General features: G+C 69.1%; 57 protein-coding genes, 2 tRNA genes and 1 other RNA gene (2 of these 60 running past the window's edge). 38 read left to right on the top strand and 22 right to left on the bottom strand.

All coding sequences use genetic code 11. The features are described 5' to 3' along the window. The 3 genes from P5G46_RS02820 to P5G46_RS02810 all read left to right on the top strand — a co-directional run. Positions 1–616, top strand: partial view of an ATP-binding cassette domain-containing protein gene (locus P5G46_RS02820; protein ID WP_408905272.1) — the final stretch only. It extends 1,373 nt beyond the left edge of the window; the window shows 616 of its 1,989 coding nt (coding positions 1,374–1,989); its start codon lies off the left edge, out of view; it ends in the stop codon at positions 614–616. Positions 617–627: 11 nt separating this feature from the next. Further along, the gene (locus P5G46_RS02815; RefSeq protein ID WP_408904934.1) at positions 628–2,154 is read left to right on the top strand and encodes a hypothetical protein; all 1,527 of its coding nucleotides are present in this window, start codon (positions 628–630) and stop codon (positions 2,152–2,154) included. 80 nt (positions 2,155–2,234) lie between these two features. Next, the gene (locus P5G46_RS02810) at positions 2,235–2,501 is read left to right on the top strand and encodes a DUF3039 domain-containing protein (protein ID WP_408904933.1); all 267 of its coding nucleotides are present in this window, start codon (positions 2,235–2,237) and stop codon (positions 2,499–2,501) included. Between the two features lie 54 nt (positions 2,502–2,555). On the opposite strand, the gene P5G46_RS02805 is transcribed toward P5G46_RS02810, so the two are convergent. Beyond that, positions 2,556–3,878, bottom strand: a complete 1,323-nt coding sequence (locus tag P5G46_RS02805) for a nicotinate phosphoribosyltransferase (protein ID WP_408904932.1) — start codon at positions 3,876–3,878, stop codon at positions 2,556–2,558. A gap of 128 nt (positions 3,879–4,006) precedes the next feature. Here P5G46_RS02805 and murI point away from each other — a divergent pair, with 128 nt between their 5' ends. The 4 genes from murI to P5G46_RS02785 all read left to right on the top strand — a co-directional run bounded on the left by murI (position 4,007) and on the right by P5G46_RS02785 (position 7,214). Next, the gene (murI, locus tag P5G46_RS02800; protein ID WP_239274050.1) at positions 4,007–4,825 is read left to right on the top strand and encodes a glutamate racemase; all 819 of its coding nucleotides are present in this window, start codon (positions 4,007–4,009) and stop codon (positions 4,823–4,825) included. Between the two features lie 32 nt (positions 4,826–4,857). Then, positions 4,858–5,589, top strand: coding sequence for a ribonuclease PH (gene rph / locus P5G46_RS02795; RefSeq protein WP_239274052.1), 732 nt, complete (start codon positions 4,858–4,860; stop codon positions 5,587–5,589). A 1-nt stretch (position 5,590) separates the two neighbouring features. Next, on the top strand, positions 5,591–6,187 hold the full coding sequence (gene rdgB, locus P5G46_RS02790; RefSeq protein WP_239274183.1) for an RdgB/HAM1 family non-canonical purine NTP pyrophosphatase: 597 nt from the start codon (positions 5,591–5,593) through the stop codon (positions 6,185–6,187). Between the two features lie 109 nt (positions 6,188–6,296). Next, positions 6,297–7,214 (top strand): cation diffusion facilitator family transporter, encoded by a 918-nt coding sequence (locus P5G46_RS02785; protein ID WP_408904931.1) that lies wholly within the window; start codon positions 6,297–6,299, stop codon positions 7,212–7,214. A gap of 8 nt (positions 7,215–7,222) precedes the next feature. Here P5G46_RS02785 and P5G46_RS02780 read toward each other — a convergent pair whose 3' ends face one another. Beyond that, the gene (locus P5G46_RS02780) at positions 7,223–9,649 is read right to left on the bottom strand and encodes an ATP-dependent DNA ligase (protein ID WP_408904930.1); all 2,427 of its coding nucleotides are present in this window, start codon (positions 9,647–9,649) and stop codon (positions 7,223–7,225) included. 756 nt (positions 9,650–10,405) lie between these two features. Between P5G46_RS02780 and ku the strand changes: the two genes are divergently transcribed. Beyond that, positions 10,406–11,269, top strand: a complete 864-nt coding sequence (gene ku / locus P5G46_RS02775; RefSeq protein WP_408905271.1) for a non-homologous end joining protein Ku — start codon at positions 10,406–10,408, stop codon at positions 11,267–11,269. A gap of 9 nt (positions 11,270–11,278) precedes the next feature. Here the strand turns inward: ku and P5G46_RS02770 are convergent, their stop codons facing one another. Together P5G46_RS02770 and P5G46_RS02765 are read right to left on the bottom strand one after the other, a co-directional pair. Beyond that, entirely contained in the window at positions 11,279–12,037 is a 759-nt protein-coding gene (locus P5G46_RS02770; protein ID WP_408905270.1) for a DedA family protein, read from the bottom strand. Between the two features lie 49 nt (positions 12,038–12,086). Further along, positions 12,087–12,168: transfer RNA gene (locus tag P5G46_RS02765), tRNA-Leu, on the bottom strand. Between the two features lie 118 nt (positions 12,169–12,286). Here P5G46_RS02765 and P5G46_RS02760 point away from each other — a divergent pair. Next, on the top strand, positions 12,287–13,309 hold the full coding sequence (locus P5G46_RS02760) for an NADPH:quinone reductase (RefSeq protein WP_408904929.1): 1,023 nt from the start codon (positions 12,287–12,289) through the stop codon (positions 13,307–13,309). A gap of 145 nt (positions 13,310–13,454) precedes the next feature. Further along, on the top strand, positions 13,455–14,612 hold the full coding sequence (locus tag P5G46_RS02755) for a SpoIIE family protein phosphatase (RefSeq protein WP_408904928.1): 1,158 nt from the start codon (positions 13,455–13,457) through the stop codon (positions 14,610–14,612). A 46-nt stretch (positions 14,613–14,658) separates the two neighbouring features. On the opposite strand, the gene opgC is transcribed toward P5G46_RS02755, so the two are convergent. The 6 genes from opgC to P5G46_RS02725 all read right to left on the bottom strand — a co-directional run bounded on the left by opgC (position 14,659) and on the right by P5G46_RS02725 (position 22,028). Continuing rightward, positions 14,659–17,133 (bottom strand): OpgC domain-containing protein, encoded by a 2,475-nt coding sequence (gene opgC, locus P5G46_RS02750; RefSeq protein WP_408904927.1) that lies wholly within the window; start codon positions 17,131–17,133, stop codon positions 14,659–14,661. Further along, positions 17,130–17,546, bottom strand: a complete 417-nt coding sequence (locus P5G46_RS02745; RefSeq protein WP_408904926.1) for an ATP-binding protein — start codon at positions 17,544–17,546, stop codon at positions 17,130–17,132. The genes opgC and P5G46_RS02745 overlap by 4 nt, the downstream gene beginning before the upstream one ends. Then, the gene (locus tag P5G46_RS02740) at positions 17,539–17,874 is read right to left on the bottom strand and encodes an STAS domain-containing protein (protein WP_375095499.1); all 336 of its coding nucleotides are present in this window, start codon (positions 17,872–17,874) and stop codon (positions 17,539–17,541) included. The genes P5G46_RS02745 and P5G46_RS02740 overlap by 8 nt, the downstream gene beginning before the upstream one ends. A 1-nt stretch (position 17,875) precedes the next feature. Then, the gene (locus P5G46_RS02735; RefSeq protein ID WP_408904925.1) at positions 17,876–19,882 is read right to left on the bottom strand and encodes a glycosyltransferase family 2 protein; all 2,007 of its coding nucleotides are present in this window, start codon (positions 19,880–19,882) and stop codon (positions 17,876–17,878) included. Positions 19,883–20,008: 126 nt separating this feature from the next. Beyond that, a complete protein-coding gene (locus P5G46_RS02730) occupies positions 20,009–20,644 on the bottom strand; it encodes a YoaK family protein (RefSeq protein ID WP_239274281.1) in 636 nt (211 codons plus the stop codon). Between the two features lie 82 nt (positions 20,645–20,726). After that, a complete protein-coding gene (locus tag P5G46_RS02725) occupies positions 20,727–22,028 on the bottom strand; it encodes an MFS transporter (RefSeq protein WP_408904924.1) in 1,302 nt (433 codons plus the stop codon). Here P5G46_RS02725 and prfB point away from each other — a divergent pair. The 4 genes from prfB (at position 22,027) to smpB (ending at position 25,746) form a co-directional block, all read left to right on the top strand. Next, complete coding sequence (gene prfB / locus P5G46_RS02720) at positions 22,027–23,139, top strand: peptide chain release factor 2 (RefSeq protein ID WP_239274325.1); 1,113 nt, start codon at positions 22,027–22,029, stop codon at positions 23,137–23,139. The genes P5G46_RS02725 and prfB overlap by 2 nt on opposite strands. 103 nt (positions 23,140–23,242) lie before the next feature. Next, a complete protein-coding gene (ftsE, locus tag P5G46_RS02715; RefSeq protein WP_408904923.1) occupies positions 23,243–24,304 on the top strand; it encodes a cell division ATP-binding protein FtsE in 1,062 nt (353 codons plus the stop codon). Then, the gene (ftsX, locus tag P5G46_RS02710) at positions 24,301–25,218 is read left to right on the top strand and encodes a permease-like cell division protein FtsX (protein WP_408904922.1); all 918 of its coding nucleotides are present in this window, start codon (positions 24,301–24,303) and stop codon (positions 25,216–25,218) included. Before ftsE ends, ftsX begins: the two co-directional genes overlap by 4 nt. A gap of 51 nt (positions 25,219–25,269) precedes the next feature. Continuing rightward, on the top strand, positions 25,270–25,746 hold the full coding sequence (smpB, locus tag P5G46_RS02705) for an SsrA-binding protein SmpB (RefSeq protein WP_408904921.1): 477 nt from the start codon (positions 25,270–25,272) through the stop codon (positions 25,744–25,746). Positions 25,747–25,749: 3 nt separating this feature from the next. Here smpB and P5G46_RS02700 read toward each other — a convergent pair whose 3' ends face one another. Then, positions 25,750–26,397, bottom strand: coding sequence for an SIMPL domain-containing protein (locus P5G46_RS02700; RefSeq protein ID WP_408904920.1), 648 nt, complete (start codon positions 26,395–26,397; stop codon positions 25,750–25,752). Between the two features lie 132 nt (positions 26,398–26,529). Here P5G46_RS02700 and ssrA point away from each other — a divergent pair. From ssrA to P5G46_RS02685, 3 genes are all read left to right on the top strand, one after another. Further along, positions 26,530–26,899, top strand: a transfer-messenger RNA (tmRNA) gene (ssrA, locus tag P5G46_RS02695). A gap of 146 nt (positions 26,900–27,045) precedes the next feature. Beyond that, a complete protein-coding gene (locus tag P5G46_RS02690; RefSeq protein WP_239274400.1) occupies positions 27,046–27,504 on the top strand; it encodes a prevent-host-death protein in 459 nt (152 codons plus the stop codon). Positions 27,505–27,506: 2 nt separating this feature from the next. After that, a complete protein-coding gene (locus P5G46_RS02685) occupies positions 27,507–27,848 on the top strand; it encodes a hypothetical protein (RefSeq protein ID WP_239274402.1) in 342 nt (113 codons plus the stop codon). A 42-nt stretch (positions 27,849–27,890) separates the two neighbouring features. Here P5G46_RS02685 and P5G46_RS02680 read toward each other — a convergent pair whose 3' ends face one another. Beyond that, the gene (locus tag P5G46_RS02680; protein WP_239274411.1) at positions 27,891–28,430 is read right to left on the bottom strand and encodes a YaeQ family protein; all 540 of its coding nucleotides are present in this window, start codon (positions 28,428–28,430) and stop codon (positions 27,891–27,893) included. Between the two features lie 60 nt (positions 28,431–28,490). Here P5G46_RS02680 and P5G46_RS02675 point away from each other — a divergent pair, with 60 nt between their 5' ends. Next, complete coding sequence (locus P5G46_RS02675) at positions 28,491–28,748, top strand: hypothetical protein (protein WP_239274413.1); 258 nt, start codon at positions 28,491–28,493, stop codon at positions 28,746–28,748. Here P5G46_RS02675 and P5G46_RS02670 read toward each other — a convergent pair. Together P5G46_RS02670 and P5G46_RS02665 are read right to left on the bottom strand one after the other, a co-directional pair. Beyond that, positions 28,739–29,317: a hypothetical protein gene (locus tag P5G46_RS02670; protein ID WP_408904919.1), complete on the bottom strand. Its 579-nt coding sequence runs from the start codon at positions 29,315–29,317 to the stop codon at positions 28,739–28,741. The two genes, P5G46_RS02675 and P5G46_RS02670, sit on opposite strands and share 10 nt — an antisense overlap. Further along, positions 29,314–30,138, bottom strand: a complete 825-nt coding sequence (locus tag P5G46_RS02665) for an inositol monophosphatase family protein (RefSeq protein ID WP_239274417.1) — start codon at positions 30,136–30,138, stop codon at positions 29,314–29,316. Before P5G46_RS02665 ends, P5G46_RS02670 begins: the two co-directional genes overlap by 4 nt. Before the next feature lie 101 nt (positions 30,139–30,239). Here P5G46_RS02665 and P5G46_RS02660 point away from each other — a divergent pair. Beyond that, a tRNA-Lys gene (locus P5G46_RS02660) sits at positions 30,240–30,315 on the top strand. Positions 30,316–30,455: 140 nt separating this feature from the next. Here the strand turns inward: P5G46_RS02660 and P5G46_RS02655 are convergent. Next, the gene (locus P5G46_RS02655) at positions 30,456–30,761 is read right to left on the bottom strand and encodes a hypothetical protein (protein WP_239274419.1); all 306 of its coding nucleotides are present in this window, start codon (positions 30,759–30,761) and stop codon (positions 30,456–30,458) included. Between the two features lie 148 nt (positions 30,762–30,909). On the opposite strand from P5G46_RS02655, the gene P5G46_RS02650 reads away from it, so the two are divergent. Then, positions 30,910–31,209 (top strand): hypothetical protein, encoded by a 300-nt coding sequence (locus tag P5G46_RS02650; RefSeq protein ID WP_239274421.1) that lies wholly within the window; start codon positions 30,910–30,912, stop codon positions 31,207–31,209. 432 nt (positions 31,210–31,641) lie between these two features. Here the strand turns inward: P5G46_RS02650 and P5G46_RS02645 are convergent, their stop codons facing one another. Beyond that, positions 31,642–31,998, bottom strand: a complete 357-nt coding sequence (locus P5G46_RS02645; RefSeq protein WP_239274423.1) for a S1 family peptidase — start codon at positions 31,996–31,998, stop codon at positions 31,642–31,644. A gap of 72 nt (positions 31,999–32,070) precedes the next feature. Continuing rightward, positions 32,071–32,940 (bottom strand): chymotrypsin family serine protease, encoded by an 870-nt coding sequence (locus P5G46_RS02640; protein WP_239274432.1) that lies wholly within the window; start codon positions 32,938–32,940, stop codon positions 32,071–32,073. 487 nt (positions 32,941–33,427) lie between these two features. On the opposite strand from P5G46_RS02640, the gene P5G46_RS02635 reads away from it, so the two are divergent. The 3 genes from P5G46_RS02635 (at position 33,428) to P5G46_RS02625 (ending at position 35,980) form a co-directional block, all read left to right on the top strand. Then, the gene (locus P5G46_RS02635; RefSeq protein ID WP_239274442.1) at positions 33,428–34,489 is read left to right on the top strand and encodes a YihY/virulence factor BrkB family protein; all 1,062 of its coding nucleotides are present in this window, start codon (positions 33,428–33,430) and stop codon (positions 34,487–34,489) included. Between the two features lie 100 nt (positions 34,490–34,589). Beyond that, complete coding sequence (locus P5G46_RS02630) at positions 34,590–35,111, top strand: NUDIX hydrolase (RefSeq protein ID WP_239274444.1); 522 nt, start codon at positions 34,590–34,592, stop codon at positions 35,109–35,111. Further along, entirely contained in the window at positions 35,108–35,980 is an 873-nt protein-coding gene (locus tag P5G46_RS02625) for an alpha/beta hydrolase (RefSeq protein WP_408904918.1), read from the top strand. The genes P5G46_RS02630 and P5G46_RS02625 overlap by 4 nt, the downstream gene beginning before the upstream one ends. Positions 35,981–36,014: 34 nt before the next feature. Here P5G46_RS02625 and P5G46_RS02620 read toward each other — a convergent pair whose 3' ends face one another. Genes P5G46_RS02620 through P5G46_RS02610 form a run of 3 tightly spaced genes read right to left on the bottom strand, consistent with a single transcriptional unit; the run spans position 36,015 to position 38,470 of the window. Next, the gene (locus P5G46_RS02620) at positions 36,015–37,235 is read right to left on the bottom strand and encodes an MFS transporter (protein ID WP_408904917.1); all 1,221 of its coding nucleotides are present in this window, start codon (positions 37,233–37,235) and stop codon (positions 36,015–36,017) included. Beyond that, positions 37,232–37,666 carry a MarR family winged helix-turn-helix transcriptional regulator gene (locus P5G46_RS02615; RefSeq protein ID WP_408904916.1) on the bottom strand — a complete coding sequence of 145 codons (435 nt, stop codon included), beginning with the start codon at positions 37,664–37,666 and terminating at the stop codon, positions 37,232–37,234. The genes P5G46_RS02620 and P5G46_RS02615 overlap by 4 nt, the downstream gene beginning before the upstream one ends. Positions 37,667–37,705: 39 nt before the next feature. Next, a complete protein-coding gene (locus P5G46_RS02610) occupies positions 37,706–38,470 on the bottom strand; it encodes an IclR family transcriptional regulator (RefSeq protein ID WP_408905269.1) in 765 nt (254 codons plus the stop codon). Between the two features lie 137 nt (positions 38,471–38,607). Here P5G46_RS02610 and P5G46_RS02605 point away from each other — a divergent pair, with 137 nt between their 5' ends. From P5G46_RS02605 to P5G46_RS02595, 3 genes are read left to right on the top strand one after another with little or no spacing between them, the layout of a single operon-like run. Continuing rightward, on the top strand, positions 38,608–39,381 hold the full coding sequence (locus tag P5G46_RS02605) for a CoA transferase subunit A (protein ID WP_239274489.1): 774 nt from the start codon (positions 38,608–38,610) through the stop codon (positions 39,379–39,381). Between the two features lies 1 nt (position 39,382). Beyond that, positions 39,383–40,036 carry a CoA transferase subunit B gene (locus P5G46_RS02600; RefSeq protein ID WP_375095515.1) on the top strand — a complete coding sequence of 218 codons (654 nt, stop codon included), beginning with the start codon at positions 39,383–39,385 and terminating at the stop codon, positions 40,034–40,036. Then, positions 40,033–41,220: an acetyl-CoA C-acetyltransferase gene (locus P5G46_RS02595; RefSeq protein WP_408904915.1), complete on the top strand. Its 1,188-nt coding sequence runs from the start codon at positions 40,033–40,035 to the stop codon at positions 41,218–41,220. The genes P5G46_RS02600 and P5G46_RS02595 overlap by 4 nt, the downstream gene beginning before the upstream one ends. A 42-nt stretch (positions 41,221–41,262) precedes the next feature. On the opposite strand, the gene P5G46_RS02590 is transcribed toward P5G46_RS02595, so the two are convergent. Further along, positions 41,263–41,517, bottom strand: a complete 255-nt coding sequence (locus P5G46_RS02590; RefSeq protein ID WP_239274529.1) for a cytochrome c-type biogenesis protein CcmH — start codon at positions 41,515–41,517, stop codon at positions 41,263–41,265. A 198-nt stretch (positions 41,518–41,715) separates the two neighbouring features. On the opposite strand from P5G46_RS02590, the gene otsA reads away from it, so the two are divergent. The 10 genes from otsA (at position 41,716) to P5G46_RS02540 (ending at position 52,464) form a co-directional block, all read left to right on the top strand. Continuing rightward, positions 41,716–43,176, top strand: a complete 1,461-nt coding sequence (gene otsA / locus P5G46_RS02585) for an alpha,alpha-trehalose-phosphate synthase (UDP-forming) (RefSeq protein ID WP_239274538.1) — start codon at positions 41,716–41,718, stop codon at positions 43,174–43,176. Continuing rightward, on the top strand, positions 43,173–43,952 hold the full coding sequence (gene otsB, locus P5G46_RS02580; RefSeq protein ID WP_375095517.1) for a trehalose-phosphatase: 780 nt from the start codon (positions 43,173–43,175) through the stop codon (positions 43,950–43,952). The genes otsA and otsB overlap by 4 nt, the downstream gene beginning before the upstream one ends. Positions 43,953–43,961: 9 nt before the next feature. Then, the gene (ilvD, locus tag P5G46_RS02575) at positions 43,962–45,680 is read left to right on the top strand and encodes a dihydroxy-acid dehydratase (RefSeq protein ID WP_408904914.1); all 1,719 of its coding nucleotides are present in this window, start codon (positions 43,962–43,964) and stop codon (positions 45,678–45,680) included. A gap of 44 nt (positions 45,681–45,724) precedes the next feature. Further along, positions 45,725–47,530 carry an acetolactate synthase large subunit gene (locus P5G46_RS02570; RefSeq protein WP_408904913.1) on the top strand — a complete coding sequence of 602 codons (1,806 nt, stop codon included), beginning with the start codon at positions 45,725–45,727 and terminating at the stop codon, positions 47,528–47,530. Position 47,531: 1 nt separating this feature from the next. Further along, positions 47,532–48,041, top strand: a complete 510-nt coding sequence (gene ilvN / locus P5G46_RS02565) for an acetolactate synthase small subunit (protein WP_108319077.1) — start codon at positions 47,532–47,534, stop codon at positions 48,039–48,041. Between the two features lie 110 nt (positions 48,042–48,151). Then, positions 48,152–49,177, top strand: coding sequence for a ketol-acid reductoisomerase (gene ilvC / locus P5G46_RS02560; RefSeq protein ID WP_239274577.1), 1,026 nt, complete (start codon positions 48,152–48,154; stop codon positions 49,175–49,177). Positions 49,178–49,297: 120 nt separating this feature from the next. Further along, positions 49,298–49,879, top strand: coding sequence for a DNA polymerase III subunit gamma/tau (locus P5G46_RS02555; protein ID WP_408904912.1), 582 nt, complete (start codon positions 49,298–49,300; stop codon positions 49,877–49,879). Beyond that, the gene (locus P5G46_RS02550) at positions 49,876–50,214 is read left to right on the top strand and encodes a bacitracin resistance protein (RefSeq protein WP_375095521.1); all 339 of its coding nucleotides are present in this window, start codon (positions 49,876–49,878) and stop codon (positions 50,212–50,214) included. Before P5G46_RS02555 ends, P5G46_RS02550 begins: the two co-directional genes overlap by 4 nt. Before the next feature lie 232 nt (positions 50,215–50,446). Further along, the gene (serA, locus tag P5G46_RS02545; RefSeq protein WP_408904911.1) at positions 50,447–52,051 is read left to right on the top strand and encodes a phosphoglycerate dehydrogenase; all 1,605 of its coding nucleotides are present in this window, start codon (positions 50,447–50,449) and stop codon (positions 52,049–52,051) included. 140 nt (positions 52,052–52,191) lie between these two features. After that, a complete protein-coding gene (locus P5G46_RS02540; RefSeq protein WP_408904910.1) occupies positions 52,192–52,464 on the top strand; it encodes a hypothetical protein in 273 nt (90 codons plus the stop codon). On the opposite strand, the gene P5G46_RS02535 is transcribed toward P5G46_RS02540, so the two are convergent. After that, entirely contained in the window at positions 52,433–52,975 is a 543-nt protein-coding gene (locus P5G46_RS02535; protein WP_408904909.1) for a TetR/AcrR family transcriptional regulator, read from the bottom strand. The two genes, P5G46_RS02540 and P5G46_RS02535, sit on opposite strands and share 32 nt — an antisense overlap. 79 nt (positions 52,976–53,054) lie before the next feature. On the opposite strand from P5G46_RS02535, the gene P5G46_RS02530 reads away from it, so the two are divergent. Further along, complete coding sequence (locus P5G46_RS02530) at positions 53,055–54,593, top strand: MFS transporter (protein WP_239274611.1); 1,539 nt, start codon at positions 53,055–53,057, stop codon at positions 54,591–54,593. Positions 54,594–54,618: 25 nt separating this feature from the next. Beyond that, positions 54,619–55,175, top strand: the 5' portion of a protein-coding gene (locus P5G46_RS02525; RefSeq protein WP_408904908.1) for a 3-isopropylmalate dehydrogenase. Its footprint extends 496 nt past the window's final position; 557 of the gene's 1,053 nt are visible here — the first part of the coding sequence; it begins with the start codon at positions 54,619–54,621; its stop codon lies beyond the right edge, outside the window.

Here is a 55,175-nt window from a genome sequence, read left to right as displayed (position 1 = left end):
CATCGCGGGTCTTCTGCGCTCGGATGCGGGGACGGTCGAGATCAACGGGGTCGACGCTGCGCGTCAGTCGCGCGTGGCGAAGAAGATGATCGGTGTGCTGCCCGACCGGCTCCGGACCTTCGACCGCCTGACCGGTCGTCAGCTTCTGTCGTACTACGGGGCGCTGCGCGGCCTTCCCGCCCCCGTCGTCGAGAGCCGCGCCGCCGATCTGGCTCGGGCGTTCGACCTCGTGGATGCGCTCGGTCGTCCGGTGTCGGACTACTCCGCGGGAATGACGAAGAAGGTCATGCTCGCCGGTGCGATGATCCACTCGCCGCGTCTCCTCGTGCTCGACGAGCCGTTCGAAGCGGTCGACCCCGTGTCTAGCGCGGTGATCCTCGACATCCTGCGCGCTTACGTCGACCACGGCGGCACCGTGATCCTCTCCAGTCACGGCATGGAGCTCGTCGAGCGCGTGTGTTCGCGCGTCGCCGTCATCGTCTCGGGACAGGTGCTCGCGGAGGGCACCATCGACGAGGTGCGCGGAGAGTCGACGCTCGAGCAGCGTTTCCTCGAGCTCTCGGGCGGTCTGGGCGATGTGGAGGGACTCGAGTGGTTGCACACGTTCTCCGCCTGAGACTGGCGATGATGCTCGGTGCCCTCCGAGGGGACCGGGAGCACGTGGTGCGGCGCGCCGTCGGGCTGTTCGTGCTGATCGCGGCGACCGTGTTCGCATCCATCAACTTGGCCGCCCTGGCGGACTCCGATCGCCTGACGACGGCTGTGGTCACGGTGCTGGCGGGTTCGGCGGTCACGCTCGGCTTTGCGCTCGCCCCTCCGATCACGGCATCCATCGACCCCCTCGACCCGCGTCGGTTCGCCGTGGTCGGGCCCGAGCCGCGCCCGCTCGCTGGGGCGCTGCTGCTGGCCGGGCTCCTCAGCGTGCCCGTCCTCGTCGTGCTGGTTCTGGCGATCACGCTGGCGGTCGCGTGGGTCGCGCAGGGTGCGGCGGTGTTCGCGAGCGTGGTGTCGATCGTTCTCGGCGTGGTCACGTGCGTTCTGCTGGCGCGGGTCAGCATGGCGTTGGGCGCCCTGGTGCGCCGCCCCCGGCAATCCCGGGAGCTGATCGGGGTCTACTTGATCGCTGTGCTCGTCGTCGTCGTTCCCGTCGGCATCTTCCTGGGGTCGCTGGAGTGGCGCGGCGTCGTCCCCACTCAGCTCGTGGGGGCTGCGGAAGTCCTCGCGTGGACGCCCGTCGGGGCCGCATGGAGCATTGCGTTGGCGCCGAGCGCAGGAGCCGCCGCCGGCAGCGTCGTCGTCGCCCTCGTGACCGTGGGCCTGCTCGCCCTGGCGTGGTTCGGGCTCGTGAACCGGTTGCTCACGACCACGCCGCGCCCGGTGACGGTGCGCGAGCGAGCCGGCCTCGGCTGGTTCGCGATCCTGCCCGGGAGCCCCGGCGGCGCTGTCGCCGCACGCAGCCTGTCCTATTGGCTGCGTGATCGCCGGTACATCGTGAACGTCCTCGTGGTGCCGATCGCCGCGGTGTTCTCCATGCTGCCGCTGATCGTCGCCGGCGTCCCAATAGAGCTCGCGGTGCTGCTGCCGGCCCCGATCATCGCCCTCTTCCTCGGGTGGTTGCCCCACAACGATCTCGCGTACGACTCGACGGCCCTGTGGATGCACATCGCCAGCGGCGTACGCGGTGTGTCCGATCGGCTCGGACGGCTCGTTCCCGTCGTCCTCATCGCCCTTCCCCTTCTCGCTATCGCGGTTCCGCTCGCCGTCGCAGTGCACGGACGCTGGTCGTTCGCGCCCGCGCTCGTCGGCGTCTGCGCGGCGCTTTTCCTGTCGGGACTGGGACTGTCCAGCATCGCCTCGGTCGTTGCTCCGTACGCCGTATCGCGGCCGGGCGACAGCCCGTTCCAGCAGCCTCAGCGCACCGGCAGCGGCGGCGTCATGGCGCAGGGCCTCGTCATGGCGGGATCCGTGGTGGCGGCGGCGCCGGCGCTATGGTTCGCCTGGCAGGCGATCACCTCGGATGCGGCCGACGCTTTCCTCGCCCTGTGGATGGGGCTCGGTGCGGGAGCGCTCGTCTTCCTCGTCGGAGTCGCCGTCGGGGCCGTCGAGTTCGAACGCCGCGGCACACGTCTGATGGAGTTCGCCGAAGCGACGTGACAGGGCGCGCATCGCGGTAAGCCGGCCACGGACGGTGCGAACCGTCCCGAGGCTGCGGTCCGCGGCTACACTGGCAGACCATGAGCACGCCTCTCGACCGACCCGACAGCGGGGGTCTCGCGACCCTGGATCGTGAGCTCGAAGAGCTCATCCGCGAGGAGAACATCGAGCCGGGTGATCACGAGCGTTTCTCGCACTACGTGAAGAAGGACAAGATCGTCGAGTCGGCCATCACGGGCAAGCCGGTGCGTGCCCTGTGCGGCAAGAAGTGGACGCCGGGCCGCGACCCCGAGAAGTTCCCGGTGTGCCCGCAGTGCAAAGAGATCTACGAATCGCTCAACGGCTGATCAACCGGATGGGCGCGTCCCGCTGATCCTCGGCCCGCCTCCCGCTGGTGTCCGTCAGAGCTCGCGGTACTCGGTGGGCAACGCGGGTTCGGACTTGCTGAGGGCGAGCGCCCGCACGGGCAGTTCCTCGCGAACGCGCGCGTGATGCGCCCGGGCCGTCGCGACGCCTGCGGGCCCGAGCGCCGCGGCATCCGGTTCCCCATCGACGACCAACGGCACCTGCAGTGGCCGGGCGCCGGGGAACTGCGCGGCGGTGGCGAGTTCTTCGAATCCGTCGCTGACGGCGATGAGCTCGCTGGTCGCCGTCCCGCTGTCGAGCGTGCGGAACGCCGCCTTTCGACCGCCGTGCGACGCTTTCTGCGCCGAGGCCTTCGCCACCGGCACCCATGACCCGTCCTCCGCGGCGCGGGCGACCAGCTTGAACACGAGGCCGGCGGTGGGTGCGCCCGAACCGGTGACCACCGAAGTTCCCACGCCGTAGCTGTCGACGGGGGAGGCCGCGAGGGCGGCGATGGCGTACTCGTCGAGATCGCTGGTCACGGTGATGCGCGTGTCCGTGGCGCCGAGCTCGTCGAGGAGCGCGCGCACCTCACCGGCGACGATGGGGAGGTCGCCCGAGTCGATGCGAACACCGCCCAGCCCCGTTCCCGCCACCCGGATGGCCGTGCGGACGCCCTCGCGGATGTCGTACGTGTCGATCAGGAGGGTCGTGTCGGTTCCCAGGGCGTCGATCTGCGAGCGGAACGCCGCCTCTTCGCTGTCGTGCAGCAGCGTCCAGGCGTGTGCCGCGGTGCCCATGGTCGGCACGCCCCAGCGACGCCCCGCCTCGAGGTTGCTCGTCGCGGCGAAGCCCGCGATGTAGGCGGCGCGCGCGGCAGCGACGGCGGCCTCCTCGCTCGCACGACGCGACCCCATCTCCGCCAAGGGACGGTCGCCCGCGGCCACACTCATCCGCGCCGCGGCGGTGGCGACGGCGGAATCGAAGTTGAGAACGCTGAGCGCGAGGGTCTCCAGCACGACGGCTTCCGCGAAGGTTCCCTCGATCGTCAGCAACGGCGAGCCCGGGAAGTAGATCTCGCCCTCGCGATAGCCGCTGATCGAGCCCGTGAAGCGGTATCCGGCGAGGAAGTCGAGGGTGGTGGCATCCACGATCCGGTTGTCGCGCAGGAACTGCAGCTCCTCGTCGCCGAATCGGAAGTCGCGGATGGCGTCCAGGAGCCGCCCGGTGCCCGCGACGACGCCGAAGCGGCGGCCGCCGGAGAGGCGCCGTCCGAACACTTCGAACACGCATCGGCGATGCGCCGTGCCGTCGCGGAGCCCGGCATCGAGCATCGTGAGTTCGTAGCGATCGGTGTGCAGGGCCGTGCTGCGCGTCATTTCGCCAGCCTATTGCGACGGGGTGGTGTTGCCCGGACGCGTTGACAGCGAGGGAGCGCACCGCCCCACGGCGTGCATCGAGAACGGGTCGCGGGGCCGCGCCGGGCCCACCGGTAGGCTGGATGCCTATGAACGACGCGCCGATCGGGATCTTCGACTCGGGAGTCGGCGGGCTCACCGTCGCCCGTGCGGTGTCGGCGCAGCTTCCGCGGGAGTCGATCCTGTACATCGGCGACACGGCCCGCTCGCCGTACGGCCCGAAACCCATCGCCGACGTGCGGCGCTACGCGCTCGAGGTCCTCGACACGCTCGTCGACCAGGGCGTGAAGATGCTCGTCATCGCCTGCAACACCGCGTCGGCGGCCATGCTGCGCGACGCCCGCGAGCGGTACGACGTCCCGGTCGTCGAGGTCATCGGGCCGGCGGTCCGCACGGCGATGTCGACGACGCGCAACGGGCGGATCGGTGTCATCGGCACCGCCGGCACGATCGGGTCACGCGCGTACCAGGACATGCTCGAGGTCAACGAGCGCCTCACGGTATTCGCGCAGGCGTGCCCGCGGTTCGTCGAGTTCGTCGAAGCGGGGGTCACCGACTCGCCCGAGGTCCTCGCGGTCGCGGAGGAGTACCTCGCCCCGCTGCGTGAGGCCGGTGTCGACACGCTCGTGCTCGGCTGCACGCACTATCCGTTCCTCGAGGGCGCCATCAGCTACGTCATGGGTCCCGAAGTGAGTCTGGTCTCCAGCGACAGCGAGACCGCGAAAGACGTGTACCGCCAGCTCGTCTCCGGCGATCTGCTCGCCGGCCCGGATGCCGTCACCGCCCACCGTTACGAGGCCACGGGCGACTCCGCCGACGATTTCCTGCGGCTGGCCCACCGTCTGATGGGCCGCGAGGTCCGCGAAGTCCAGCTGGTGCAGACCGGCGCCATCGATCTGCCGCGGTGAGCCGCGGCATCCCATCCGTCCCGAGGAGGACCATGACCGACACCCGCACCGACGGCCGCGCCGTCGACGAGCTGCGTCCCGTCACGATCGAGCGGGGGTGGTCGGCGCACGCGGAAGGCTCGGCGCTCATCACCTTCGGCGGCACCAAGGTGCTGTGCACCGCGTCGTTCACCAACGGCGTTCCTCGCTGGCTCACCGGCAAGGGCAAGGGATGGGTCACGGCCGAGTACGCGATGCTGCCGCGAGCGACCAACAGCCGCAACGACCGCGAGAGCATCAAGGGCAAAGTCGGCGGGCGGACGCACGAGATCTCGCGTCTCATCGGCCGGGCTCTGCGCGCGGTCGTCGACACCAAGGCGCTCGGAGAGAACACCATCGTCATCGACTGCGACGTTCTGCAGGCCGACGGCGGCACCCGAACCGCGGCGATCACGGGTGCGTACGTCGCCCTCGCGGATGCCATCGCCTGGGGGCGGCAGAAGAAGTTCATCGCGCAGCGCTCCGAGGTGCTCATCGACTCGGTGTCGGCCGTCTCGGTCGGCATCATCGACGGCACCCCGATGCTCGACCTCGCCTACGTCGAGGACGTGCGTGCCGAGACCGACATGAACGTCGTGGTCACCGGCCGCGGGCTGTTCGTGGAGGTGCAGGGCACCGCCGAGGGCGCGCCGTTCGACAAGCGCGAGCTCGACCAGCTGCTCGAGCTCGGCGTGAACGGCTGCGCGCAGCTGAGAGACCTGCAGACCGCGGCGCTGAGCGACTGACATGCCACGCGTCGTTTTGGCCACGCACAACCCGCACAAGGTCGAGGAGTTCCAGGCGATCGTCGCCGCCACCCGCCCCGACCTCGAGGTCGTCGGCTACGACGGCCCGGAGCCGGTCGAAGACGGCGTGACCTTCGCCGCGAATGCGCTGATCAAGGCCCGCGCGGCCGCTGCTCACACGGGGCTTCCGGCGCTCGCCGACGACTCCGGTATCGCGGTGGACGTGCTCGGGGGATCCCCCGGGGTGTTCTCGGCGTACTGGGCAGGGCACCGGAAGGATGCGACGGCAAACCTCGAGCTCCTGCTCGACCAGCTCTCGGATGTCGCCGACCCGCACCGTACGGCCCAGTTCGTCTCCGTCATCGCGCTCGTGCGTCCCGACGGCACCGAGGACACCGTCGAGGGCCGGTGGCCCGGCCGCCTCGCGGCCGCCCCGGCCGGGCCCGGGGGATTCGGATACGACCCGATCTTCATTCCCGACGGGCAAGACGCGGCCGCCGAGCGGACGGTGGGCGAGTGGTCCGCGGAGGAGAAGAACACGCATTCCCATCGCGCGCGGGCTTTCCGCAACCTGGTCCCGCTCCTGCGAACCCTCTGACGTCGGCGCCGTGCGAGGGATCCCGGTGACCGCGGAAGCGATATCCGGTCTCATTCCCGAGTTGCTCCGACCGGGGTTTTGCGCCGCTTCGCGGTCGTAGCCTGGGCTCATGCACGATCACGCGCCCGTCCGCGGCATCCGGGACGCCGGTCATCGGCGCCTGCTCGCTACGGCGTTGAGCCTGACGACGGTGGTCATGGTCGTGCAGATTGTGGGTGCGATCCTCACCGGGTCTCTCGCTCTGCTGGCCGATGCCGCGCACATGTTCACCGACGCCGCGGCCCTCGTCGTCGCGCTCATCGCCACGGCGATCGCCGCGCGTCCCGCGGACGACCGGCGCACCTTCGGGTACCAGCGCGCCGAGGTCCTCGGGGCCCTGGTGAACGGCGTCGTCCTGATCGCGCTGAGCGTCTGGGTCGCGGTCGAAGCGGTGCAACGGCTGCTGCGGCCGGAAGCTCCCGAGGTGCAGGGCGGTCTCATGCTCGTCGTCGCCGTCGGAGGGCTCGTCGCCAACGCCGTGTCGATGTGGCTGCTGAGCCGGGCGCAGAAGCGCAACATCAACGTCCGGGGCGCGTATCTCGAGGTGCTCGGTGATCTCGTCGGGTCGGCCGCGGTGATCGTGGCTGCCGTCGTCATCGTCACGACCGGCTGGGCGCAAGCGGATGCCGTCGCGTCCTTGTTCATCGCGATCCTCATCGTGCCGCGCGCGATCGGACTGCTGCGCGAGGTCATGGCCGTCCTGACCGAAGGCGCCCCGGTGGGGGTGCAGGTGGCGGAGATTCGGCGCCACCTCCGCGAGGCCGACGGGGTCGTGGACGTGCACGACGTGCACGTGTGGCAGCTCACGCGCGGTGCGCCGGTGTTCAGCGCGCACGTCGTCGTCGAGGACGCAGCGATGGCCGACGGACGCGCCGCACGGATCCTCGCGTCGCTTCAGGGATGCCTCGCCGACCACTTCGACGTCGACCATTCGACGTTCCAGCTCGAACCCGCCGGGCACGTGGAGCACGACGCGCAGCACGCGTGACGCGCGTCTCAGTCCTCCCGCACCACGTCGGCGGGATCCTTGTCCGGCCGCAACCCTCGCCAGCGCGCCTGACGGAGGATGCCACCGGGTGTGAACTCGGCGAATTCCACCTCCGCGACGAGCCGAGGCTCGACCCACAGCGCGTCGCGCGCGTCCGCGGCGGGCACGCCGATGAACGGGTTCCGGGAGGTGCCGAGCGGCTCGAGGAGATTCGACAGCTGGGCGAGAGCTCGCTCGCCGAATCCCGAGCCGACCCGTCCGGCGTATCGGAGTCCGTCGAAGGAGGGCACGCCGACCAGCAGGGAGCCGATCGTGCCCGCGCGGTTCCCTTTGCCCGGACGGATGCCGCCGATAACGACCTCCTGGGTGCGCGAGTGCTTCACCTTCAGCCAGCGGTCGGTGCGTTGTCCGCGTCGATAGGGCGAGTCGGGGTCCTTCACGACGATGCCCTCGAGGCCGAAGCGCTCGCTCGAGGACAGCGCGGCGTCCACGTCGTCGAACACGGGCGGGACGACGACGACGCGTGCCGTCGCGTGCGCGAGATGCTCCAGCGTGGCGCGTCGAGCGGCCAGGGGAAGTCCGGTGAGATCGCGCCCGTCCGCCTCGAGGACGTCGAAGAGATAGAGGTGCACGGGCGTCCGCGCGGCCTCCTGCGTGATGTCACGGGCCTGGGCGAGGTTCATGCGCTTCTGCAGGAGCGGGAAGCTGGGTCGACCCTGCGCGTCAAGCGCGACGATCTCGCCGTCGATCACGGCGGGGGCCGCACCGAGGCCGAGGTCGACCGCCGTCAGCTCCGGATACGTCGCCGTGAGGTCGTTGCCGTTGCGGGAACGCAGGCGGAGGCGCTCGCCGTCCCAGAGACCGATGCCGCGGATTCCGTCCCACTTCATCTCGACCCACACCTCGCGCCACCGCGCGGCAGCCGCGGTCGCGATGCCGGGCGTCGCCCCGGTCGCGAGCATGGGGCGGAGCTCCGAGTCCGCGACGGCGGACGCCCGCGGGGCTGACGATGCGGTGGTCGGCGCACTGTCCTCGCGAGGCACGACCGCGGCACCGTCACGCTGGGGTCGGCCGTCGGCATCCGTCTTCATCCGGTGCAGCAACCACTGCGACTTCTCTCCGTCGCCCTCCGTGCGGATGAGGGCGAGACGGACACGACCGAGGGGACCCTCGGGCCGTCCTTCCAGGGTCGCGATAATCTCGTCGTCGCGCCACTTCTCCAGCTCGTATCGGCCGGTGTCCCACACCGTCATGGTGCCGGCGCCGTACTGACCCCGGGGGATCTCGCCCGCGAAGTCGAGGTACTGCATCGGGTGGTCCTCGGTCATCACCGCCAGGCTGTTCTTCCCCGTCGTCGCGGGAACGCCTTTGGGGACCGCCCAGCTGACGAGGACTCCGTCGCGTTCGAGTCGCAGATCCCAGTGCAGCCGCGACGCGTGGTGCTCCTGGATGACGAACCGGGGGAGACCCTCCGCGGGGGCTTCCCCGTGCGGCGCGCTCGGCACGGGTTCCGGCGTCCGGCCCGCAGTGCGCTTGGCGATGTACGACCGCAGGGGGCCGTCGGACGGGTCGATCGAGGACAACGGGTCGTCGGTCCGCTCGAGCACCTCGTGGAAGAGCAGATGGCGCAGGCCGGGGTCGTCGAGTTCCTCCCACGTCCGCGGTGCGGCCACGGTGGGCTGGGCGCGTCCGCGCAGAGAGTACGGCGCGATCGTCGTCTTCGATCCGTTGTTCTGACTCCAGTCGATGAAGACCTTGCCCGCCCGTGCCGTCTTGGCCATCTGGCTCACCACGAGATCCGGGTGATCCGCCTCGATCGCGCGGGCGAGTTCCTTGGCTAAGGCACTCACGGCGTCGCTGGACTGGCGACCGTCCAGGTGCGCGTACAGGTGAATGCCCTTGCTGCCGCTGGTGACCGGCATCGGGTCGAGACCGATGTCGAGGAGGATCGTGCGCGCCCACCGGGCGACTTCCGCGCACTCCACGAGCCCGACGCCCGGACCGGGGTCGAGGTCGAGCACGATCCGATCGGGGTTCGACCTCGTCCCGGCGGCATCGAACCGCCATTGCGGCACGTGCAACTCCAGGCTCGCGACCTGTGCCAGGTAGACGAGCGTGGCGAGTTCCTCCACGAGCGGATAGTCCTTCGCCCCCGAGGAATGGTCGATCGCGCGCCGCGGCACCCAGGCGGGCGCTCCGGGCTCGAGCGCTTTCGCGAAGAACGGCTCGGCGGGAGCGGCCTCGGTGCCCACCCCGTCGGGCCACCGCTTCCGGGTCACCGGGCGTGCCCGCACGTGCGGCAAGAGCCTCGGGGCGATCCGGGTGTAGTAATCGATGACCTCGCCCTTGGTCGTGCCCGTCTCGGGATACAGCACCTTGTCGAGGTTCGACAGGCGCAGCCGCCGACCGTCGATCCGCACCGTCTGCTCCGCCATCGCCCCAGCGTAGAGCGGCGGGGTTGCCGGATGCCGCGGGGTTGCGCCCGCATGACTCCGGCGCGGCCTGGCGGGTTGGTGTGTTTCGGGCCGGTGAGCGTAGGTGTGCAGGAGTTGTGCACCGCCGCGGACACGAGCCCCTCGGCATCCGCCCTCGCACGGCTTCTTCTGCCATCGCCCGGCGTGGAGCGGCGGGGTTGCCGGATGCCGCGGGGTTGGGCCGCATAACTCCGGCGCGGCCTGGCGGGGCGGTGCGTTTCGAGGGGTAGGGGCCTGGATGTGCAGGAGTTGCGCGCCGCAGCCGCGGGCACGAGCCCGTCGGCATCCGCCGTGGCACCGTCTGCTCTGCTATCGCGCCGGCGTGGAGCGGCGGGGCTGCTGGATGCCGCGGGGTTGCGCCGCATAACTCCGGCGCGGCCTGGCGGGTCGGTGTGGCCGCGGGGTTGCGGGCACAACTCCGGCGCGGCCTGGCGGGTCGGTGTGTTTCGGGCTGAGGGGCTAGGTGTGCAGGAGTTGTGCGCCGTGGCGGCGGGCACGAGCCCGTCGGCATCCGCCGTGGCACCGTCTGATCGGCCATCTTCCCGGCGTGGAGCGGCGGGGCTACCGGATGCCGCGGGTGGCGCCCGCATGACTCCGGCGCAGCCTGGCTGGTCGGCGTGTTTCGGGCTGATGGGCCTGCGTGTGCAGGAGTTGTGCGGCGCCGCCGTGGGCACAAGCCCCTCGGCATCCACCGTGTTGACGGTGTTCACTGGGAGTATGCGATCGATCTGGAAAGGCGCGCTGACCTTCGGCCTGGTCAATGTGCCCGTCAAGGTGTACTCGGCCACCGAGGATCACGACGTGCCGCTCCACCAGGTGCACAACAAGGACGGCGGACGGATCCGGTATCAGCGCATCTGTGAAGTGGACGGGGAAGTGGTGCCCTACCAGGACATCGACCGTGCCTACGACGACGGTGAGCGGACGGTCGTGCTGACCAAGGACGACCTGGCCTCGCTTCCGAGCGAGCGAAGTCGAGAGATCGAGGTCGTCGAGTTCGTGCCGAGCGATCAGGTCGACCTCCTCACGCTCGACAAGGCGTACTACCTGGAGCCGGATTCGTCGTCACCCAAGGCCTACGTGCTGCTCCGAAAGACGCTGGAGCAGAGCGACCGCACCGCGATCGTCCGATTCTCGCTCCGTCAGAAGACACGACTGGCGGCGCTACGCACCCGGGGCGACGTCCTCGTGCTCCAGACCCTTCTGTGGGCCGACGAAGTGCGCGAGGCGGCTTTCCCCGCCCTGGATGAGGATGTGCGGATCTCGGCGAAGGAGCTCGAGATGTCGGCATCGCTCGTCGAGAGCTTCTCGAAGGACTTCGACCCGGAGGAGTTCGGCGACGAGTATCAGCGGGAGTTGCGCACCCTCATCGACGCCAAGCTCGAACAGGGCGACGCTCTCGACACCGCCGCGACCTTCGGCGCCGAGGACGGCGACGACGACGGCGGTGAGGTCATCGACCTCATGGAGGCGTTGCGCGCCAGCGTCGAGCGCAGCCGCGCCGCCCGCGAGGATGCCAAGGGCGAGGCCGCACCGAAGAAGAAGCCCGAAACGAAGAAGAAGACGTCGAAGGCTTCCTGACCGCGGCTCTCAGCGGCCGCGCTGGTCGCCGTCTTCGAGCGTCTGCGGGTCGAGGACGAGAGCTTCCGAATCCGCCTTCGTCACGACGTCGTGGCCTCGGGCGGCGTCGCGCTTGGCGGCGGCGCGCTCGCGGAAGTAGTGGACGGCGATGAAGATCGCCGTGCCCGCGACGGCGGCGAGGAGGATGACGTCAATGTACTCGGTGACGATGTCGCGCACGAACGGGATGTACCCCACCGCGTAGCCGATCATCGTCAATCCGATGCCCCAGATGATCGCGCCGATGAGGTTGTACAGCGTGTAGCGCCGCCAGGGCATGTGCCCGACACCGGCCGCGATCGGAGCGAAGGTGCGCACGACGGGGACGAAGCGGGCGAGGATGACGGTGATGCCGCCGAAACGGACGAAGAAGGCGTTCGTGCGTTCCACGTTCTTCCGACTGAAGATGCCGGATTCTTTTCGCTCGAAGATCGAAGGTCCGGCCTTGTGGCCGATGAAGTAGCCGACTTCGCCGCCGATGAAGGCGGCGACGCCGATCGAGAGAGCGACGAACCAGGCGTTGATGCCGAACACCCCGTTCGGGGCAGCCGGTGTGGAGTGCGAAAGCAGGCCCGCCATGATCAGCAGCGTGTCGCCGGGCAGCAGGAATCCGACCAGCAGACCCGTTTCTGCGAACACGATGAAGCAGACGACGAGCAGTGCCCAGGGCTGCGAGTTGGTGATGATGGTCGCCGGGTCGAGCCACGGGAGCAGGGCGGTGGGGTGGATCACATCGGTCCCGTCGGGTCGAAGAAACGGTGTCGTGGAGAGATATCCGTGCGGAAGGGGGGACTTGAACCCCCACGCCCGAAGGCACAGGAACCTAAATCCTGCGTGTCTGCCGGTTTCACCACTCCCGCGAGTGCCCTCATTCTAGGGCCGCGTCGCGGCGGCTCCATGTGAACCGGCTCCCAACTCACGCCGGACCGGTGGGCGTGTCGCGGGAATGCGTATGCGGCGTGCTGGCTTGGAACCGACATGAAGGCGATCGTCTACTCCACCCCCGGTGACTCTTCCGTCCTGTCCCTCGTCAACCGCGACGTCCCCGAACCCGTCGCCGGTGAGGTGCGCGTTCGTCTGGCGGTCTCGGGCGTGAACCCCACAGACTGGAAGGCGCGGGCCTCGGTGGGCCGACCGCTCGTCGCCGATGAGGTGACCCCCAACCAGGACGGAGCGGGAACGGTGGATGCCGTGGGCGACGGCGTAGACGGACTGACGGTGGGCGATCGCGTGTGGATCTTCCTCGCCGCCCACGAGCGCCCGACCGGCACCGCGGCCGAGTACGCGGTGATCCCCGCCGCACGGGCCGTCCGGCTGGCCGACGACGCGTCGTTCGAGCTCGGCGCGAGCCTCGGCGTTCCCGCGATGACCGCTCACCGCGCCTTGACGGTGCACGAGTTCGGGCCTTCGCGTCTTTCCCCCGGAGCGCTGGACGGGCGGACCGTGCTCGTGCAGGGCGGCGCGGGTGCCGTGGGCCACGCCGCGATCCAGCTGGCCGTCTGGGCCGGCGCCACGGTCATCGCGACGGTGAGCAGCGACGAGAAAGAGACCCTGGCGCGCGCGGCGGGCGCCCACCACGTGCTGCGGTATCCCGATGCCGCGTTGGCCGACGGCATCCGCGAGATCGCTCCGAACGGCGTAGAGCACATCGTGGAGGTCGCCATCGCGCAGAACGCCGGGCTCGACGTCGAGGTCGCCGCCAACCACGCGTCGATCGCCTATTACGCCGACAACGGCGGTGATCGCTTCACCGCCGCGGTGCGCGAGAGCTTCGCCAAGAACGTCCGCTGGCAGGGGCTGCTGCTGTACACCGTCGGTGACGATGCCCTCGGGGCCGCGGCCGAGGACGTGTCGGCGGCTGTGGCCGATGGTGCGCTCCCTGTCGGGGAAGAGGCGGGACTGCCGCTGACGTGGTTCCCCCTGGCGGATACGGCCGCTGCCCACGACGCTGTCGAGGCAGGGGCGATCGGCAAGGTGCTGGTGCGCATCGACGCGTCCTGAGGACGCGCGACGCAGGGCTTGCGCGTATCGCGACGATCTCGCCGGGAACGGGCTGAACCGACGAGAGTGCTGGTTACGCTCGAGGTCACGCCGGGTTCGAGGGCGACTCGGGCCCGCGGCGCGGACGACGGGAGGACCCACGCTCATGACCACGACGCCTTCTTCCGGTGTTCCCGCGGTGGAGGACAGCGGGCTGTGGGATTCGCCCCCCGACGAACGCTTCGACCGCATCACCCGCGTGGCGCAGGAGCTGTTCGACGTCGACCTGGCCCTCGTCAACGTCGTGGGCGCGGACGACATCTACACCAAGGGCCAGCCCGACGGCGCGCGCTTCGGGTTCTCGTCGGTGGCGGAGGTCTTCTGCGGGGATACCGTCCAGCAGGACGACATTCTCGAGATCGAAGACGCGCGCGCGATCGAGCGCTACGCGAGTCGGGGTGCCGTGACGCACTACGGCATGCGCTTCTACGCCGGCATCCCGCTGCGTAACGATCGGGGGGATGCCGTGGCGACCCTGTGTCTGCTCGATGGCGACTCGCGCCATCTGGATGCCGCCGAGCGGGAGGCGTTGTACAGGCTGGGGCAGTGGGCCCAGGCGGAAGCGCGACAGGCCCAGCCCGGGGCCGAGGCGGGCGGAGCGGCGTCGGCCGCGCCCCGAGGCGACAGTCTGGTCGGCGACGAGCTGCGCCTCGCGGCGCTCGCGATTCCGCACGGGTTGATCAGCGGGGACCGCAGCGGATGGCAGCAGTTCGGCGGTCGTGTCGTCGTGACCCTCGCCGACGTCATGGGGAAGGGCGAGGAGGCGGGCCGTCTGGCGGACGAACTTTTAGCGGCCCTGCAGTCGCGCCGTGACAGCGCTCCGCTCGATGCCGTGCGCTCGGTCGAAGACGAGGCGCGTGCGACGGGCCGCTACCGCGACACGTTCGCGACGCTGTTCCATACCGTCATCGACACGACGACCGGGATAGTGGACTTCGTCGACGCCGGCCACGGATTGACGCTGCTGCTGCGTGCCGACGGGACCAGCGAGCGGCTCCGGTCGCACAACCTCCCGCTCGGGCTGCGCCCCCGCGAGCTGGCGTGGGAGGCGGGCCAGGTCGAGGTCGCGCGGGGCGATCTCATCGTGAGCGTGTCCGACGGAGCGCTCGACGCGTACGACTCCACGCTCGACAGCCTGCGCCTCATCGGTGAAGATCTGCGGCGGTCCGCGGATCCGGATGACTTCTTCCGGGATCTCTCCGTGCGAGTGTCGACGCAGCCCGTTGACGACGACGTCACCGCGGTGGTCGTGTCGATCCACTGACACCTCCGTCAGCGGCCCATCGTCTCGCCGAGGCCGATCCCGCGGGTCAGCGCGGGGTGACTCGGGATGCCGCCCGGCGCCGGAGAGCGATGGCGAGCAGCCAGAGTGCGAGCAGCCCGCCGGTTGCGACGAGGGTGGCGACGAGCGGATCGTCGACGTCGAGCGCGGGGACGCTCGCGATCAGGATCAGCAGAAGCAGCTGCGCGCAGAACACGGCCAGGCTCGCTTGACCCAGCGGCACCCACACGGCGCGCCACACCCGGTCTACGGGCACCCAGACCGCGGTCAGGACGGCGAGGGCGACCGCGAGCAGGACGGCCGAATCGCCGAGCCGCACGAGGTCGAGACCACCGGGTGCGGACGGCGTGATCACGCCGAGAACCGGGGCAGTCACGCCAGTGATGGCTGCCGCGGCCCACGCCAGAACGATCACCGTCGCCACCGTCATGCCTCCGGGCCGACGCAGGAGCCGGGAGATCACCGCGCGGTGGTATCCCACGACGAGGCCGAGGACGAAGGGCAGCTGCCAGGCGAGGAGGGGATAGACCGCATCGAACGCGGTCGGCAGGAGGATGGCATCCGGTAGCGCGATCGACATGGCGTAGGCGGCGATGCTCACGGCCACGACGACCCACCACAGTCGACGACGCAGCAGGGCGAGGAACAGGGGTGCGAGGAGCGCCAGGGCGATGAACAGACCCAGGATCACGATCGGCCACGGGCTCATCCGTAGGAGGAGGAGATCGCGCACCGCGTACCACGGCGGTGGGTAGTCCAAAAGGCGCTCGGCGTTCGGGTACAGGTCGTACACGCGACCCGTCGACGGGTCGGTCAGCGTCGTGACGGTGGTGGTGTCGAGGAAGGGGAGGAAGCCCACGGCGAAGACGGCCACGATCACCGACAGCGTCACGGCGTACAGCCGCCCGGCGCGTCGCCACCCGCGTGCGAGCCAATCGCCGACGCCGAGAGCATCGAGGCGGCGCCGGTAACCCAGCCCCATGACGATGCCGCTGATCGCGACGAACAGCTCGGCGCCGGTGACGGAGAGGACGGCCTGCGACGCGACAGCGAGGGGCCCCGCGCTCGCGAGGACCGCGAGGACGCCGCCCGCGATGGCGACACCGCGCACGACGTCGAGCCGCAGATCTCGTTCGTGCGCCTCGTGCCGGTATCGCCACCGGGGGAGCAGCCGCGACACCGCGAGTGCCAGCACGAGGGCGATGGCTGCCCCGGCCATCGTCCACGCGGCGACCGTCGGTCGCTCCGACCCGGCCGGTTCCGTGAGGGGAGAATGGCTCGAAAGGCCTTCGTCCGCCGTCACCGGGGGAGTCACCGGCGCCCACGCGAAGCGCCCCGTCGCGACGAGGTCTGCCCGGAGCGCCTGCGCGACCCGAGGGTCCGCCGTCGCGCGCCAGTCCGCCTCGGCACCGCCGGCCTCGGCCTCGACGCGTTCGACCTCCAGCCAGGAGACGGTGTCGATGTGCGGATGCGCGGGCAGCTCGTTCAGCACCTGCTGCCACCATCCCCTCTTCACCGAGAGCTCGTCGTCACCCGCGCGCGCGGGGTCGAACAGGGCTCCGGTGTCGATCGCCATCGGGCGGTCCGGCCGGGCGAAACGCTCGGTGAAACTCTGCGGCTGGGCCACGGTGTACCCCCAGCGCTCTGCCAGACGCTGCGCGACCTCGCCGCTCTCGGGGGCGTCGTTGCGCTCAAGGGGAACGTCCCGGCCCGCGGCCGCCGCCGCCTCCCCCTTGCCGAAGTAGTAGAGGGTAAGCCCGACGCGATCCACGGCATCCGCACGCGGAAAGTACGGACCGTAGGGGTCGTCGGCCTCGGTGAGCAGGCCGTCGGCGTCGGTGTCGAGGGTCCGCTCGTCGCGCACCGACAGGTCGTCCAGGCGCCCGTCGGCGCGGTCGAACGGGTATCCCGCCCCGTAGGACGGCACCCAGACGGTCTCGGCCCCCGAGGATCCGGCGTGCACGGCGTCGGCGACGGTTTCGAACGCGCGCACGTACGCCGTGGGCTGCTGCCCCCACCGCACCCAGGATCCGTTCATCTCCGGGGCGAACCGCACGCGCTGCTCGGTGCCGTACGCGGCGTGCATGCGGTCGAGGGTGTCCGCGAGAGCCCGGGCGTCCGCCGCCGTGAGCTCGTCGAGATCCTTCGTCGGCTCGAACGTCAGGATCAGCGCTGCCCCCTGGGCTGCGGCCGCGGTGGCCGCGCGCTGCCAGCCCCGCTCCGCGGCGGCATCCAGGGGATAGGCCAAACGGATGCCGTAGGCCGGCGGCGTCTCACCGAGTCGCCGAGCGTACCCTTCCGGGGCATCGGCGCCCCAGTCCAGCTCGGGGGCGAACCACAGGCCCCCTGCGGCCGCGCTGGGTGACGCATCCGCGGCGGGCGCAGCGGGCGAACCGTCGACGGCGGCCGCGGCCACTCCGTTGCCCGCGGCCGCGAACACCGCGACCGCGGTGAGGGCCGTCGCGATGACCCGCGTGACCAGCCGGCGAGAGGCTCGCCTCACGGTCGCTCGCTCTCCAACTCCCAGACGTTGCGGGCACCGTCACGGCGGTAGGCGACCTGGTCCACACCCGCGATGGCCAACGCCAACCCGCGGCCGGTCTCCTCGTCGATGGATGCCATGCGCACGGCATCCGGATCGAACGACGTGGGCCGCCCGTCGTCGCCGAACGTGGCCCGTAGCCGGACCGGGGTGGCCGAGAGCTCGAGCGTGAACTCTCCGTCCGGCCGCGCGGCTCCGGAGTGCTCGACGATGTTGCCGGCGATCTCGATGACGGCGGTGTCGAAACCGAACCGCACGCGCGGCGGGACCTCACCCACCTTCGACCACCACTCCTCGAGCAGGTCGTGGATGGCGTCGAGGCTCGCGGCCACGACGGGGGCGCTCAGGCGGCGCTCGATGTCGGTCTCAGTCACGGAGAGCCTCCTCGACGCTCGGGCGGGGCCGCAGGACACGGTCGAGGTTCGTCAGCCCGAGGACCATCGAGACCTGGTCCGACGGGGAGGCGAGCCGGAGGTCGCCACCGGCCTGGCGCGCGCTGCTGAGGCAAGAGACGAGCGCGCCGACCCCGGACGAGTCGACGAAGTCGGTCTGCGACAGGTCGATCACGACGACCGAACCGCCGCCCTTCTGGATGACATCGGTGACCGTCTCGCGGAAGTCGCGCGCCGACACCATGGTCAATCGTCCGCGCGGCGTGATGACGGTCGCGCTGTCGCGAGCGTCGATGTCGACCTGGAGCATGTCAGTAACCCTTCGGTTCGTGGTCGGATGCCGAGTACCGCACGGCGCGGATGATGACGCTGAACACGGCGAGGTCGTACAGCACCCACACGATGTTGACCAGCGGCGCCACGCCCTCCGCCTGGCCCACGGCGTAACGGATGGCGACGACGACGAGCGACAGCACGAGAGCGGCCATCACGATCAGTTGCGGTCGAACGAGGTCCCATCGCGGCCGGTTCTCGGTGGACCGCGTCTTGGGGGTCACCGAGAACGCGAGCGAGCGCCCCCCGTAGACGTTGCCCACCGCGCTGGTGACCGCGCGGATCCAGGTGGGGAAGAGCGCGAGCGAGTACTGCGCCCCCCGCCACGTCGGGCGGCCGTTCGCCACGACGATGAACAGCACCTGGTTCAGCACGAAGAACGGGAGGAAACGCGCGAAGAAGTCCACGCTCCACGCCTGCACCGGCATGACGCCGAACGTGAGGTAAAGGACGGGAGCGGCGACGTACACGATCGCGGCGAAGCCCGAGAGGTAGCTCCACATCGTGCCGAAATACATCAAGCGCTGACCCCAGCTGAGGCCTTTCTGCACCAGGGGGTTCTCGCGGAACATCACCTGCATCGTGCCCTGCGCCCACCGCAGGCGCTGCGTGAGCATCGTGGGCAGGTCGTCGGGGGCCAGCCCCCGGGCGAGCACTTGATCGTGGTAGACCGACCGCCACCCCAGCCCGTGCAGGCGCATCGACGTCGCCATGTCCTCGGTGACCGAGATCGTGGCCAGCGGCATGATCGCCTGCGCCTCTTCGTCACGGCCCACGTCGAACGCGTTCACGAGCAGGCTGACGGATTCGACCGCCGCCAGGGGAGACAGGCTCTTCTCGGTCAGCGCTTCCAGGGCGACGTCGTCGACGGATGCCAGTGTCTCGGGGTCACCGGTCAGCTCGGCGAGGGCCGCGAGCTCGGCGCGCAGAGCGGAGATGTCCTCCCCGCTGAGGCGCTCGCGCACGTCGTCGATCCGGCGCTGGAACCGGTAAGTGAGGTCGGCCAGGGGTTCGCCGGTGGCGAGACCGGACTTGAGGGCGTCGAGGGCTGCGGCGACCTCATCCAGGGCGGCGACGACGCGGGGTTCTCGCGCGTGTGCACGTCGTGCCCGGGCCAACACCCGCCGAGATGCCCGGACACCACGGTCGACCGCACGTTCGACATCGCCGACGTAGCGGGAGACCCCGAGCTGCATGAGCGCTTCGCGGCGGAGAATCGCGTTCGAGCCGCAGAAGAACGCCGCGTTCCATCCGTCCTTGGACTGCTGGATCGGGCCGTAGAAGAGGGGCGCCTGACTACCCAGCGGATCCGAGGGGGGCACGTTGACGAACCACTGCGGAGTCTGCACGAGCGCGACACGCTCGTCCGCGTCGAACCAGCCCAGTGTGCGGTCAAGGATGTCGGGGGAGGGGATCTGGTCCGCGTCGAGGATCAGGAGGAATTCGCCCTCGGTCACCATCAGGGCGTTGTTCAGATTGCCCGCTTTGGCGTGGCGCGGTCGATCGCGCCACGCCTCCGAGCGGGTGATGACCCCGATCCCCTCCGCCTCGGCGAGCGCGCGCAATTCGGCACGGTCGCCGTCGTCGAGGATCCACGTGCGGTGCGGGTAGCGGATGGCGAGCGCCGCGCGAGCGGTCCCCATGACGAGATCCAGTGGCTCGTTATAGGTCGTCACGAGCACATCGACCGTCATCTCGCGCGTGATCGGGGGAGCGTCGTGCCGCTCCCGCAGCCGCCATGCGCCCAGACCGAAGAGGATGCAATCGATGAGGCTGTACGTCTCGGCCAGCACCAGGGGCACAGCGATCCACCAGTGCTCCCAGTTCACCGACGCCAGCCAGCGCCAGGCGAGGTAATTGACCCCGCTCGCGATGGACAACACCACGATGACGCGGATCAGCGCGTGACGGCGGACGCGCTGCGCCTCGCGCCGACGGGCCTCGTGACGGGAATCGTCACGGGGGACGGTTGTTTCGACGATCATGCTCTTGCTCCGGGGGTGATTCACCACGGTGCCATGACCGCAAGAGAGGAATCACGCAGGTAGCGTCGAGCTGGCGGCTTCTGGTAAACGATCCGCCGATCCGCCTGCGCCGGCCGTCGTGTGGGGTCAGCGACCGGAGCGTGCGAGCGGCACGACGCACACGGCGAGGGCGGCGGCCGCGATCGTCAACGCGAGCGGACTTCCCGCCTGGTGAGCCACGGCGCCGACCACGGCGCCCCCGACGAGCGATCCCCACAGCACCAGCGGGCGCTGCCACGCGGTTCGGGATCCCCCGGTGACCAGCGCCGCGAGCGCCAACCCGAGGCTCACGAGGGTGCCCGTCGAGTACGTGATCGCAACGCGCGCGCGCCCATCGGCGAGGAAGAGCGTGTTCAGGGCGCCCATCGCAGCCGCGAGCAGGCCGACGCGCCAGAGCGTCGCCTCTCCGGCGAGAGCCAGGCCGGCGGCGGCCCCGACGGTCAGAGCCGCCGCGCCGACGATCCAGGGCCGGGGTCGCGCCATCCGCGTGTTCGCGACGCCGCCGAGGGCGACACCCGCGACGAATGCGGCGATGATCCCCGCGGAGGCCAGGGCCACGGCCGCACCCGGCCCGAGCACCTCGACCGCGGCCTGCGTCGAGTTGCCGCTCATGAACGACACGAACAGGCCCCCCGTGTCGAGGAAGCCGATGGCGTCGACGAACCCCGCTATGCCCGCGAGCGTCACGGAGACGGTCAGCGACCCACGATCGACGTCCTTCATCCCAGTCCCTTCGCGTGACGCGTCGCGTTCATCGTGGGGCGGGAACGGTGGCGTCGGCAAGTCGAGCGGGCGGGGCCCTCCTTCAGCGCACCCGCGGCACGTAGCGCGGCACCCAGCGGACGAAGCCGATCGCGCCGGCCGCGGCGAGGAATCCCATCGCGGCGACCGCGATCGACAGTGACGCGGCCGCCGTCAGTGCGGACAGGATGAGAGGAGCGATGGCGCCGCCGCCGTCGGTCAGGGTCCGCCACGACCCGAGGAATGCCGCCGGGTCGGCGGGCGGAGCCAGATCGGCTCCGAGGGTGAGCAGGATGCCGCTGGACAGACCGTTGCCGACGCCCAGCACGGCGGCGAACATGGCGTACCACATCGCGGCGTCACCGACGTCATGGGTGACCGAGAGCGCGAGGAATCCCGCGCCCATCAGCACCATCGCCGGCAGAGCCGCCCACAGTCGACCGAAACGGTCCATGACCTGGCCGCTCGCGTAGAACAGAGCGAAGTCGATGGCCCCGGACACCCCCACGACCACCGCGATCGCGGAGGCATCCAGACCCAGCGACACTCCCCACAGTGGCAGGACGACCTGTCGAGCCGATCGGACCGCCGACAGCGAAGCGGCGGCGAGACCGAGGCGCGAGAGCACGCCGCGGAAGCGCCACATCGTTCGGAACACGCCTACGCGCTCGACGAGCGGAATCGCGCCGGTGACGGGTTCCCCGGTGTCTTCGGCATCCCCTCCGTCGCCGGTCGTCGATGCGGTGGCGGGGGCGGCGATCGCGCGCTCGGGATCCGGCCCCAGGAGGACGAGGAGGATCGTCGCGACCTGGCAGATCGCGAAGAACGCGATGGAGGCGGACTCGTCGCCGAAGATGCCCAGCAGGGCCGCCGACACGAACGGGCCCACGAACATCCCGAGGCGGAACGTCCCGCCCAGCAGCGACAGCGCGCGGGCGCGGAAGGCCAGCGGCACCCGGGTCGTCATGAACGAGTGTCGCGCCAGAGCGAAGGATGCCGTGCAGAACCCGATGAGGAACACCGCCGCAGCGAACACGGCGAGCGAACCAGCAAAGACGACGCCGAGCAGGCCGCCGAGGATGACGATGCCCGCGACGCCCATCGTCAAGCGCTCGCCGAATCGCGCGACCGCCCAGCCGGCGGGGATGTTTCCGCACAGCTGACCCACGACGAGAGCTGCGGCGATCAGGGCCGCGAGGGCGACGTCCGCGCCCAGCCGACTCGCGATCACCGGGATGAGGGGGATGACCGCACCCTCGCCGAGGGCGAAGAGCAGGGTCGGGCCGTAGATCATCGGCGCGAAGCGCACCAGTACGTTCCGGGGGGAGTCGGTCGTCACCGTCTCCACGATAGGCTGGAGTGTCATGCTCGAACTGGACCTTGCCGCCGACATCCAGGCGCTGCGCTCGACCTTCGCCGATATTCAGGCCGTGGTCGACGTCGACGCACTCACCGCCGATATCGAACGCCTGAGCGAAGAGGCGGGGGCGCCCGACCTCTGGGACGACGTCGACAACGCCCAGAAGGTCACCAGCCGCCTCAGCCACCGTCAGGCCGAGCTCAAGCGCATCACCGAGATCGAGCAGCGCCTCGACGACCTCGAAGTGCTCGTCGAGCTCGCCAACGAGATGGAGGACGAGGAGTCCGCCGACGAAGCGCGCAAGGAGCTCGCGTCGCTCCGCGAGGTCATCAACCAGCTCGAGGTGCAGACGTTGCTCGACGGCGAGTACGACGCCCGGTCGGCGGTCGTGACGATCCGCTCCGGCGCGGGCGGCGACGACGCCACCGACTTTGCCGAGATGCTCCTGCGCATGTACCTGCGGTGGGCCGAGCGTCACAAGTACCCGGTGAAGGTCATGGACACGTCGTACGCCGAGGGCGCAGGCATCAAGTCCGCGACGTTCGAGGTCGACGTCCCCTACGCGTACGGCACGCTGTCGGTCGAGGCGGGCACCCACCGCCTCGCGCGCATCAGCCCCTTCGGCGGCGCCGACAAGCGGCAGACGAGCTTCGCCGCCGTAGAGGTCATTCCCGTGATGGAAGAGGCCGTCGAGGTCGAGGTACCCGAGAACGACATCCGCGTCGACGTCTTCCGCTCGTCGGGTCCCGGCGGACAGTCGGTCAACACGACCGACTCCGCCGTGCGCATCACGCACATCCCCACGGGCCTGGTCGTTTCGATGCAGAACGAGAAGTCGCAGATCCAGAACCGTGCGGCGGCCATGCGGGTTCTGCAGACGCGCCTGTTGCTGCTCAAGCGCGAAGAAGAGGCAGCCAAGAAGAAGGAGCTCGCGGGGACGATCACCGCGAGCTGGGGCGACCAGATGCGGTCGTACTTCCTCTACGGCCAGCAGCTGGTGAAAGACCTTCGCACCGGATATGAGGTCGGAAACCCCGCGGTCGTCTTCGACGGCGACCTCGACGGTCTGATCGCGGCCGGCATCCGGTGGCGAAAGCGCAAGGACGACGACGACTGACCGAGGGATGCCGTGAGCCGTGGCATCCATAGGACTCTCCCGGTTCCACGATCCGGCGCGTCCTCTCGGGCTGGAACGGTCGCGCGCTTAGGCTCGTCGAGCCATGATCCGGTTCGAGAACGTCACCAAGCGGTATCGCGGCACCACGAGACCGGCGTTGAACGCCGTCGACTTCGAGGTGCAGCGCGGAGAGTTCGTCTTCCTCGTCGGAGCCTCGGGCTCGGGGAAGTCGTCGTGCCTGCAGCTCATCCTGCGCGCAGAGACCCCGAGCGAGGGGAGGGTCGTCGTTCTCGGGCGTGACCTGCGCACCCTCTCCAACCGGAAGGTGCCGTACTTCCGCCGTCACATCGGGTCGGTGTTCCAGGACTTCCGTCTGCTCCCGAACAAGACCGTGCACCAGAACGTCGCCTTCACGCTCCAGGTCACGGGTGCTTCGCGCGGCTTCATCCAGCAGGCGGTGCCCGAGGTGCTGGCGCTGGTGGGTCTCGACGGCAAAGAGAAGCGTCTTCCGCACGAACTCTCCGGTGGTGAGCAGCAGCGTGTCGCGATCGCGCGCGCCCTGGTGAACCGTCCGCAGGTTCTCCTCGCCGACGAACCCACGGGAAACCTCGACCCCGGCACGTCCGTCGACATCATGCAGCTGTTGGCGCGCATCAACGCCGGAGGCACCACCGTCGTGATGGCGACCCACGAGGCCGGCTTCGTCGATCAGATGCAGCGTCGCGTGATCGAGTTGCGCAACGGCGAGATGGTCCGCGACGAACGACGCGGTGGGTACGGCGACACGTCGGGCATTCCCCGACTCGCCCCCGAGGTCGAGCGGGGCGCCGCCGCGGTGGCCGCTCTCACCGCGGTCCTCGAGGTTCAGCGCGAGGTCGCGCACGTCACCGGGGCCGTCGAGCCCCTCGATCTCTCCGCGGCCGCCCGGAACGACGCGGCACGAGCCGAGGCGGCACGCCCGGATGCCACGACCGGCCCGGCGGCTGAGGCCTCGGCGGCGGAGGCCTCGGCGTCGGCCGACGCGACGCCGCCGCCGCGTGAACCCCGCACGAACACGCGATCGGTGCCCGTGACCACACCGGACGTCGATGCGCTCGGCCTCGCCGATCGACTCGGTCTCGCCGACAAGAACGACCGCGACAACGAAGTGGGGCCCACGACATGAGACTCGGGCTCATCCTCTCCGAGGCCTTCACCGGGCTTCGTCGTAACGCGTCGATGGTCATCTCGGTCATTCTCGTGACGTTCGTGTCGCTCACTTTCGTGGGTGCCGCGATGCTCATGCAGATGCAGATCGGCAAGATGCAGTCGTACTGGGCCGACCGTGCCCAGGTCGCAGTGTTCATGTGCGCGACCGTGTCGGATGCGCCGTCGTGCACGGCCGGTCAAGCGGCGACCCAGGAGCAGATCGATCAGGTCACCGCAACCCTCGACGGTCCCGCCCTCGCGCCGCTGATCCGCAACTACACGTTCTCGACGAGCGATGAGGTCTTCGAGGATGCCAAGGCGCAACTCCCCGAGGACATCGCCGGCGTTGTCACCGCCGACCAGTTCAACGCCACCTTCAGCATTAACCTCGTCGACCAGGGCCAGTCGGATGTCATCTCGGAGGCGTTCAGCAACCAGGCCGGCGTCGAAGAGGTCACCGACCAGATGCAGTATCTGGAGCCGCTGTTCCAGACCCTGACGGTCGCGACCTACGTCGCCGTCGGGATCGCCGGGCTCATGCTCGTCGCCGCGGTTCTGTTGATCGCGACGACGATCCGTCTGTCGGCGTTCGCGAGACGCCGAGAGCTGGGCATCATGCGGCTGGTGGGGGCGTCGAACCGGTTCATCCAGACGCCGTTCGTCCTCGAGGGTGTCCTCGCGGCGCTGATCGGTTCGGCGCTCGCGAGCGTGGCGGTGTGGGCGATCGTCGGGGTCGGCGTGAACCAGTACCTCCGTGATCGCATCGGCTTCATCACTTCGTGGGTCGGCTTCGCCGACGTCGCGATCGTGGTGCCCGTGATCATCGTGATAGGTGTACTGCTGGCGGCTCTCAGCGCGAGCTTCGCGATCCGACGCTGGCTGCGCGCCTGAGTCTGTAGACTGAGGGGCTCTGTGTGCCCGGAATCATGAGGAGGTGGCACCATGCCTCGTGAGCAGGGTGAGAAGCTCATCGCGTCGAACAAGAAGGCGCGCCACGACTACGCCATCGAGAAGACGTATGAAGCCGGGCTCGTGCTGACCGGCACCGAGGTCAAGTCGCTGCGGCAGGGCCGTGCGAACCTCACGGACGGTTACGCCTACATCGATGGCGGTCAGGCCTACCTGGACGCCATCCACATCCCCGAGTATTCGCAGGGGCACTGGACCAACCACTCGGCCAAGCGCACCCGCAAGCTGCTGCTGCACAAGGAAGAGATCATCAAGCTCTCGCACGCCGTCGCCGCGGGCGGGTACACCCTCGTGCCGCTGCGCCTGTACTTCCTCGACGGCCGGGCGAAGGTCGAGATCGCGGTGGCCAAAGGCAAGCGCGAGTTCGAGAAGCGTCAGACAATTCGTGAGCGCGAAGACAAGCGTGAGGCGGAGCGCGCCATGCGCACGCGCAACCGCCTGGGGGAGTGACGCTCACTCGGCCCGGAAGCGCCCTTCGACGGTTGCGCTGACGACGATCTCGGGCGCCTGGAGACTGAACGACGGGCCCGCCTCGGCTCGCGCGGCCATCATCCGGGGCATCGCGGCATCCGGATGCCGATCGAGCAGTCCGGCGTCCGCGATCTCGACGGCGGTGATGGATGCCAAGCCCAGGGCTTCCGCGTACGCGGCCGCGCGCTCCACGGCGACCTGTACGGCGGAGGCCGCGACCTTCCGCTCGACCCGAACGCGGGTCTCGTGCGCGAGACGCCATTCGACCGCGGTCACCTGCACGTCGTCGGATTCGGCGACATCACCCAGCCACCAAGACAGCGCCCCAGCGTCGGTGAAAGTCGCCGACAGCTCCACGCTCGCGTGGTGCACCAACGGCAGCTGCGCTCCGTCGTTGTTCCAGGGGCGGTCCGACCACACGGACACTCGTGCACTCGACCATTCCGACACCTCGCCGGACCGCAGGTGCGCCACCAGACCGTCCTGGACGGATGCCGCCCGCTCCTGGGCTCGTTCGACCACCGGACCGCGCGTCGGGCCGTCGGTGGACACGGTGACGCGCACCGCCGCTTCCTCGGCCCGTACGCGCGTCTCGCTCTCGCCCCGCACCGTGATGATGACCTCGCTCATGCGGCGAGCCTAGGCGAGAGGGCGGGAATGCGGAGGGGAGGGCGGCGTTGTAGACTGTGATGCTCGGGTGCTTCGGTGCCCGGGACTGGCAATTCAACAGTGTGACGATGGTCGCTCCTTCACGGAGTTCCCGGGGCTGATCGGTTTCGACAGCGCCTGCGAACCCGCGAGAAGCGGGCCGAGGATGTGGGGTTATCTCGTAAACGCTCCCTGCAAAACAATAAGTGCCGATGCTAAGCGCACTGACTTCGCCCTCGCTGCCTAAGCGAGCCCGATAGTCCGTCAGGCCGTGTGTGACCCCGCCACGGATCCTGGCGTCATTTAGGGGTCTTGCTGTGTGACGGCGTCCGGACGTCATGCGGGACTTTTCCCGGACTGGGCCTGTCGACTTAGGTGTCTGTGACAAAGGTCGGGGCCGAGCAGAACGTCTGCACAGACTGCGCCCGGAGAAAACGCGGAGACCCAGCGTTGGACGGGGGTTCGATTCCCCCCAGCTCCACGAACCATCGTCGTACGAAATGGCCCGAGACCCGCATACTCTGCAGATCTCGGGCCATTGTTGTTTTTCGTCGAGGCACCGACTTCGCACGTGGCTCGACGCGGCAGGGAATCTCGACTTCCGAATACGTTCCGAACTAGACTGGCCGCATGAGCACGATCAGCGACTTCGGCATGACAGTCCGCCGGTCTTCAGACCTCAGCAAGCACGCCGCGGAGGTTTTCGCGGAAGCCGACGATCACCCGGTTCAGGTGACTCGACGCGACGGGGAGCCTCTGGTGCTGATGTCCCAACGTGAGGCGGACGCTCGTGCGCAGCTGCTTCAGTTGGCTGCTCAGCTCATCACCCTGTCGCTGGACGACGACGAGTCGCTGGAGGTCGGCATGACGAAGCTCTTCCCGTGGATGCTCGCGCTGTCGCCGGCAGACCAGGCAGAGTGCGCGAAGAACGTCGTAGATGCCGCCCGTGCATCGTTCTCCACCGGACAGGCTCACCTGGCCGTGGCGGAGCTGACGTCCTGGCGGGAGACGGCGACAGCACTCGCCGCCGGTCTGAGCTCGGAGCCGGTCGATTGGCTGGACGAGATCGAGTCCGTCGAGCGACCCTGACCGTGGCGAAGGGCGAGCAGGTCTCCCGGCCGACGAAGAAGAACGAGTACTCGATCCTTTTCGCGTCGACCGGCGCGAAGAAGGGGTGGCGTGATCTCGTGGCGACCATCCGAAATCCGATGGCGGACGCCTGGGACTTTCTGACTCGGACGCCGACGGAACGAACACCCACGAACTATCCGCTCCGGGGCGAACTGGGCTCAGTCCAACGCGACGGTGCGCGCTATGAACGGTGGCAGCACAAGCCAACGTTGAAGGGGGACGCGAGGATCTGGTTCTGGGTGGACGGGCGCACCGTGTTCATCGAACAGGTGCATACGCACCACCCCAACGACACGAAGTAGACCGCCCCCTTTGTCCGCGCTTGCCGAGAGACGTGATGTCGTTCACGCCGCGGTGCGGGTGTGGACGTCGCTCTCGCCCGAGGCGCCGTTGAGCTCGAGGTAGACGCGTCCTTCGGTGCGCGTGAGGGTGGCGGTGTTGCGGCGTTCGATCGCGTCCGCCATCGTCTCCACGAACCCGGGGTCGAAGGAGTGCAGAAGCACCTCGTCGGCCCGGTGAATACGCTTCCCGGCCCAGGGCGCGGCCACCTTCTCTGGGTCGCGGTGCGTGTACACGGCGACCCGCTCGGCCTTCATGCTGCCGGTGTGCAGGCGGGCGGCATCCGGGGCTCCCACCTCGATCCACGCGGTCAGTGAGCCCGTCAGGTCGCGCACCAGGACGGCCGGTTCGTCCGTGGCGGAGACGCCCTCGCTGAAGGCGATGCCCTCCTCGTATTCGAGGCAGTACGCGAGTACGCGCGTGAGCATGTAGGGCGCGGTCTCGGAGGGATGCCGCGCCACCCGCACCGCGAGTTCGTCGTAGACGCCGCGATCGACGTCGGAGAGCTGCACCGTGAAGGTGTGAATGGTTGCGCCGATAGCCACGACGACCGAGCCTACGTCACCGGGTTGCCCGCACCTCACGGCGCCGCTTAGCGTCGGAGCATGCCCGATCCCCGCCGCCTGCGCATCGACGTCGGTCCGTTCCAGCTCGACCCGGATGCCGAGGCCCCCACGTGGACGGCGACGGGGTCGCGCGCAGCGGGCGGCACCGTGACGGGCGGATGGAGCGACTGGGTCGCCTTCGCACAGCGGGTGCTGCAAGCCGACGCGTTGTGGCGGGAGCGGGAGGCTCGCGGCGACGCGTGGGATCAGGGGCACGCCGCCTCCGGCGCCCCGGACGCGGTCAATCCCTACCGCTGAGCCGGCGGCCACTCCACCAGCACGAGACTCTGTTTGGTGTCGGCGATCTTCACCCAGTCGTCGCCGAAAAGATAGGTGATGCCGTAACCGTCGGCATCCTTCCCGATCGCCCAATCCGGGTTCTCGGTGACGTAGATCAGGCCGTCGGAGCCGTCTTCGCGCTTCCAGCCGGACGCGACGAGCTCGTCCACCGCGTCCTGCACGGCATCCGCTTCGATCGGTGCCCACCCGAACATCTGGATGCGGTCGGAGGTCACGGAGCTGTCACCCCACTTGCACTGGATGCCGCCCGACAGCTCGGTCGCCCCGACGCGGAAGGCTTCGGTCTGCACCGTCCACCCGAGGCTGCGGAAGTCGGCGGCGGTGGTGCTCGGGATGATCGTCTCGCACGTCGGCTCGCCGGCGTCGGCGCCGGGTGTCTCGGTCGGTGTCGCCTCGGGCGGCGCCGTCGGGGTGACGGCCGGGGGAGCCGACGGTGCGGCGTCGGGTGCCGTGGGCGTGGTACACGCCGTCAAGAGAACCGCGGCGAGTATCGCGGTACCCGCGGCGGAGAGCGACCGCCGAATCACGGGGCGTCTCCCTCGTGCAGGAAGGCGTGGAACGCATCGTGCAGCACGCCGTTCGACGCGAGCGAGGAGCCCGCGTCGAGCCGGTCGGAACCGTCGAACGCGCTGAACCGGCCGCCGGCCTCGCGCACGATCGGCGCGATCGCGGCGATGTCGTACTCCTTCACACCGAATTCGGCGACGAGCTCGAGACGACCTTCCGCGAGCCACATGTAGGGGAGGGCGTCGCCGTAGGCGCGATCGCGCCACACCGCGCGGGCGAGGCGTTCGAGCGTCGGCACGAGGTCGACGTCGTCCCACTGTTCGATGCTCTGGAAGCTGATGCTCGCGTGCGCGATGTCGTCCACGCCCGAGACGTGGATGCGTCGCGCTTCGCCGTCGCGACCGTTCGTCCAGGCGCCGTGGCCGGTGGCGGCCCACCAGCGTCGTCCGATCGCCGGCTGGCTCACGACACCCACGGTCGGGACCCCGTCCACGGTGAGCGCGATGAGCGTCGCCCACACGGGGATGCCGCGCATGTAGTTGTGGGTGCCGTCGATCGGGTCGATGACCCATCGGCGCGCGGTGTCGCCCGTCGTGCCGTACTCCTCGCCGAGGACGGCGTCACCCGGTCGCTCGGCATCCAGGATGGCGCGGATCGCCCGCTCGGTGGCCAGATCGGCCTCGGTGACGTGGGTGCGATCGGGCTTGGTGTCGATCTGCAGGTCGACGGCGTCGAACCGCGCCATGGCGACCGCATCGGCCGCGTCGGCCAGGCGCAACGCCAGCTCGAGGTCGTCGCTCACCGACACCGCGGACGAGGGGATCGCATCGAGGGAAGCCACCGCTCCAGAATAGACGGCACCCCCACCCCGATTTGGCGTGCTCTCGTCACGCCTGGTAACGTAATCCCTCGGTTCGGAACGCGATTCTGAGCCGAAGGAACGCACCTCTAGCTCAATCGGCAGAGCAACTGACTCTTAATCAGTGGGTTCTGGGTTCGAGTCCCAGGGGGTGCACCACAAGGAAGGCCCGGAAACACTGAGCAAAATCAGTGACCGGGCCTTCCGCCGTTTCCGGCTCGGATCGGGCAACATCGCGAAAACAGCGCGTCCCGTTTCAGCCGACCGCGCGGAGCGGCCTGAGCGAACCGGCCTCCGCCTCAACCGCCGCCATGATGTCGTCCAAAACGTCCACGTTCGGCTTGGCTTCGAGCAGGTGGCCGTAAACATCTGCTGATGCGGTCGCGAGCGGCAGCGCGCTCGTCGTCGGCCTGGAAGCGGATGGCGAACTCGTCGGCCAGGTCTTCCAGCGCATCCTCGACCTCGCCGAGCTTGGCGACGGCGGTTTCGGCGAGGCGTCCCAGGACGCGCTCATAGGCAGGATTGCCAGAGGCTCCTGCGAGCTTGGGCAGGGCGGCGAGCTTCTGCTCTCGCGTGGCGTCTGCCGGGAGTGGCGTGCGGGGCATTGTGATGTCTCCTTCTTTGTCCATGCTGAGCCGCGCTATCGAGCGGCAGAGTGGCCAGCGAGCGAGAATCGTTCTCAAGAAGGAGAGCGCAACGAACACGACCGTGCCTCATGTAAACGACCCAACAACAGTGTGGATATTCGAAGCGATGTTCATCTACGAAACCCTCAGCCGAGAGACAAACCGCATCCCGAAAGGTGCAGCCGTCGGTCTCCCGGAGTACCCGACCGCCCTCGGCATCCTCGGCGGCATCCCGATCCTCGCGAGAGAGGTCGTCGTCCTGGCGGACGGCTCGTCGTGGCTGTACGCCGACGATGTTCCGGGCGGCTCCGTCCTGACGCCTGGTTCTCTCGGCATCTGCCACAAGTGCGGCGCAGGGTGCGCTCAGTTGGCTCCAGTCGTGCCCGAAGAAGGGACTCTTGCCGCAGCTCTGCTGCAAGCCCGGTGATCGGCGTATGGGTGTCCTAATTGCGTCGCGGTCCGACGATCCAGAAAGGTCCCGCGGAGCAGCCCGCTGGAATCTCTGCTTCTAGCTCGCTCGGATCGCCAATCTCGTTGCCGGCGAACGTGATGGTGTCGCCCACTCGATACTGATCCTCGCCGAACGTGAGAGTCTCCCCGTCCCAAGTAACCTGATCGGAAGGGAAAATTGGGACCCTTGAGTTGTCCAGGCGCACACATCCATCTATCTCCACGAGAACCCCGCGAGCTTCCCCAGCGTCGCTGCCCCAATTCGGCGGAACCTCGTAAGTGGCGATCGCACCCTCACTTGCCCGGCTTTCGTCAGGCGTCTCGGAAGGCGTAGGGTCGCTCGCGAGTGAGCACGATGTGAGCAGAGTGGCGAGTACCACCAACAATGCAGCGGTGAGGAGCTTTCTCATCACTGACATCCGGGCGGGTCGATGCACAGGTCAACCTGAAGCTGGTTGAGAACTGGATTGATCGGGGTGTAGAAGTCGTCGAAGGCTCCGTAACCCTTGAAGATCCCGTACGCGGTGTTTCCTAGGTAAACCGGTCCACCACTGTCCCCCGGCTGGACCGTCGACCCGTTTATCCTTACGAGGCCATAGGAAGTCTTCTCACTACTTGTATGTGATTGGTTGAGGCCGATCACCCTCGCTGATTGTCGTCCGCCATTTCGGCCGTAGACGTAGACGGTCGAGTTGATGCTTACGTCACTGCGGGCCTTCTGCGCGCGGCCGAGGCCATGATCGTAATGGAACCAGGCATCCATCATGATGGGGCTTCGCATCCACTGCATATCGCCGTATGTCTCGATATGCTGAGCACGGAAGTTGAAGTCGAAGTTTTAGTTCGGCGAGATTTGGCGCAAGTTTTTTGAGCAGTGGCCCGCAGTCACCACTCCGATGTCAGGACCCACCCTCGCGCTAACGACAAACCCGGACGTGCAGCTCAGGCCGGAGTCGAGTGCATTTAGTGCGGTTCCTCCAGCCTGCCCCCAACTCGCGTCACCGATCGCGCCTGTATCGGCAATGTACGTTTCGATAGTGAAGCCGCCCAGTGTGTCGGTGCTGAAGGCGTCATCCAACGAAGCCTTCAACTGTCCGACATGCCGGTCTAGAGCTTCGCGCGCCACTGAGTCATCGTTCTCAGATGCAAACTCGACTTGGTAGACCTTGCGATCGGGAATTGGCCCCGAGGTGACCGCTACGCCTTCCCCAACGTAGGTCAACGCAGTGTTGTGGATCTCTCTGCTGATGGTGGCCATCTGCACCTCTGAGGCGCCGAAACCCTCAATCGCCTTGATCGGAACCGTACTGCCGTCAATGATTGCTGTGGCGTCAGGGGGTGTTGCGGCTGCGAACGCTACTTCGACGTACTTGTCGCGAATCCATGCCACCGCGAAGTCATCAGGGAACTGTTCGCGAAGAGCCTTTATGATTGGTCCAGCCTCTAGCTGCCATACAGCTGCCGCCTCCTCCTCATCGAGAAGGGCCAGGCTTTCTTCGTCAAACTCTTGGACCCACGGCGCCTCGTCGCCGCTCGCCGTTTCATCCGGCGCAACCGCGGCCTGAGCCGACGACGCGAACAGGATGGATGTAGACATCGCTGCACCGAACATCAAGACTGTCGTGCTGATCCGCATCAGACTTCCGCCCTCGGTAGTTGCTCGTATGAACAATTGCTCCGCTTGGGTCATCATCTCAGGGCGGCGCATGCCAGCACAATGAGGCTGATGTCCTCGCGATGCTCGGCCACGCGACGGAGCTTGTCCGCGACGAGCTGAGCTAGACGGCGCTACACCTGAGCCTTAAGCCGAGAACGCCCGGACTCCCTGGGGCTGGGAGGGTCCGGGTGTTCTCTCGTGGCAGATGGGCGCAGGCGGGCGAGCGGGTCGGGAGGCCGGATCAGCGCGAAAACAGCGCCGCCGCTCGTCCCGGACGGTCCCGGACATCCCCGGTCGTTGTCCCGCGATCCGCGTGTTTCGGGGCTTTCCGGGGAGGTCGGGGAGCGACGGGGACCCAGGCCCAAGCTCTCCTAATCAGTGGGTTCTGGGTTCGAGTCCCAGAGGGTGCACCGACGAAACGCCCCCCACTGGATTTCCGGTGGGGGGCGTTCTGCTTCCGTTGTGATGCTCGCAGCACAGCGACGCCGCACTTGGCAAGGGCGTTCTGACATCGCCGCCGCACCTCTCCACTGGGGCGATGAGTTCCGACACCACGCGTCGCGCCACCTCCAAACGCGACGCTCCCGCATCCGAGCACCCCGGCAAGCCGGATTCCCCCGATGACCTCGACAAGCGCTCGTGGAAGTATGTCCTGCGCAAGACGCTGCATGAATTCCGGTCCGATGGGTGTATCGACATCGCCGCGGCGTTGACGTATTTCGCGGTCCTGTCGATCTTCCCTGCGCTGATCGCGCTGTTCTCGCTGCTCGGGGTCTTCGGGCAGGGCCAGGCGGCCGCCGACGCCATCCTCGGGATCATCGAGCAGGCGGCACCCGGCGAGACCGCGAGCACCATCCGCGGGCCGATCGAGCAGATCGCCTCATCGCCCGGCGCGGGCGTGGCGCTGATCACCGGAGTCGTGCTCGCCGTGTGGTCGGCATCCGGGTACGTGGGCGCGTTCAGCCGCGCAATGAACCGCATTTACGAGATCGACGAAGGACGACCGTTCTGGAAGCTCAAGCCGGTTCAGCTTCTCGTCACCGTGATCGGCATCGTTCTCCTCTTCATCGCGGCGACCATTCTCGTGGTGTCGGGTCCGGTCACCGCGGCGGTGGGCGACGCGCTCGGTGTCGGAGATGTGGCGCAGACGCTGTGGTCGATCCTCAAGTGGCCGGTCCTCGCCCTCATCGTCGTGCTGATGGTGGCGATCCTGTACTACGCGACTCCGAATGCGAAGCAGCCGAAGTTCCGCTGGATCAGCGTGGGCGCCCTCATCGCGATCGTCGTGCTCGCCCTCGCCACCCTCGCCTTCGGTCTCTACGTCGGGAACTTCTCGAACTACGACCGCACCTACGGTTCCCTCGCGGGCATCGTGATCTTCCTGCTGTGGCTGTGGATCGCGAACCTCGCGCTCCTCTTCGGCGCTGAGTTCGACGCGGAGATGGAGCGCGCGCGTCAGCTCGAGGCCGGTATCGCCGCCGAGACCGACATCCAGCTGCCGCCCCGCGACGACCGCAACCTGAAGAAGGCGGATGCCAAGGAGGCAGAGGATGTCGCCGAGGGGCGCCGTATTCGGAAGGACCACGACTCGGCGAACTGAGCCGGGGTGAGCCACTCCGGCGGCGAGGTGCGAGGTGGTTGTGGCGGTTGCCGGGGTGTCGGCCCTCGCATCATCGCCGATCGAGCGACAGGATGGCGACATGGCCGACGACGAGATGTGGGACGTCACCGACGTCCAGGGCACGCCCACCGGAACGCTGCATCGCCGGGGTGACGGCCCCGTGCCAGCCGGGTCGTTCCACATCGTGGCATCCGTGTGTGTCGCGGCATCCACGGGTCGGGTCCTCGTGAGCCGAAGGGCGGAGGGGAAGGAGTACCCGCTCGCGTGGGAGTTCCCGGCGGGCAGCGCCCTGCGCGGGGAGTCCAGCCGTCGGGGTGCGATCCGCGAGCTCGACGAGGAGGTGGGCATCTCGGTCCTACCGGACGACCTCGTGCTCGTGGGGCGCGTCGTCGAGGAGCGCGCGCTGTTCGATCTGTGGTGCGCGCACGTCGAGGGCGAGCCCGAGGTGACGGTCGATCCCGACGAGGTGCTCGAGGCCGAGTGGGTCGACCTCGCCGAGGTGCGCCGCCGCTGGCAGGCGGGGCTCTTCGCAACGCCGTGGAACGCTCGATTCGCTCAGCTGTGGGAGACGCTCGACGACACCGTCCGGGGCGGTCGGTGACGGACCGGACGCACGCCGTCGCGGTTGCCGGCGGAACGCTGCACGTGGGGGAGTGGCATCCGGATGCCGACGGCGCACCGTGGCTGCTCGTGCACGGGGTCACGGCATCGCACCGCGCGTGGTCGTGGGTCGCGGAGGCGGCGCCGAACCTGCGGCTGATCGCCCCGGACCTGCGGGGCAGGGGGCGCAGCGCCGACATCGACGGCCCGCTCGGGATGGCCGCGCACGCGGATGACCTCGCCGCGGTCCTGGATGCCACGGGCGTCGAGCGCGCGGTGGTCGTCGGGCACTCGATGGGGGCGTTCGTGTCGGCGGTGCTCGCCGATCGGCACCCGGACCGCGTCGAGCGGGTCGTGCTCGTGGACGGAGGACTGCCGCTCGACCTTCCCCCGGGGATGCCGCCGCGCGATGCGGTGCGGCACGTCCTCGGGCCGACGGCCGCCCGGCTGGAGATGCGCTTCAGCGATCGAGGGCAGTACCGCGAGTTCTGGCGGGAGCACCCGGCGTTCGTCGGCCGGGAGGACCCGCTCCTCGATGACTACTTCGACTACGACCTCGTGGGAGAGGAGCCGGAGCTGCGTCCCGCGACGACGTTCGCCACGGTCGAGGCCGACTCGCTCGACCAGAACACCGGCGCCGACATCGCACGGGCCCTCGATCGGATGCCACGGCCCAGCCTGCTGCTCGCCGCGGCGCGTGGACTGCGGGGCGAGGTTCCGCCGCTGTATCCCGACCTCGCCGGCCTGCGGAGTGCTTTCCCGCAGCTGACGGACGCGCGCCGGGTGCCCGACACCGACCACTACTCGATCGTGATGTCGCACCCCGGCGCACGCGCCGTCGTCGCCGCGACTCGGGGCCTCCTGCCATAGGAGCCCGATCTGAGCGCCCTCGGTCCGCTCCGGTTCAGGCCGCGTCTCCCACCAGAACGGCGGCGCCCTCGTCGGCGGCGGTCGGATGTGCCCGGTCGATGTGGGCGAGAGCCGCGCGACCGAACAGAACGCAGGTCGCTGAGATCACGACGGACACGGTCGCCATAACGTAGGGGACCCCGGCCCCGGCGGCGTGCCACAGGAACGCGGCGAGGGGCGGAGCGACGGCCCCACCGAGGAACCGGACCGCCGAGTAGGCCGACGACGCGACCGAGCGCGGCAGATCGGTCGCCTCCATGACCGCCTCGGTGAGGGCGGTGTTCACGACGCCCAGGACGAGACCGCCCACGACGATGCACGCGACGAGCGCGGCGGGCGACCCCACGACGAACGCAGCGACGAGCAGGTCGACCGCCAGAAGCGGCAGTGCCACGAGCAGGACGGTGGTCAGTCGCATCCGGCGCAGCAGGAGGGGAGCAACCCACACGCTCGTGACCGCCAGCGCCACGCCCCAGCCGAAGAACGTCAGACCGATCCCCATCGCGCCGAAGCCGAGGGGGAACGGAGAGAACGCCAAGAGCGTGAAGAAGCCGATGTTGTAGAACAAAGCGGTCGCGGCCAGGATCGCCAGCGCCGGGCGGCCCAGCGCGCGGAACGGCGCGCTGAAGGGAATCGGCGAGCGGGCGGGCGACGGGCCGCGGAGGAGCACGAGCACCGCGACGAAGGCAACCGCCATCAGCGCCACGACGCCGAAGAACGGGCCGCGCCAGCTCGCCTCGCCCAGGATGCCGCCCAGCAGCGGACCCACGGCGATGCCGAGACCCAGGGCGGCTTCGTACAGCACGATCGCGGCGGAGCTCCCGCCCGAGGCGGCCCCGACGATCGTGGCGAGGGCGGTCGAGATGAAGAGGGCGTTCCCGAGACCCCATCCCGCGCGGAACCCGATGACGGCGTCGACGCTCCCGCTGAGGGCGCACAGGAGCGCGAACACGACGATGAGTCCGAGCCCGATGAGCAGTGTCGCCTTCGCGCCGATGCGGCTCGAGATCCAACTGGTCACGAGCATCGCCAGACCCGTGACGACGAGATAGCTGGTGAACAGCAGCTCGGTCTCGACCGGGCTGGCCTGCAACGACTCCGCGATCGCGGGGAGGATGGGGTCGACCAAGCCGATCCCCATGAACGCCACGACACACGCGAACGCGACCGCCCACACCTGAGCGGGCTGCTTCCAGACGCTCGGAGCGGCGCTCATCGTGCCCCCTCCGGCTCGAGGCCCACGCGGGCCGCCAGGGCGTCGGCGCTCATGCGGACCGCGTCCCACTCGGCATCCATCAGATCGGCGACGTGCGGGGTCAGGGCGGCGCTGAGCGCTTCCATCCACCGATCGAGCTCGCGCAGACCCTCGTCGGTGGCCGATACGACGCTCACGCGCGAGTCGTCCGGATGGATGCCGCGGACGAGCAGCCCGACCGTCTCCATCTGGTGGACGAGCCGGGTCATGCCGGGCTGTGACACGCGGCTGAGCGTGGCGAGGTCGCCGATGCGCTGCGGGCCGTGGTCACGCAGGAGCGTCAAGGTGCGCCACTGTGCCGCGGGGGCGTCGTTCTTCGTCTCGAGGGCCGCGATGCGCGTCAGGGCGTGCACCGCGAGGATCAGTCTCTGCAGGTCGTCGTCGCGGGTCATTCCCACGAGTATACCCGCGTTATATAACCTGGGTATGCATCATCGTCCGGCGATGCGCGTGGAGAGCTGATGCGCGTGCGCCAGCAGGGTGCGACCGAGTTCGGCGAGGCGCTCGCCGCTGAACCGGAACTCCACGCCCGTGAGACTCAGCGCCCACTGAGGCTCACCGGTGCGGGTGAACACCGCGGCCCCCAGGCCCCAGCTGCCCTCGACGATGAGGCCCGGATTCACCGCGTAGCCGCGAGCCTTCGTATGGGCCACGCGGGTACGCAGACGCGCCGGAGCGTGCGCAGCGCCCCACTGTTCGGCGAGGTCGGCATGGCGGTCGAGGTACGCGTCGACCTCGTCCGGTGGCAGGAACGCCAGGATCGCCAGTCCCGCGGATGCAACACCCAGAGGGAAGCGCACGCCCTCCGACAGCACAAACGAGCGGATGGGAAAGCTGCCGTCCTCGCGGACGAGGCACACCGTCTCGTCGCCGCGGCGTACGGAAAGAAATGCGCTCTCCTCGGTGCGGACGGCGAGAGACCGCACGATGTCGCACGCGACCGCGGTGACGTCGAAACGGGATGCCGCGACCGTGCCCATCAAGTACAGCTCGGGCCCCGGCAGCCACCGGCCCGTCGCCTCGTCGCGGTCGACCAGCCCCTCCTGCCGGAGCGCGGAGAGCAACCGGTGTGCCGTCGGGCGGGTCAGGTCGGCGCGTCGCGCGAGATCGACCACGGCGACGCCGTCGGTGCCGGCCGCCGTCACGAGGCGCAGAAGGTGGGCCGCCCGGGCGATGGCCTGCGTGCCCGGCACCATCGCGCGGGAGGAAGAAGCGGCGTTGTCCACGATGTGGACGCTACGCGGGCTGGCATCCACATCGCAAGAATCGACGCGACCCCCGCGACGCGACGAGTTCACGATGGGGTCACTGATCCCTGCACGAAGGAGTCCGCGTGATCGACAAGACCTGGCCGTCGGCGGCAGACGCCGTCGCCGACATCCCTGACGGAGCATCGCTCGCGGTGGGCGGCTTCGGCCTCTCGGGAAACCCCATCGCGCTCATCGAGGCCGTCCTGGCGCAGGGCACGGGTGACCTCTCGGTCGTGTCGAACAACTGCGGCGTCGACGACTGGGGGCTCGGCATCCTGCTGGGAGCCGGCCGCATCCGCAAGATGACCTCGTCGTACGTCGGCGAGAACAAGGAGTTCGAGCGCCAGTTCCTTTCGGGCGAGCTCGAGCTCGAACTCACCCCGCAAGGCACCCTCGCCGAGAAGCTGCGGGCCGGCGGGTCGGGCATCGCGGCGTTCTACACGCAGACCGGCGTGGGAACGCAAGTCGCCGAGGGCGGGCTTCCGCAGCGATACGACGGGGCCGGCGGCGTGGCCGTGGCATCCCCGGCCAAGGACGTGCGCGTGTTCGACGTGAACGGACAGCCGCGCGAGTTCGTGCTCGAGGAGGCCATCACCACGGACTTCTCGCTCGTGCACGCGTGGAAGGGCGACCGCCACGGCAACCTCGTCTTCCGCAAGGCCGCCCGCGCCTTCAACCCCCTCGCCGCGATGGCCGGCCGCGTGTGCATCGCGCAGGTCGAGCACCTCCTGGAGCCCGGCGAGATCGACCCCGACGACGTGCATCTGCCCGGCGTCTTCGTCCACCGCATCGTCGAGGTCGGTCCCGACATCCCCAAGCGCATCGAGAAGCGCACCGTCACCGAAGGAGCCCGCTGACATGGCCCTCACCCGCATCGAGATGGCCGCCCGCGCGGCGCGCGAACTCTCCGACGGCTCGTACGTGAACCTCGGCATCGGTCTCCCGACCCTCGTTCCCAACTACGTCCCGGAGGGCGTAACGGTCGTCCTGCAGTCCGAGAACGGCATCCTCGGGGTCGGTCCCTACCCGACGGAGGACGCGGTGGATGCCGACCTCATCAACGCCGGCAAAGAGACCGTGACCACGCTCCCGGGCGCGGCGTTCTTCGACTCGGCAACGAGTTTCGGCATGATCCGCGGCGGCAAGATCGACGCCGCGATCCTCGGCGCCATGCAGGTGTCCGCGACGGGTGACCTGGCGAACTGGATGATCCCCGGCAAAATGGTCAAGGGCCCCGGTGGTGCGATGGACCTCGTGCACGGCGCCGCTCGTGTCATCGTCCTCATGGAGCACGTCGCGCGCGACGGCTCTCCGAAGATCGTCGACACGTGCTCGCTGCCGCTCACCGGCCGCGGGGTCGTCGACCGCATCATCACCGACCTCGCCGTGATCGACGTCACGGACGAGGGGCTCATCCTCGTCGAGGTCGCACCGGGCGTCACCATCGACGAGGTCGTCGCTGCCACCCAACCCCCGCTCACCGTCCGCATCCCCGAGGAGCAGAACGCATGACCTCCGCCACCGACGTCGTCATCGTCGCCGCCGCCCGCACGCCCCAGGGGCGTCTCAAGGGCCAGCTCGCGCCGCTCACCGCGGTGCAGCTCGGTGCGACCGCCATCTCCGGCGCCCTGGAGCGCGGAGGCATCCCCGCCGATGCCGTCGACGCCGTGCTGGTCGGGCAGGTCCTGCAGGCCGGGGCCGGACAGAACGCCGCGCGTCAGGCGGCGATCGCCGCCGGCATCGGCTGGGATGTCCACGCCGCAACGATCAACAAGGTGTGCCTGTCCGGGCTCACCGCGGTCATCGACGCGGCGCGCATGCTGCGACTCGGGGATGCCACGGTTGTCGTGGCCGCGGGGATGGAGTCGATGACCCGCGCCCCGCATCTGCTCATGAACTCCCGCGACGGGTACGCGTACGGCTCGGTCGAGGTGCTCGACCACATGGCGTACGACGGTCTCACCGACGCGTACGACCGCGAGAGCATGGGGGCATCCACCGAACGGGCGAACGCCCGCTACGAGGTCACCCGCGAGGCACAGGATGCCGTGGCCGCGCGCTCGCACCAGCGCGCCGCGGCCGCACAGCGGGAGGGCGTGTTCGACGCCGAGATCGTCCCCGTCACGATTCCGCAGCGGAAGGGCGATCCCGTCGTCGTCACGGTCGACGAGGGGATCCGGCCGGACACGACGACCGAAACGCTGGCCAAGCTACGCCCCGCGTTCGTAGAGGGCGGTTCAATCACGGCCGGCAATGCGTCGCAGATCTCGGACGGAGCCTCCGCGGTCGTCGTCACCACGCGCACCGTCGCCGAGGATCGGGGGTGGGACGTCCTGGCCGTCGTCGGAGCCGCGGGTCAGGTCGCCGGCCCCGACAACTCACTGCACGCGCAGCCCGCCCGCGCGATCGCCCAGGCGTTGGAGAAGCAGGGGATCACGGCATCCGATCTCGATCTCGTCGAGATCAACGAGGCCTTCGGGGCGGTGGTCGCGCGGTCGCAAGCGGAGCTCGGGATCGCCGACGAGATCGTGAATCCGCACGGTGGGGGCATCGCGATCGGCCACCCGATCGGGGCGTCCGGCAATCGTCTCGTCGTGCACGCCGTTCACGAACTGGTGCGGCGGGGGAGCGGCGCAGCCGCGGTCGCCCTCTGCGGCGGGGGCGGGCAGGGCGACGCGCTGATCCTCACGCGATGAACGGATGCCGGGTCTCAGGGCCCGGCATCCGCGTCTCCGGCGTCAGCGCGACAGGCGCTTCTTGAGGAGCTTCTCCTGGCGCTTGGCGACGGGGGAGTCGCCGGCCACCTGACGTCCTCGGCGGGCACGGCGCGTGTCGACCACCGCGCCGACGGCGAGGGCGAGCGTGATGCCCCAGCTCAGCCAGGCCAGGGCGGTCCGCCACGTGAACGGCTCGTCATTGCGCAGGCCCCGCAGCAGCGTGACGCCGCCGGTGATGGCGCTGAGGAGTCCGGTTCCGAAGATGTACTGGCGCATACCCCAAACCTAGCGACCCGCCGGATCGGCGTCCCGCCGCCTTGACATCCCGCTCCGCGCCCGCGAGGAACGCTGGCTGACGCGAAACACGCTATGGCGAAGCGTCTCCCGACAGAATGCGCGTTATCGCATTCCAGAGGTCCCGCGGAACGCGCTCACCCCACTGTTAGCCTGGGGTCAAGCTACCGAGGAGGACCTGTGCCACAGGCCGATTTCGTCGTCGTCGCCAATCGTCTGCCGGTGGACCGCACCCCCGACGGGGACGGGTGGCGCCGCTCTCCCGGCGGACTCGTCACCGCGCTGGAGCCGGTCATGCGCCGCGCCGAGGGGGCATGGGTGGGCTGGGCCGGCCAGCCCGACGTCGCGCTGGACCCATTCGAGTTCGAGGGGACGCATCTCGTCCCGGTCGAGCTGTCGGCCGCCGACGTGCAGCACTACTACGAGGGCTTCTCCAACGACACGATCTGGCCGCTGTACCACGACGTCATCGCCGAGCCGACGTACAAGCGCGCGTGGTGGGACGCCTACGTTCGGGTGAACCGCCGCTTCGCGGAGGCCGCGGCCGAGGCGGCGGCCGACAACGCGATCGTGTGGGTGCAGGACTATCAGCTGCAGCTCGTGCCCAAGATGCTGCGCGAGCGGCGCCCCGATCTCACGATCGGTTACTTCCACCACATCCCCTTCCCCGCCTACGGGCTGTACGCGCAGCTCCCGTGGCGCAAGCAGGTGCTGGAGGGGCTGCTGGGCGCCGACGTCATCGGATTTCAGCGCGTGGCCGATGCGGGCAACTTCGCTCGCGCCGTGCGCCGGCAGCTGCGCTACGAGACCAAGGCCAGCGGCATCTCCGTGCCGGACGGCCAGGGGGGAACGCGTGTCGCTCTCGCCAAGGCCTTCCCCATCTCCATCGACGCCGAGTCGTACATCGAACTCGCTCAGCGCCCCGACATCCAGCAACGCGCACGGGAGATCCGCGAGGGCCTCGGCAATCCCCGCAAGATCCTGCTCGGCGTCGACCGTCTCGACTACACCAAAGGCATCCGTCACCGTCTGAAGGCGTGGGGTGAGCTTCTCGAGGACGGTCGAGCGACGGTGGACGATGCCACGCTCGTCCAGGTCGCCAGCCCGAGTCGCGAGCGCGTCGACGCCTACGTGCAGCTGCGCGACGAGATCGAGATGACGGTCGGCCGCATCAACGGCGACTACGACACGACGACCCACACCGCCATCCGCTACCTGCACCAGTCGTATCCGCGCGAGGAGATGGTCGCGCTGTTCCTCGCCGCGGACGTGATGCTCGTCACCGCGCTGCGCGACGGCATGAACCTGGTGGCCAAGGAGTACGTGGCCAGCCGTATCGACAACCGCGGTGTGCTCGTGCTCAGCGAGTTCGCGGGTGCGGCCGATGAGATGGGCAGCGCGCTGCTGATCAATCCGCACGACATCGACGGGCTGAAGGACACCATCGTGCGCGCGATCGACATGCCCGCGGCCGAACAGGGCCGTCGCATGCGGGCCCTCCGCAAGCGCGTGCGGGATCACGACGTCGAGGACTGGTCGAGGGAGTTCCTCGACGCGCTGTCGGTCTTCCACGACCGCGCCTCCAGCGCGGCGGCCGCCGCCGAAGTGGACGCCGCCGACGACGAGGGGGTCGCGTCGTGACCGCGGCCGACGCCGCGATCGAGGCGGTATCGACGACCCCGGTGCTTCTGGTGGCGCTCGACTTCGACGGAACGCTGGCTCCGCTCGTCGACGACCCGATGACCGCGCGGATGACGCCGCGCGCCCGCGCCGCCGTCGACGCTCTCGCCGCGCTCCCGGACACGGTCGTCGCCCTGGTTTCGGGGCGTTCGCTCGGACACCTCCGCGAGATCGCCGAACACCTCGATGCCTCGCCCATGTGGCTCGCGGCCTCGCACGGGGTGCAGTACTGGGTACCCGGCGCGGGCGAACAGCCGGCGTCGGACGACGCCGCCGACCTCGCGCTGCGCGACCGCCTGCGCGAGGCGATCACGGCGTCGGTCGCGCACCTGGACGGGGTCTGGATCGAGCCCAAGGAGTTCGGCGTGGGGGTACATACGAGGGTGGCGGACGCCGAGACCGCCCGGGAGGCGCGAGAGGCCGCCGACCGGCTGGTGGCGGCGGAGGCGCCCGGGTGGCGCCGACGTACCGGACACGACATCCTCGAGTTCGCTTTCCGTCACGAGGGCAAGGACTCGGCGGTGGCACACCTCCGAGAACGGGTGGGGGCGACCGCGGTGCTTTTCGCGGGCGATGACGTCACGGATGAGGACGCCCTCCGCGCGTTGCGGACGGGGGATCTCGGCATCCATGTGGGGGACGCCGAGACGGCCGCGACCCTCAAGGTCGCGGACATCGACGCGCTGGTCGACGTTCTGGAGGCCGTCGCGCGTCAGCGTGTCGCTCGCGCGCAATAGACTGCGAGAATGCCCGCTCCGCAGAATCCGAACACCGGCGAGTTCGACATCAAGCCCCGCAGTCGCGTCGTCACCGACGGCATCGAAGCCACGACCTCCCGTGGCATGCTCCGCGCCGTCGGCATGGGCGACGAGGACTGGGACAAGCCCCAGATCGGCATCGCGTCGAGCTGGAACGAGATCACGCCCTGCAACCTCAGCCTCGACCGTCTCGCTCAGGGCGCCAAAGAGGGCGTTCACGCCGGCGGCGGATACCCGCTGCAGTTCGGCACCATCTCGGTCTCGGACGGCATCTCCATGGGTCACGAGGGCATGCACTTCTCGCTCGTCTCCCGTGAGGTCATCGCCGACTCGGTCGAGACCGTGATGATGGCCGAGCGCCTCGACGGATCGGTGCTGCTCGCCGGCTGTGACAAGTCGATCCCCGGCATGCTCATGGCATCCGCTCGCCTGGATCTCTCCAGCGTCTTCCTGTACGCCGGGTCCATCGCACCCGGCTGGGTCAAGCTCAGCGACGGCACCGAGAAGGACGTCACGATCATCGACTCCTTCGAGGCCGTGGGAGCGTGCCTCGCCGGCAAGATGAGCGAGGCCGACCTCAAGCGCATCGAGTGCGCGATCGCGCCGGGCGAGGGCGCGTGCGGCGGCATGTACACCGCCAACACGATGGCCTCCGTCGCCGAGGCGCTCGGGCTGAGCCTCCCAGGCTCTGCGGCTCCGCCTTCGGCCGACCGCCGTCGCGACTACTTCGCCCACCGTTCGGGCGAGGCCGTGGTGAACCTGCTGCGCCAGGGGATCACCACGCGTGACATCCTGACGAAGGAGGCGTTCGAAAACGCCATCGCGCTGGCCATGGCCCTCGGGGGCTCGACCAACGTCGTGCTGCACCTTCTCGCCATCGCGCGTGAGGCCGAGGTCGAACTGACGCTCCACGACTTCAACCGCATCGGCGACAAGACGCCGCACGTCGCCGACATGAAGCCTTTCGGCAAGTACGTGATGAACGACGTCGACCGTCACGGCGGCATCCCCGTCGTCCTGAAGGCCATGCTCGATGAGGGCCTCCTGCACGGCGACGCGCTCACGGTGACCGGCAAGACGCTGGCCGAGAACCTCCGCGACCTCGAGCCCGACCCGGTCGACGGCGACGTCATCCACCGCTTCGACGACCCGATCCACGCCACCGGCGGAATCACGATCCTTCACGGCTCGCTCGCCCCCGAGGGCGCCGTCGTCAAGACCGCCGGCTTCGACGCGTCGGTGTTCGAGGGCCCGGCCCGCGTGTTCGAGCGTGAGCGCGCGGCCATGGACGCCCTCGAGGCGGGAGACATCACCGCGGGCGACGTCATCGTCATCCGTTACGAGGGCCCCAAGGGCGGCCCCGGCATGCGCGAGATGCTCGCCATCACCGCGGCCATCAAGGGCGCGGGGCTCGGAAAAGATGTACTACTCTTGACGGACGGTCGATTCTCAGGCGGCACAACCGGCCTCTGCATCGGCCACATAGCTCCCGAAGCGGTGGACGCAGGTCCTATCGCCTTCGTGCGCGATGGTGATCTGATACGGGTCGATATCGCCGCTCGCACTCTCGACTTGATCGTCGACGACGCCGAGCTGGGTTCTCGCCGCGACGGCTGGGAGCCGCTTCCCCCGCGCTATACCCGTGGCGTTCTGGCCAAGTACTCCAAGCTCGTGCACTCCGCCGCGGAGGGCGCGGTCACGGGCTGACGGCCGTCCCCTTCTCACCCCCCACCTGGTTCCGAGGTTCCACCATGTCCGCCGAATCCGCCACGGCCGTTCCCCGGCCCCCCGCTCGCACCGCCCCGGCGCCCGTGCTCTCGGGCGCTCAGGCGGTCGTCCGTTCGCTCGACCTGCTCGGCGTCACCGACGTGTTCGGTCTCCCGGGCGGCGCGATCATGCCCGTCTACGACCCGCTCATGGACGATGAGAACGTCCGGCACATCCTCGTCCGTCACGAGCAGGGCGCCGGCCACGCGGCCGAGGGCTATGCCGCCGCGTCGGGTCGCACCGGCGTCGCGATCGCGACGTCCGGCCCGGGGGCGACGAACCTCGTAACCGCGATCGCCGACGCCTACATGGACTCGGTGCCGTTGGTGTGCATCACCGGCCAGGTCTTCTCGACCCTCATGGGAACAGATGCCTTCCAGGAGGCCGACATCGTCGGCATCACGATGCCCATCACCAAGCACTCGTTCCTGGTGAAGACGGCGGAGGAGATCCCGGGCGCGATCGCGGCGGCGTTCGAGATCGCCTCGACCGGACGCCCCGGCCCGGTGCTCGTCGACATCACGAAGGACGCCCAGCAGGCGGAGGCCCCGTTCATCTGGCCGCCGAAGATCGACCTGCCCGGCTACCGGCCGGTGACCAAGGCCCACGGCAAGCAGATCCAGGCCGCGGCCCACCTCATCGCGAACGCGAAGAAGCCCGTGCTCTACGTCGGTGGCGGCGTGATCCGCGCGAAGGCGTCGGCCGAGCTCAAGACCTTCGCGGAAGCCACCGGCGCGCCGTTGGTGACCACGCTCATGGCGCGCGGGGCGTTCCCGGACTCGCACCACCAGCACCTCGGCATGCCGGGTATGCACGGCACCGTCCCCGCGGTACTCGCGCTGCAGGACAGCGACCTCATCGTGTCGCTCGGCGCGCGCTTCGACGACCGCGTCACCGGCAAGGCTTCGCTCTTCGCACCGAACGCCCAGGTGGTGCACGTCGACATCGATCCCGCCGAGATTTCCAAGATCCGCACGGCCGACGTCCCGATCGTCGGCGACCTCAAAGAGGTGCTCGTCGACCTGGATGCCGCGTTCCGCCAGGCCGCGTCCGAGACCGAGGTCGACTACTCTGAGTGGTGGTCCTTCCTGAACGGTCTGCGCGAGGAGTTCCCCCTGGGATACACCCCGACCAGTGACGGACTGCTGTCGCCCCAGCACGTGATCCAGCGCATCGGCGAGCTCACCGGACCCGAGGGCATCTATGCCGCGGGCGTGGGACAGCACCAGATGTGGGCCGCGCAGTTCATCAAGTACGAGCGCCCCAACGCGTGGCTCAATTCCGGCGGCGCCGGCACGATGGGGTACTCGGTGCCCGCGGCGATGGGGGCGAAGGTCGCCGAGCCCGACCGCGTGGTGTGGGCGATCGACGGCGACGGCTGCTTCCAGATGACCAACCAGGAGCTCGCGACCTGTGTCATCAACGACATCCCGATCAAGGTCGCGATCATCAACAACTCCTCGCTCGGCATGGTGCGACAGTGGCAGACGCTGTTCTTCGACGGCCGCCACTCGAACACGGACCTGAACACCGGGCACGGCACCCGTCGCATCCCGGACTTCGTCAAGCTCGCCGAGGCTTACGGGTGTCTCGCGATCCGGGTGGAGAAAGAAGACGAGATCGACGCCGCAATCCAGCTGGCGCTGGACACGAACGACCGCCCCGTCGTGATCGACTTTGTCGTGAGCGCCGACGCGATGGTGTGGCCGATGGTCCCGCAGGGCGTCAGCAACAGCTACGTCCAGTACGCCCGCGATCACTCGCCGGCCTTCGCCGAGCAGGAGGACTGACATGTCGAGGCACGTTCTCAGCCTCCTCGTGGAGGACAAGCCGGGTCTGCTGACCCGCGTCGCCGGCCTGTTCGCCCGCCGCGGCTTCAACATCGAATCGCTCGCCGTGGGTGTCACCGAGGTGCCGGGTCTCTCGCGCATCACGGTCGTGGTCGACGTCGAGGGTCTTCCGCTCGAACAGGTGACCAAGCAGCTGAACAAGCTCATCAACGTCATCAAGATTGTCGAGCTCGACCCGGCCAGTTCGGTTCAACGCGAACACGTGCTGGTGAAGGTCCGCGCCGACAACGCCAGCCGGTCCAACGTCCTCGAGGTCGTGAACCTGTTCCGCGCCTCGGTCGTGGACTACGCTCCGGACGCCGTGGTGATCGAGATCACCGGCGACAAGGGCAAGGTCGACGCCTTCCTCAAGGCCATCGAGCCGTTCGGCGTGAAGGAGCTGGCGCAGTCGGGTCTGCTCGCCGTCGGCCGCGGCGGCAAGAGCATCACCGAGCGCGTGTTGCGCGGTTGACGCCCGCCGTGCGGACGGGTGTCCAGGGCACGCCGCACGGTCCCCACGCCTCGAGCGTGTCTTGGACACTCCGTTTCCGAACCGACCACTCACAAGGAGAAAGCATCCCCATGGCAGAGATCTTCTACGACGACGACGCCGACCTCTCGATCATCCAGGGCAAGAAGGTCGCGATCGTCGGCTACGGCTCGCAGGGACACGCCCACGCGCAGAACCTCCGCGACTCCGGCGTCGAGGTCGCCATCGCGCTGAAGGACGGCTCGAAGTCGGCCGCGAAGGCGCAGGAGGACGGCTTCGAGGTCAAGAACGTCGCCGACGCGACCGAGTGGGCCGACCTCATCATGATCCTGGCGCCCGATCAGCACCAGCGTTCCATCTACGCCGACTCGATCAAGGACAAGCTGACCGAGGGTAAGACTCTCGCCTTCGCGCACGGCTTCAACATCCGCTTCGGCTACATCGACGCGCCCGAGGGCGTCGACGTCATCCTCGTCGCTCCGAAGGCCCCCGGCCACACGGTGCGTCGCGAGTACGTCGCGGGCCGTGGCATCCCCGACATCATCGCCGTCGAGCGTGACGCCTCGGGCTCGGCCTGGGACACCGCGCTGTCGTACGCCAAGGCCATCGGCGGCACCCGCGCCGGCGTCATCAAGACGACCTTCACCGAAGAGACCGAGACCGACCTGTTCGGTGAGCAGGCGGTTCTGTGCGGTGGCATGAGCCACCTCGTCCAGTACGGCTTCGAGACGCTGACCGAGGCCGGCTACCAGCCCGAGATCGCGTACTTCGAGGTGCTGCACGAGCTCAAGCTCATCGTCGACCTGATGTGGGAGGGCGGCATCGCCAAGCAGCGCTGGTCGATCTCCGACACCGCCGAGTACGGCGACTACGTCTCGGGCCCGCGCGTGATCTCGCCCGACGTCAAGGAGAACATGAAGGCCGTTCTCGCCGACATCCAGTCGGGTGCGTTCGCGCAGCGCTTCATCGCCGACCAGGACAACGGCGCCCCCGAGTTCCTCGCGCTCCGCGAGAAGGAGCAGGGTCACCCGATCGAGGCGACCGGCAAGGAACTGCGCGGCCTCTTCGCGTGGAAGCAGCAGGACAGCGACTACACCGAGGGCAGCGCCGCGCGCTGACCGTCGTCGACGGCGATCGCGTATCCCGTGTCGAACGCCCCGGAACCTGAGTGTTCCGGGGCGTTCCCCGTTTCGGCGGGGCATCGCCGCGCTGCGGACGCGCGGCGCTAGCGTGGACGCGTGAGCACACCGCGCGACGACGACGCCCTGTCCTGGGACGGTGACGACGACCCGACGCTCGACGTCGGCGAGAAGCGTGCCCCCGAGCGCGCCGCGGAGGCCGAACACGCACCCGGGCAGCCGGACGGCGACCCTGAACCGCCGCGGCCCGGTCCGGGCCCCGAGCCGCTGCGGCCCGAGGACGGTCCCGAGCCGCTGCGACCCGAGCCATCGCGCGAGGCATCGAGCTCGCGGCATCCCGAGACCGCCGCCGTCGACGCGGACGCGGACGCGGATGCCGACCACGCGGCACCCCTCGGCAACGTCGGCCTCGTCGGCATCGGTATGGTGGCGGCGACGTTCCTGCTCTTCGCGATCGGCTGGCTCGTGGCGGGATTCCGTCTGCGCGACCTGGGCCTTCCGATTCCCGACGTGACATTGCTGGCCCTGACCGTCGGCGCGGCCCTCGCCCCGCTCGTCTGGTTCGTGACGGTCCTCGCCCTCACCCGCGCATGGCGTACCTGGCAACGGTTCCTGATGCTCATCCTCGGGATCGTCCTGCTCGTTCCGTGGCCGTTCCTGTCGTTGGGAGCTTTCGTATGAGCACCGCCGCACGCGCACGCCGGCTGCCCACGTGGGTGGTGGTCACGATCGCCGGCATCTTCGGCCTCTTCTACGCGTTCGTCGTGTGGAGTTCGGTCGCCCTGCTCATCCAGCAGGTCAACGGCCCCCTGGGACTGAACGGCCTGGGCTGGTTCGTCTACATCCTTCCGATCGTCTTCCCGCTCGCGGCCTTCGGCGCGGCTTTCGCGATCGGCGCGCGTCGCCGCGCGGGGGAGTTCTCGCTCGCGATGCTCGCGGGGCTCACTCTGTCCGCCGCGTTCTGGCTCGCGATCGTCGGATACGGCGCCACCTCCTTCGGTCTCTACGGCGGCTGAGCTCCCGTCTTCCCCTTCGCAGGACGTCATCGCGCCCACAACTCCCACGCACACTGCCGCCGGTTCGGCCGGCTTGGGCGGTTTCGCGGGTCGGGGACACGTCACACGGTCGGGAGCGAGCCGGGGCCGCGCTAGGCTGACAGACGGCCCGCACGGGCCGCGCGCCCGGTTCGCGCCGGTGGTGCGTGGAGGTGCGCGCTGATCCCGTGCACCGTTCCGAAGGACCGCATCCGTGACGAAGCCCGTCGTGCTCATCGCCGAAGAACTCTCTCCCGCCACGATCGACGCCCTCGGGCCCGACTTCGACGTGCGCCACGTCGACGGGACCGATCGCCCCGCGCTGCTGTCGGCCCTTACCGACGCGCACGCGGTGCTCGTGCGCTCGGCGACCAAGATCGACGCCGAAGCCATCGCCGCGGCGCCGGTTCTCAAGGTCGTCGCCCGTGCGGGGGTGGGCCTCGACAACGTCGACATCAAGGCGGCGACGGCCGCGGGCGTGATGGTCGTCAACGCGCCGACGTCGAACATCATCTCCGCCGCCGAGCTCACGGTCGGCCACGTGCTCAGCCTCGCTCGGCGCATCCCGGCGGCACACGCCTCGCTCGCTCAGGGGCTCTGGAAGCGCAGCTCGTTCACCGGGACCGAGCTGTTCGAGAAGACGATCGGCATCATCGGCCTCGGACGCATCGGCGCCCTCATCGCCGCGCGTCTGCAGGCGTTCGACATGCGCGTCATCGCGTACGACCCGTACGTCACGGCGACGCGCGCCCAGCAGCTCGGAGTGCAGCTCGTCTCGCTCGACGAACTGCTCGAACAGAGCGATTTCGTCACCATCCACATGCCGAAGACGCCCGAGACCACCGGGATGATCGGCGCGGAACAGCTGCGCCGCATGAAGAAGACCGCGTACGTCATCAACGTCGCCCGCGGCGGGCTCATCGACGAGGTCGCCCTGTTCGATGCGCTCACCTCGGGCGAGATCGCCGGTGCAGGGCTCGACGTCTTCTCCACCGAGCCTCCGGCCGAAGACGGCCCGGCCCGTCGGCTGCTCGACCTCCCCAATGTCGTCGTGACCCCGCACCTGGGCGCCAGCACCGAAGAGGCGCAGGAGAAGGCCGGAGTGTCGGTCGCGCGGTCCGTGAAGCTCGCCCTCGAGGGCGACCTCGTCCCGGATGCCGTGAACGTCGCCGGCGGCGCGATCGACCCGTTTGTGCGCCCGGGTATCGCTCTGGTCGAGATGCTCGGCCAGTTCTTCAGCGGCCTCGCCGACAGCGCGCTGTCGAGCCTCGACATCGAGGTGCGCGGCGAGCTGGCGGAGTACGACGTCAGCGTCTACCGCCTCGCGGCCCTCAAGGGCATCTTCAGCCGCATCGTCAGCGAGACGGTGTCCTACGTCAACGCGCCGCTCTTCGCCGAGCAGCGTGGCGTCGAGACGCGGTTGATCGTCGAGTCGGACAGCCCGATGTACCGCAACATCACGATCCTTCGCGGAACGCTCGCCGACGGGTCCACGCTCGAGGTCGCCGGGACGCTCGCGGGCACCCGCATGGTGCCGAAGGTCGTCGGCATCAACGGGTACGAGATCGAGGTTCCGATCGAGACGCACCACCTTGTGATGCGTTATGCCGATCGCCCCGGCATCGTCGCGATCTATGGTCAGAAGCTCGGTGAAGCCGGCATCAACATCGCCGGACTCCAGGTCGCCCGACCGGATGCCACGGGCCGCGCGCTCTCGGTTCTCACGGTCGACTCGCCCGTGCCGGACGCCATCCTCGGCGCGATGCGCGAGGCCGTGAACGCCGACCTGTTCCGTCAGATCGAGATCGTCGAGAGCTGAGCCGCGCGGGCGTGCGAGTGAGGGGGCCGCGAAAGCGACCCCCTCATGGCGTCTCCCGCGGCTGGTGAAGAACGTGCGCAAGCTGGTGGAATCGAGACGTTCGATCGATCCCCAGGAGCGGAACTCGGCACCATCGACGCATGACAGCGTCTCTTGTCTCCCGCTTCGTGCTGCTCGCGGTCGGGACGGGGTTTCTCATCACGGGGATCGCCGACACCGTGCGGGGGGAGTGGTGGGGGATGATCGGGCTCGTCGGGGCGGTTCTGATCCTCTTGGGCGTCGCCCTCGAGGCATCCGGAGTCCTTCCGCTTGCGCGCTGGTCCCGCCGGAGAACGGAGACGACCGGATCGGCGGGCGGCGGGGCGCTGGTCGAGGGTGAGATCAGGTCGTCGCGGCGACGACGGCCGAGATGAGGGCGTCGAGGTCTGCACCGTCGAGGGTGGGCCCTGGAACGGCGTTGAGGTCGAGCACCGCGTTGAAGTACAGGCCGTCGCTGACCAGGAGCACGATCCGCAACGCGGTCTCGTCGCGCGTGTGCGGCCGGAGGCTGTCTTCCCAGAGTTCTCGCACGCGACGCAGTGAGGCCGAGGCGGCGTCGCTGCCGTTCTGCGCGAGCCGGGAGACCGCGAGGATCGTCACGTCGAGCGGCGAGCCGGTGTTCTGCGACGAGCGCAGGTGCGCGGCGACGACCCCCTCGGATGATTCCTCGATCTCGTCGACGTCCTGCTGGGCGAGCGTCTCGAGGCGCTTCACCAGCGCCTCTTCGAGAGCGCTCTTGGAGTTGAAGTGGTAGAGCAGTCCCCCCTTGCTGACTCCGGCGGCGCGGGCCGTGGCATCCATGGTGGCCGCGCGTTCGCCTTCGTCGACGAGGATGCGCGTGAACGCGTCGAGGACGGCTTCGCGGGCAAGGGGAGGGCGGCTCATGGCTTCTCGATCGTAATGGCCGGATGGCGGCGGTCCGTGATACTATACCGGCTGGACGGTTAAGAAACGGAACGGAAGAATGCTCACCTCGTCGTTGCCCACTCAGGAGATCAACGCCCCGCGCGCCGGATGGCGCGGGTGGTTCGCGCTGGCCGTGTTGATGCTGCCCGTGCTTCTCGTCTCGGTCGACAACACCGTGCTGAGCTTCGCGCTGCCCGAGATCGCCCTGTCGCTGCAGCCGTCGAGCATCGAGCAGCTGTGGATCATCGACGTCTACCCGCTCGTGCTCGCCGGACTCCTGGTGACGATGGGCACGCTCGGTGACCGGTTCGGTCGTCGGCGTCTCCTGCTGATCGGGGCCACGGGCTTCGCCGTCGTGTCAGCGCTCTCGGCGTTCGCGCCCACGGCGGCCCTGCTGATCACGGGTCGTGCGCTCATGGGTGTCTTCGGGGCGATGCTCATGCCGTCGACGCTCTCGCTGCTGCGCAGTATCTTCCGTGACCGCGACCAGAGGCGCCTGGCGATCGCGGTCTGGGCATCGGGCTTCTCCGCGGGTGCTGCCCTCGGTCCGATCGTGGGCGGCATCCTTCTCGAGCACTTCACGTGGGGCTCGGTCTTCCTCATGGCGGTGCCGGTGCTGGTACCGCTGCTCGTGCTGGCCCCATTCTTCGTCCCCGAGAGTCGTGACCCCGCGCCGGGTCGCTTCGACCCGCTGAGCGTCGTGCTCTCGCTCGCGACGATGGTTCCCGTCGTCTACGGCATCAAGAAGCTCGCGGTTGACGGCCCGACGGCCCTCGTCGCAGCGCTCTTCGTCACCGGCGTGGTGTTCGGTTGGCTGTTCGTACGCCGTCAGCGCACCGTGCCGGCGCCGATGCTCGACATGTCGCTGTTCCGTCGGGGGACGTTCTCGGGTGCGATCCTCGTCAACCTCCTCAGCGTCGTCGGACTCGTGGGGTTCCTCTACTTCGTCGCGCAGCACCTCCAACTCGTCGTGGGGCTCACGCCGATGGTGGCCGGGTTCGCCCTGCTGCCCGGTCTGGTCCTGATGATCGTCTCGGGTCTGGCCGTGGTGCCCGTGGCGCGGCGTCATGCCCCCCGCATCGTCGTGCCGGCGGCGCTGGCGTTCTCGGTGGTCGCCTACGTCCTCGTCGCGATCTCGACGGCTGACCTCGCCCTGCTCATCATCGCGTTCGGTCTCCTGGGCATCGGGATCGGAGCCGCTGAGACGGTCTCGAACGAGCTCATTCTCTCCAGTGCCCCGCCGGCGAAGGCCGGCGCCGCCAGCGCGGTGTCCGAGACGGCCTACGAGGTGGGCGCGGTGCTCGGCACGGCCGTGCTCGGTGGCATCCTGGCCGCGTTCTACCGCGCGCAGCTCGTCCTTCCGGCGGGGCTCCCGGATGCCGCGGCGGATGCGGCCCGCGAGACGCTGGCCGGCGCTGTCGCGGTGTCGCAGACGCTCGACGATCCGACGCTCGCCGAGTCCTTGCGTCTCGCCGCCGCACACGCGTTCGACTCCGGTGTCGTGGTCACCGCGTTGATCGGCGCGGTCCTGATCGTCATTGCCGCGCTCATCGCTGCCACTACCCTGGGAGGAACCCGCGGCGCGTCGACGAAGTGACGCGCCCTGAGCGCTGAGGAGTGCGATGTCGCGCGTCGTGAAACTGGCCGTCATCCCGGGCGACGGCATCGGTCCCGAGGTCGTCGCGGAAGCCGAGAAGGTTCTCGAGGCTGCCACCGCGGCATCCGATGTCACGTTCGAGAAGACGCCCTTCTCGCTCGGGGCGGGTCGCTTCCTCGACACCGGCGACACGCTGACCGACGACGACCTCGCGGCCATCGCCCGGCATGATGCGATCCTCCTCGGGGCTGTCGGGGGCGTGCCCGGTGACCCACGGCTGAAGGACGCCAACATCGAGCGCGGTCTGCTGCTGAAGCTGCGCTTCGAATTGGACCACTACGTCAATCTGCGACCCTCGAAGCTGTACCCCGGAGCGGCCGGCCCGCTCGCCGATCCCGGTGACATCGACTTCGTCGTCGTGCGCGAGGGAACAGAGGGCCCCTACGTCGGCAACGGCGGCGCCATTCGCCGCGGCACTCCGCAGGAGGTCGCCAACGAGACGTCCGTCAACACCGCCTTCGGCGTCGAGCGTGTCGTGCGCTACGCATTCGCGCTGGCGGAACGGCGCCGCCGCAAGCTCAC

This window comes from Microbacterium mcarthurae (genome assembly GCF_046064585.1).
GTDB classification, from domain to species: Bacteria; Actinomycetota; Actinomycetes; order Actinomycetales; family Microbacteriaceae; genus Microbacterium; species Microbacterium mcarthurae.
The sequence above is the reverse complement of the archived record's forward strand: the minus strand, read 5'-3'. Positions and strand labels throughout refer to the sequence as shown.

Bases quoted from the DNA above. Each gene is read 5' to 3' on its own strand.
- P5G46_RS02815 (WP_408904934.1), top strand. From the start codon at position 628: ATGCTCGGTGCCCTCCGAGGGGACCGGGAGCACGTGGTGCGGCGCGCC.
- P5G46_RS02810 (WP_408904933.1), top strand. From the start codon at position 2,235: ATGAGCACGCCTCTCGACCGACCCGACAGCGGGGGTCTCGCGACCCTG.
- P5G46_RS02805 (WP_408904932.1), bottom strand. From the start codon at position 3,878: ATGACGCGCAGCACGGCCCTGCACACCGATCGCTACGAACTCACGATG.
- murI (WP_239274050.1), top strand. From the start codon at position 4,007: ATGAACGACGCGCCGATCGGGATCTTCGACTCGGGAGTCGGCGGGCTC.
- rph (WP_239274052.1), top strand. From the start codon at position 4,858: ATGACCGACACCCGCACCGACGGCCGCGCCGTCGACGAGCTGCGTCCC.
- rdgB (WP_239274183.1), top strand. From the start codon at position 5,591: ATGCCACGCGTCGTTTTGGCCACGCACAACCCGCACAAGGTCGAGGAG.
- P5G46_RS02785 (WP_408904931.1), top strand. From the start codon at position 6,297: ATGCACGATCACGCGCCCGTCCGCGGCATCCGGGACGCCGGTCATCGG.
- P5G46_RS02780 (WP_408904930.1), bottom strand. From the start codon at position 9,649: ATGGCGGAGCAGACGGTGCGGATCGACGGTCGGCGGCTGCGCCTGTCG.
- ku (WP_408905271.1), top strand. From the start codon at position 10,406: ATGCGATCGATCTGGAAAGGCGCGCTGACCTTCGGCCTGGTCAATGTG.
- P5G46_RS02760 (WP_408904929.1), top strand. From the start codon at position 12,287: ATGAAGGCGATCGTCTACTCCACCCCCGGTGACTCTTCCGTCCTGTCC.
- P5G46_RS02755 (WP_408904928.1), top strand. From the start codon at position 13,455: ATGACCACGACGCCTTCTTCCGGTGTTCCCGCGGTGGAGGACAGCGGG.
- P5G46_RS02740 (WP_375095499.1), bottom strand. From the start codon at position 17,874: ATGCTCCAGGTCGACATCGACGCTCGCGACAGCGCGACCGTCATCACG.
- P5G46_RS02735 (WP_408904925.1), bottom strand. From the start codon at position 19,882: ATGATCGTCGAAACAACCGTCCCCCGTGACGATTCCCGTCACGAGGCC.
- P5G46_RS02730 (WP_239274281.1), bottom strand. From the start codon at position 20,644: ATGAAGGACGTCGATCGTGGGTCGCTGACCGTCTCCGTGACGCTCGCG.
- prfB (WP_239274325.1), top strand. From the start codon at position 22,027: ATGCTCGAACTGGACCTTGCCGCCGACATCCAGGCGCTGCGCTCGACC.
- P5G46_RS02725 (WP_408904924.1), bottom strand. From the start codon at position 22,028: ATGACACTCCAGCCTATCGTGGAGACGGTGACGACCGACTCCCCCCGG.
- ftsE (WP_408904923.1), top strand. From the start codon at position 23,243: ATGATCCGGTTCGAGAACGTCACCAAGCGGTATCGCGGCACCACGAGA.
- ftsX (WP_408904922.1), top strand. From the start codon at position 24,301: ATGAGACTCGGGCTCATCCTCTCCGAGGCCTTCACCGGGCTTCGTCGT.
- smpB (WP_408904921.1), top strand. From the start codon at position 25,270: ATGCCTCGTGAGCAGGGTGAGAAGCTCATCGCGTCGAACAAGAAGGCG.
- P5G46_RS02700 (WP_408904920.1), bottom strand. From the start codon at position 26,397: ATGAGCGAGGTCATCATCACGGTGCGGGGCGAGAGCGAGACGCGCGTA.
- P5G46_RS02690 (WP_239274400.1), top strand. From the start codon at position 27,046: ATGAGCACGATCAGCGACTTCGGCATGACAGTCCGCCGGTCTTCAGAC.
- P5G46_RS02675 (WP_239274413.1), top strand. From the start codon at position 28,491: ATGCCCGATCCCCGCCGCCTGCGCATCGACGTCGGTCCGTTCCAGCTC.
- P5G46_RS02655 (WP_239274419.1), bottom strand. From the start codon at position 30,761: ATGCCCCGCACGCCACTCCCGGCAGACGCCACGCGAGAGCAGAAGCTC.
- P5G46_RS02650 (WP_239274421.1), top strand. From the start codon at position 30,910: ATGTTCATCTACGAAACCCTCAGCCGAGAGACAAACCGCATCCCGAAA.
- P5G46_RS02645 (WP_239274423.1), bottom strand. From the start codon at position 31,998: ATGATGGATGCCTGGTTCCATTACGATCATGGCCTCGGCCGCGCGCAG.
- P5G46_RS02640 (WP_239274432.1), bottom strand. From the start codon at position 32,940: ATGCGCCGCCCTGAGATGATGACCCAAGCGGAGCAATTGTTCATACGA.
- P5G46_RS02635 (WP_239274442.1), top strand. From the start codon at position 33,428: ATGAGTTCCGACACCACGCGTCGCGCCACCTCCAAACGCGACGCTCCC.
- P5G46_RS02630 (WP_239274444.1), top strand. From the start codon at position 34,590: ATGGCCGACGACGAGATGTGGGACGTCACCGACGTCCAGGGCACGCCC.
- P5G46_RS02620 (WP_408904917.1), bottom strand. From the start codon at position 37,235: ATGAGCGCCGCTCCGAGCGTCTGGAAGCAGCCCGCTCAGGTGTGGGCG.
- P5G46_RS02615 (WP_408904916.1), bottom strand. From the start codon at position 37,666: ATGACCCGCGACGACGACCTGCAGAGACTGATCCTCGCGGTGCACGCC.
- P5G46_RS02610 (WP_408905269.1), bottom strand. From the start codon at position 38,470: ATGGTGCCGGGCACGCAGGCCATCGCCCGGGCGGCCCACCTTCTGCGC.
- P5G46_RS02600 (WP_375095515.1), top strand. From the start codon at position 39,383: ATGGCCCTCACCCGCATCGAGATGGCCGCCCGCGCGGCGCGCGAACTC.
- P5G46_RS02595 (WP_408904915.1), top strand. From the start codon at position 40,033: ATGACCTCCGCCACCGACGTCGTCATCGTCGCCGCCGCCCGCACGCCC.
- P5G46_RS02590 (WP_239274529.1), bottom strand. From the start codon at position 41,517: ATGCGCCAGTACATCTTCGGAACCGGACTCCTCAGCGCCATCACCGGC.
- ilvD (WP_408904914.1), top strand. From the start codon at position 43,962: ATGCCCGCTCCGCAGAATCCGAACACCGGCGAGTTCGACATCAAGCCC.
- P5G46_RS02570 (WP_408904913.1), top strand. From the start codon at position 45,725: ATGTCCGCCGAATCCGCCACGGCCGTTCCCCGGCCCCCCGCTCGCACC.
- ilvN (WP_108319077.1), top strand. From the start codon at position 47,532: ATGTCGAGGCACGTTCTCAGCCTCCTCGTGGAGGACAAGCCGGGTCTG.
- ilvC (WP_239274577.1), top strand. From the start codon at position 48,152: ATGGCAGAGATCTTCTACGACGACGACGCCGACCTCTCGATCATCCAG.
- P5G46_RS02550 (WP_375095521.1), top strand. From the start codon at position 49,876: ATGAGCACCGCCGCACGCGCACGCCGGCTGCCCACGTGGGTGGTGGTC.
- P5G46_RS02540 (WP_408904910.1), top strand. From the start codon at position 52,192: ATGACAGCGTCTCTTGTCTCCCGCTTCGTGCTGCTCGCGGTCGGGACG.
- P5G46_RS02535 (WP_408904909.1), bottom strand. From the start codon at position 52,975: ATGAGCCGCCCTCCCCTTGCCCGCGAAGCCGTCCTCGACGCGTTCACG.
- P5G46_RS02530 (WP_239274611.1), top strand. From the start codon at position 53,055: ATGCTCACCTCGTCGTTGCCCACTCAGGAGATCAACGCCCCGCGCGCC.